This window comes from Citricoccus sp. NPDC055426 (genome assembly GCF_040677445.1).
In the GTDB taxonomy this organism is placed as follows: domain Bacteria; phylum Actinomycetota; class Actinomycetes; order Actinomycetales; family Micrococcaceae; genus Citricoccus.
This window is the reverse complement of record NZ_JBFARZ010000006.1, coordinates 115344-172159: the sequence shown is the minus strand read 5'-3', so window position 1 is coordinate 172159 and position 56816 is coordinate 115344. Positions and strand designations below refer to the sequence as shown.

Annotated in this window: 51 protein-coding genes (2 of these 51 cut by a window edge); 18 read left to right on the top strand and 33 right to left on the bottom strand. The window is 71.7% G+C overall.

Annotated elements, in window-relative coordinates; genetic code table 11:
* The 3 genes in view from AB0K08_RS10855 to AB0K08_RS10845 are tightly spaced (at most 29 nt apart) and all read left to right on the top strand, a layout consistent with a single transcriptional unit that may run on beyond the window.
* On the top strand, positions 1-1837 hold the end of the coding sequence (locus tag AB0K08_RS10855; protein WP_363354264.1) for a Pls/PosA family non-ribosomal peptide synthetase. 2336 nt of this gene lie to the left of the window's left edge; the window shows 1837 of its 4173 coding nt (coding positions 2337-4173); its start codon lies off the left edge, out of view; it ends in the stop codon at positions 1835-1837.
* The gene (locus AB0K08_RS10850) at positions 1834-3240 is read left to right on the top strand and encodes a M1 family metallopeptidase (RefSeq protein WP_363354262.1); all 1407 of its coding nucleotides are present in this window, start codon (positions 1834-1836) and stop codon (positions 3238-3240) included. The genes AB0K08_RS10855 and AB0K08_RS10850 overlap by 4 nt, the downstream gene beginning before the upstream one ends.
* A 29-nt stretch (positions 3241-3269) precedes the next feature.
* Positions 3270-3683, top strand: a complete 414-nt coding sequence (locus tag AB0K08_RS10845; protein WP_363354260.1) for a helix-turn-helix domain-containing protein — start codon at positions 3270-3272, stop codon at positions 3681-3683.
* Positions 3684-3842: 159 nt separating this feature from the next.
* Here AB0K08_RS10845 and AB0K08_RS10840 read toward each other — a convergent pair whose 3' ends face one another.
* The 8 genes from AB0K08_RS10840 to pheS all read right to left on the bottom strand — a co-directional run bounded on the left by AB0K08_RS10840 (position 3843) and on the right by pheS (position 13210).
* Complete coding sequence (locus tag AB0K08_RS10840; RefSeq protein WP_363354258.1) at positions 3843-5573, bottom strand: alpha/beta fold hydrolase; 1731 nt, start codon at positions 5571-5573, stop codon at positions 3843-3845.
* Positions 5574-5827: 254 nt separating this feature from the next.
* Positions 5828-6133, bottom strand: a complete 306-nt coding sequence (locus AB0K08_RS10835; protein ID WP_363354256.1) for a hypothetical protein — start codon at positions 6131-6133, stop codon at positions 5828-5830.
* 109 nt (positions 6134-6242) lie between these two features.
* Positions 6243-7058: a beta-ketoacyl-ACP reductase gene (locus AB0K08_RS10830; protein ID WP_363354254.1), complete on the bottom strand. Its 816-nt coding sequence runs from the start codon at positions 7056-7058 to the stop codon at positions 6243-6245.
* Between the two features lie 35 nt (positions 7059-7093).
* Positions 7094-8137 (bottom strand): alpha/beta fold hydrolase, encoded by a 1044-nt coding sequence (locus AB0K08_RS10825; RefSeq protein WP_363354252.1) that lies wholly within the window; start codon positions 8135-8137, stop codon positions 7094-7096.
* Positions 8138-8161: 24 nt separating this feature from the next.
* Complete coding sequence (locus AB0K08_RS10820) at positions 8162-8518, bottom strand: hypothetical protein (protein WP_363354250.1); 357 nt, start codon at positions 8516-8518, stop codon at positions 8162-8164.
* A 176-nt stretch (positions 8519-8694) separates the two neighbouring features.
* Positions 8695-9432: a 4'-phosphopantetheinyl transferase superfamily protein gene (locus tag AB0K08_RS10815; RefSeq protein WP_363354248.1), complete on the bottom strand. Its 738-nt coding sequence runs from the start codon at positions 9430-9432 to the stop codon at positions 8695-8697.
* Between the two features lie 24 nt (positions 9433-9456).
* Entirely contained in the window at positions 9457-12123 is a 2667-nt protein-coding gene (gene pheT, locus AB0K08_RS10810; protein ID WP_363354246.1) for a phenylalanine--tRNA ligase subunit beta, read from the bottom strand.
* A 7-nt stretch (positions 12124-12130) separates the two neighbouring features.
* On the bottom strand, positions 12131-13210 hold the full coding sequence (gene pheS / locus AB0K08_RS10805) for a phenylalanine--tRNA ligase subunit alpha (protein ID WP_363354244.1): 1080 nt from the start codon (positions 13208-13210) through the stop codon (positions 12131-12133).
* 137 nt (positions 13211-13347) lie between these two features.
* Here pheS and AB0K08_RS10800 point away from each other — a divergent pair, with 137 nt between their 5' ends.
* Together AB0K08_RS10800 and AB0K08_RS10795 are read left to right on the top strand one after the other, a co-directional pair.
* Positions 13348-13779, top strand: coding sequence for a DUF4157 domain-containing protein (locus AB0K08_RS10800; RefSeq protein WP_363354242.1), 432 nt, complete (start codon positions 13348-13350; stop codon positions 13777-13779).
* A gap of 93 nt (positions 13780-13872) precedes the next feature.
* Positions 13873-15093, top strand: a complete 1221-nt coding sequence (locus AB0K08_RS10795) for an MFS transporter (protein WP_363354311.1) — start codon at positions 13873-13875, stop codon at positions 15091-15093.
* Positions 15094-15141: 48 nt separating this feature from the next.
* Here the strand turns inward: AB0K08_RS10795 and pcp are convergent, their stop codons facing one another.
* Positions 15142-15840: a pyroglutamyl-peptidase I gene (gene pcp / locus AB0K08_RS10790; protein ID WP_363354240.1), complete on the bottom strand. Its 699-nt coding sequence runs from the start codon at positions 15838-15840 to the stop codon at positions 15142-15144.
* 57 nt (positions 15841-15897) lie between these two features.
* On the opposite strand from pcp, the gene AB0K08_RS10785 reads away from it, so the two are divergent.
* Positions 15898-17019 (top strand): Rv2578c family radical SAM protein, encoded by a 1122-nt coding sequence (locus AB0K08_RS10785; protein WP_363354238.1) that lies wholly within the window; start codon positions 15898-15900, stop codon positions 17017-17019.
* Here AB0K08_RS10785 and AB0K08_RS10780 read toward each other — a convergent pair.
* Entirely contained in the window at positions 17001-17459 is a 459-nt protein-coding gene (locus AB0K08_RS10780) for an NUDIX domain-containing protein (protein ID WP_363354236.1), read from the bottom strand. The two genes, AB0K08_RS10785 and AB0K08_RS10780, sit on opposite strands and share 19 nt — an antisense overlap.
* A gap of 51 nt (positions 17460-17510) precedes the next feature.
* On the opposite strand from AB0K08_RS10780, the gene AB0K08_RS10775 reads away from it, so the two are divergent.
* Entirely contained in the window at positions 17511-18722 is a 1212-nt protein-coding gene (locus AB0K08_RS10775) for an MFS transporter (protein ID WP_363354234.1), read from the top strand.
* 138 nt (positions 18723-18860) lie between these two features.
* Positions 18861-19130 (top strand): GlsB/YeaQ/YmgE family stress response membrane protein, encoded by a 270-nt coding sequence (locus AB0K08_RS10770; RefSeq protein ID WP_363354232.1) that lies wholly within the window; start codon positions 18861-18863, stop codon positions 19128-19130.
* A 37-nt stretch (positions 19131-19167) separates the two neighbouring features.
* Here AB0K08_RS10770 and AB0K08_RS10765 read toward each other — a convergent pair whose 3' ends face one another.
* The 4 genes from AB0K08_RS10765 to infC all read right to left on the bottom strand — a co-directional run bounded on the left by AB0K08_RS10765 (position 19168) and on the right by infC (position 22003).
* Positions 19168-20133, bottom strand: a complete 966-nt coding sequence (locus AB0K08_RS10765) for an RNA methyltransferase (protein WP_363354230.1) — start codon at positions 20131-20133, stop codon at positions 19168-19170.
* Between the two features lie 55 nt (positions 20134-20188).
* Positions 20189-20575 carry a 50S ribosomal protein L20 gene (gene rplT / locus AB0K08_RS10760; RefSeq protein WP_363354228.1) on the bottom strand — a complete coding sequence of 129 codons (387 nt, stop codon included), beginning with the start codon at positions 20573-20575 and terminating at the stop codon, positions 20189-20191.
* A gap of 91 nt (positions 20576-20666) precedes the next feature.
* Entirely contained in the window at positions 20667-20861 is a 195-nt protein-coding gene (gene rpmI, locus AB0K08_RS10755; RefSeq protein ID WP_363354226.1) for a 50S ribosomal protein L35, read from the bottom strand.
* A gap of 125 nt (positions 20862-20986) precedes the next feature.
* Positions 20987-22003: a translation initiation factor IF-3 gene (gene infC / locus AB0K08_RS10750; protein WP_363354309.1), complete on the bottom strand. Its 1017-nt coding sequence runs from the start codon at positions 22001-22003 to the stop codon at positions 20987-20989.
* A gap of 342 nt (positions 22004-22345) precedes the next feature.
* Here infC and AB0K08_RS10745 point away from each other — a divergent pair, with 342 nt between their 5' ends.
* On the top strand, positions 22346-22717 hold the full coding sequence (locus AB0K08_RS10745) for a DUF1844 domain-containing protein (RefSeq protein WP_363354224.1): 372 nt from the start codon (positions 22346-22348) through the stop codon (positions 22715-22717).
* A gap of 52 nt (positions 22718-22769) precedes the next feature.
* On the opposite strand, the gene AB0K08_RS10740 is transcribed toward AB0K08_RS10745, so the two are convergent.
* Positions 22770-23210, bottom strand: coding sequence for a hypothetical protein (locus tag AB0K08_RS10740; protein WP_363354222.1), 441 nt, complete (start codon positions 23208-23210; stop codon positions 22770-22772).
* Between the two features lie 329 nt (positions 23211-23539).
* Between AB0K08_RS10740 and AB0K08_RS10735 the strand changes: the two genes are divergently transcribed.
* Positions 23540-23788 carry a WhiB family transcriptional regulator gene (locus AB0K08_RS10735; protein WP_010144519.1) on the top strand — a complete coding sequence of 83 codons (249 nt, stop codon included), beginning with the start codon at positions 23540-23542 and terminating at the stop codon, positions 23786-23788.
* 98 nt (positions 23789-23886) lie between these two features.
* On the opposite strand, the gene AB0K08_RS10730 is transcribed toward AB0K08_RS10735, so the two are convergent.
* From AB0K08_RS10730 to AB0K08_RS10715, 4 genes are all read right to left on the bottom strand, one after another.
* Positions 23887-25467 (bottom strand): histidine kinase N-terminal domain-containing protein, encoded by a 1581-nt coding sequence (locus AB0K08_RS10730; RefSeq protein WP_363354219.1) that lies wholly within the window; start codon positions 25465-25467, stop codon positions 23887-23889.
* A gap of 9 nt (positions 25468-25476) precedes the next feature.
* A complete protein-coding gene (locus tag AB0K08_RS10725) occupies positions 25477-30384 on the bottom strand; it encodes an NAD-glutamate dehydrogenase (protein ID WP_363354217.1) in 4908 nt (1635 codons plus the stop codon).
* A 160-nt stretch (positions 30385-30544) separates the two neighbouring features.
* Complete coding sequence (locus AB0K08_RS10720) at positions 30545-32191, bottom strand: ATPase (protein ID WP_363354215.1); 1647 nt, start codon at positions 32189-32191, stop codon at positions 30545-30547.
* An 11-nt stretch (positions 32192-32202) separates the two neighbouring features.
* The gene (locus tag AB0K08_RS10715; protein ID WP_363354213.1) at positions 32203-32841 is read right to left on the bottom strand and encodes a flagellar biosynthesis protein FlgA; all 639 of its coding nucleotides are present in this window, start codon (positions 32839-32841) and stop codon (positions 32203-32205) included.
* A 199-nt stretch (positions 32842-33040) separates the two neighbouring features.
* Between AB0K08_RS10715 and AB0K08_RS10710 the strand changes: the two genes are divergently transcribed.
* A complete protein-coding gene (locus AB0K08_RS10710; RefSeq protein WP_363354211.1) occupies positions 33041-33271 on the top strand; it encodes a helix-turn-helix domain-containing protein in 231 nt (76 codons plus the stop codon).
* On the opposite strand, the gene AB0K08_RS10705 is transcribed toward AB0K08_RS10710, so the two are convergent.
* Entirely contained in the window at positions 33253-33816 is a 564-nt protein-coding gene (locus AB0K08_RS10705; RefSeq protein ID WP_363354209.1) for a hypothetical protein, read from the bottom strand. The two genes, AB0K08_RS10710 and AB0K08_RS10705, sit on opposite strands and share 19 nt — an antisense overlap.
* A 204-nt stretch (positions 33817-34020) precedes the next feature.
* Between AB0K08_RS10705 and AB0K08_RS10700 the strand changes: the two genes are divergently transcribed.
* Positions 34021-34800: a hypothetical protein gene (locus AB0K08_RS10700; protein WP_363354207.1), complete on the top strand. Its 780-nt coding sequence runs from the start codon at positions 34021-34023 to the stop codon at positions 34798-34800.
* Between the two features lie 72 nt (positions 34801-34872).
* A complete protein-coding gene (locus AB0K08_RS10695; RefSeq protein WP_363354205.1) occupies positions 34873-35457 on the top strand; it encodes an Rv3235 family protein in 585 nt (194 codons plus the stop codon).
* Positions 35458-35477: 20 nt separating this feature from the next.
* On the opposite strand, the gene secA is transcribed toward AB0K08_RS10695, so the two are convergent.
* The 7 genes from secA to mtrA all read right to left on the bottom strand — a co-directional run bounded on the left by secA (position 35478) and on the right by mtrA (position 45746).
* Positions 35478-38237 carry a preprotein translocase subunit SecA gene (secA, locus tag AB0K08_RS10690; RefSeq protein WP_363354203.1) on the bottom strand — a complete coding sequence of 920 codons (2760 nt, stop codon included), beginning with the start codon at positions 38235-38237 and terminating at the stop codon, positions 35478-35480.
* A 107-nt stretch (positions 38238-38344) separates the two neighbouring features.
* The gene (locus tag AB0K08_RS10685) at positions 38345-39610 is read right to left on the bottom strand and encodes a crosslink repair DNA glycosylase YcaQ family protein (RefSeq protein ID WP_363354307.1); all 1266 of its coding nucleotides are present in this window, start codon (positions 39608-39610) and stop codon (positions 38345-38347) included.
* Between the two features lie 58 nt (positions 39611-39668).
* Positions 39669-40349: a ribosome-associated translation inhibitor RaiA gene (raiA, locus tag AB0K08_RS10680; protein WP_363354201.1), complete on the bottom strand. Its 681-nt coding sequence runs from the start codon at positions 40347-40349 to the stop codon at positions 39669-39671.
* Positions 40350-40513: 164 nt separating this feature from the next.
* Complete coding sequence (locus AB0K08_RS10675) at positions 40514-41392, bottom strand: phosphoribosyltransferase family protein (protein WP_363354199.1); 879 nt, start codon at positions 41390-41392, stop codon at positions 40514-40516.
* A gap of 106 nt (positions 41393-41498) precedes the next feature.
* Positions 41499-43241 carry an LpqB family beta-propeller domain-containing protein gene (locus AB0K08_RS10670; protein ID WP_363354197.1) on the bottom strand — a complete coding sequence of 581 codons (1743 nt, stop codon included), beginning with the start codon at positions 43239-43241 and terminating at the stop codon, positions 41499-41501.
* Positions 43241-45067: an MtrAB system histidine kinase MtrB gene (gene mtrB / locus AB0K08_RS10665; RefSeq protein WP_363354195.1), complete on the bottom strand. Its 1827-nt coding sequence runs from the start codon at positions 45065-45067 to the stop codon at positions 43241-43243. Before mtrB ends, AB0K08_RS10670 begins: the two co-directional genes overlap by 1 nt.
* A gap of 1 nt (position 45068) precedes the next feature.
* Positions 45069-45746, bottom strand: a complete 678-nt coding sequence (gene mtrA / locus AB0K08_RS10660) for an MtrAB system response regulator MtrA (RefSeq protein WP_363354193.1) — start codon at positions 45744-45746, stop codon at positions 45069-45071.
* Positions 45747-45976: 230 nt separating this feature from the next.
* Between mtrA and AB0K08_RS10655 the strand changes: the two genes are divergently transcribed.
* Genes AB0K08_RS10655 through AB0K08_RS10635 form a run of 5 tightly spaced genes read left to right on the top strand, consistent with a single transcriptional unit; the run spans position 45977 to position 51631 of the window.
* On the top strand, positions 45977-47236 hold the full coding sequence (locus AB0K08_RS10655; protein ID WP_363354191.1) for a hypothetical protein: 1260 nt from the start codon (positions 45977-45979) through the stop codon (positions 47234-47236).
* A gap of 10 nt (positions 47237-47246) precedes the next feature.
* Positions 47247-47957, top strand: coding sequence for a DUF4129 domain-containing protein (locus tag AB0K08_RS10650; RefSeq protein ID WP_363354189.1), 711 nt, complete (start codon positions 47247-47249; stop codon positions 47955-47957).
* Complete coding sequence (locus AB0K08_RS10645) at positions 47954-49243, top strand: DUF4350 domain-containing protein (RefSeq protein ID WP_363354187.1); 1290 nt, start codon at positions 47954-47956, stop codon at positions 49241-49243. The genes AB0K08_RS10650 and AB0K08_RS10645 overlap by 4 nt, the downstream gene beginning before the upstream one ends.
* Positions 49240-50283, top strand: a complete 1044-nt coding sequence (locus tag AB0K08_RS10640) for a MoxR family ATPase (RefSeq protein ID WP_363354185.1) — start codon at positions 49240-49242, stop codon at positions 50281-50283. Before AB0K08_RS10645 ends, AB0K08_RS10640 begins: the two co-directional genes overlap by 4 nt.
* 13 nt (positions 50284-50296) lie before the next feature.
* Positions 50297-51631 (top strand): DUF58 domain-containing protein, encoded by a 1335-nt coding sequence (locus tag AB0K08_RS10635; protein WP_363354305.1) that lies wholly within the window; start codon positions 50297-50299, stop codon positions 51629-51631.
* A gap of 43 nt (positions 51632-51674) precedes the next feature.
* Here the strand turns inward: AB0K08_RS10635 and AB0K08_RS10630 are convergent, their stop codons facing one another.
* The 6 genes in view from AB0K08_RS10630 to AB0K08_RS10605 are tightly spaced (at most 33 nt apart) and all read right to left on the bottom strand, a layout consistent with a single transcriptional unit that may run on beyond the window.
* Entirely contained in the window at positions 51675-52820 is a 1146-nt protein-coding gene (locus tag AB0K08_RS10630; protein ID WP_363354183.1) for a hypothetical protein, read from the bottom strand.
* Positions 52817-53191, bottom strand: coding sequence for a chorismate mutase (locus AB0K08_RS10625; protein WP_363354181.1), 375 nt, complete (start codon positions 53189-53191; stop codon positions 52817-52819). The genes AB0K08_RS10630 and AB0K08_RS10625 overlap by 4 nt, the downstream gene beginning before the upstream one ends.
* Positions 53192-53195: 4 nt before the next feature.
* Complete coding sequence (gene mnmA / locus AB0K08_RS10620; RefSeq protein WP_363354179.1) at positions 53196-54335, bottom strand: tRNA 2-thiouridine(34) synthase MnmA; 1140 nt, start codon at positions 54333-54335, stop codon at positions 53196-53198.
* Positions 54332-55681, bottom strand: a complete 1350-nt coding sequence (locus AB0K08_RS10615; protein ID WP_363354177.1) for a cysteine desulfurase family protein — start codon at positions 55679-55681, stop codon at positions 54332-54334. The genes mnmA and AB0K08_RS10615 overlap by 4 nt, the downstream gene beginning before the upstream one ends.
* Positions 55682-55714: 33 nt before the next feature.
* A complete protein-coding gene (locus AB0K08_RS10610) occupies positions 55715-56758 on the bottom strand; it encodes a diacylglycerol kinase family protein (protein WP_363354175.1) in 1044 nt (347 codons plus the stop codon).
* Positions 56755-56816, bottom strand: partial view of a hypothetical protein gene (locus AB0K08_RS10605; RefSeq protein ID WP_363354173.1) — the end only. 952 nt of this gene lie beyond the right edge of the window; 62 of the gene's 1014 nt are visible here — the last part of the coding sequence; its start codon lies off the right edge, out of view — the gene reads right to left on this strand; its stop codon occupies positions 56755-56757. The genes AB0K08_RS10610 and AB0K08_RS10605 overlap by 4 nt, the downstream gene beginning before the upstream one ends.

Below are 56816 nucleotides of genomic sequence, written 5' to 3'. Positions count from 1 at the left end.
CGTGGTGCACATCGGTGCCGTCACCGTGGGCGAGGACGCCGTGGTCGGCTCTCGGTCCACCCTGATGCCGGGGGCCACCCTCGGGGCCGGGACGGTCATCCACGCCGGCTCCACCGTGCTCGGCAAGGCCAAGGACGGCATCGAGTACGCCGGCTCCCCAGCCCAGCGGCTCGGCAAGGCCAGCTACGCCGGGCCCAACATCGAACCGCCCCGGGCCACCGGATGGCTCGTCCTCTCCACGATCGGCTCCGGCCTCCTGGCCCTGCTGCCCTTCGCCGCGGCCGCCCTGGCCGCGCTGGCCGGGGTGTGGACCCTGACCTGGTGGCCGGACTGGTCCGCCGACGGCACCGGGGACGCCCCGCAGACCCTGGTGGGCTCCGCCGCCCGGCTCCTCGCGGCCAGCCCCCTGATCGCGGCCGTGTGGTTCGGCGCCAACATGCTGTTCACCGTGCTCTCCGTGCGGCTGCTCTCCCTCGGGGTGGGCGAGGGGTACCACGCCGTGCGCTCCCGCATCGGTTGGCAGCTGTGGGCCACCGAACGCGTGCTGGACACGGCCCGGGACCTGCTCTTCCCGATCTACGCCTCCCGGTTCACCCCGACCTGGCTGCGCTGGCTCGGCGCCACCGTGGGGACCAACGTGGAGGCCTCCACGGTCATCCTCCAGCCGTCCCTCACGGAGATCGGGGACGGGGCGTTCCTGGCCGACGACACCATGATCGGCTCCTATGAACTCTCCCGGGGCTGGATGTACGTGGCTCAGGCCAAGGTGGGCAAGAAGTCCTTCCTGGGCAACTCCGGCATGCTGGCCGCCGGCCGCAAGCTCTCGAAGAACGCGCTGGTGGCCGTCCTGTCCGCCACCCCGAAGAAGACCAAGGCCGGCTCCTCCTGGCTGGGTTCCCCGCCCGTGCGACTGCGCCGCACCGAGGTGGCGGCGGAGGAAGACCTCACCTACGATCCCCCGGCGCGGCTCAAACGGGCCCGCAGTGGGTGGGAGTGCCTGCGGCTGCTGGCCGTGTGGACCTCCGCGGTCATCGCCCTGGGTGTGGCCCTGGCCCTGGACGGGCTGGCCCAGCTCGGTGGCGGGGCCGCGGACGGGCCCGGCCCCGGCGGCTGGTGGCTGGCCGCGGTCCTCGGCGGCGTGGTGCTGATGCTCGCCGGCGCGCTGGCCGCCGGGACCTCCGTGGTGGCCAAGAAGGTGCTCGTCGGACGGGTCGAGACCGGCGAACACCCCCTGTGGAGTTCGTTCATCTGGCGCAACGAGGTGGCGGACACCTTCACCGAACTCGTGGCCGCCCCCTGGTTCGGCCGGCTGGCCTCGGGCACGCCCTCGCTGGTCTGGTGGCTCCGGGCCCTCGGCGCGAAGATCGGCCACGGTGCCTGGATCGAGTCCTACTGGCTCCCCGAGGCGGACCTCGTCACCCTGGGCGACTCCTCCACCGTGAACCGCGGATCCGTGGTCCAGACGCACCTGTTCCATGACCGCGTGATGTCCCTGGACACCGTGCGGCTCGGCGAGGGGGCCACCCTGGGCCCGAACTCCGTGATCCTGCCGGCCGCCTCCATCGAGGACGGCGCCACCGTGGGCGCGGGCTCCCTGATCATGCGCGGGGAGATGGTGCCGGGCCACTCGTGGTGGGCCGGCAACCCGGTGGCCCCGTGGAAGGGCCCCAAGGTGAAGGGCCGGGCCGCGGCGATCACTAGACTGGAGAAGCTCGAGGAGAAGGCGGAGCGTGCCGCCGAGCGGCAGGCCGCGGCGGCCTCCGCGGCCACCACAGCCTCCCCGGAACCCGGAGCCGACACCCCGACCGCGACCCCAGAGGAGAGCACCCGCCCGTGAGTGAAGAGACCCCGGCCCTCCCCGACCCCTACGTGCCCGGGTCGGGAACCGGCGACTTCACGGTGGGACACTACGACCTCCAGCTCGAGGTCAAGCTGGCCGCCAACCGGATCGCCGGACGGGCCCGTCTGGAGGGCACCGTCCTGCATCCGCTGAAGCGGGTCGAGCTGGACCTGCACGCCCTGAGTGCGGGCAAGGTCAGCGCACGGTCCGGGCAGCGCGCCGTCAAGGTGACCAAGACGTCCGTCCGTCAGGACCGCCTGGTCATCGAGCTGGGCAGCCAGCTGGAGGCCGGCACCGACCTGAGCCTGGACATCTCCTACACCGGGGTCCCGCGCATGCTCCAGGGCCTGTGGGGCGAGGTCGGCTGGGAGGAGCTCGAGGACGGTGTCCTGGTGGCCGGCCAGCCCAACGGAGCCCAGACCTGGTTCCCCTGCGTGGACCACCCCTCGGTCAAGTCGACCTACAGCATCGCCATCAGCACGGATGCCGGCTACCTGCCCGTGTGCAACGGCGTCCCCACCGGCCACCGGCGCCGTTCCTCGCGCGAGGAGTGGACGTGGGAGCTGCGCGAACCCGCGCCGAGCTACCTGGTCACGGTCCAGATCGGCCGCTACCAGCTCGTGGCGGTCCCCGAGCACGACGCCGGCCGCCAGACTCCCGCGGAATCCGTCCCGGTCTTCCTGGCCACCTCGCCGGCCCTCCTGGACCGCGCCCAGGCCGCGCTCGGGCTCCAGACGCGCATGATGGACTGCTTCAGCCGGCACTACGGCTCCTACCCCTTCGAGCGGTACACCGCGGTGGTGACCGACGACGAGCTCGAGATCCCCCTCGAGGCCGCGTCCCTGTCCATCTTCGGAGCCAACCACCTGGACGGGTCCTGGGCCTCGGAGCGGCTGGTGGCGCACGAGTTGGCACACCAGTGGTTCGGCAACGCGCTGACCCTGCGGCAGTGGAAGGACATCTGGCTCCACGAGGGCTTCGCCTGTTACAGCGAATGGCTGTGGAGCGAGGAGTCCGGCCAGGCCTCCCTGCGCACGCAGGCCCGGCGGGCCTGGCGTGGCCTGTTCGTCAAGCCCCGTACCATCGTGGTCGCGGATCCCGGGCCCGAGTTGATGTTCGACGACCGGATCTACAAGCGTGGGGCCCTGACCCTGTACGCCCTGCGCTGTGCGCTCGGATCCGAGGTCTTCGCCGCGTTGATCCGGTCCTGGGTGGCCGAGCACCGGCATGGAACGGTGGACACCGCCCTGTTCCTGGACCACGCGGACCGCCATGCTCAGTCGGCCGGGCACCCGGAGGGTCTCACCACCGAGGTGATGCGCCCGTGGCTGTTCGAATCCGGGCTGCCGGCCTTCCCCACCTCGGATCCCACCTCGGATCCCACCGCAGAGGCGACCTGAACGGCGACGCCCTTCCGTATGATGGGTCTGTGGTGAACAAAGAACAGCAACGTCATCTGATGGGCGCGTACATCCGTCAGCAGCGCCGCATCGCGGACCTGTCCATGCGCCAGGTCTCCGCCATGGTGGGGATCTCCAACCCCTACCTCTCCCAGATCGAGCGCGGGCTGCGCGCCCCTTCCGAGGCGGTGGCCGCCGGCATCGCCACCGCACTGGGCGTCGGCGTCGACGACCTCTACGAACGGGAGCCGGGCCAGCCCGGTTCGGCGGGTGCCGGGGCCCCGGGTCCGGCGGCCTCGGGCCCGGCTCCGGAGGACCAGGCCCAGGCCGATGTGCTCAGCGCCATCGACGCGGCGCAGGAGCTCTCTCCGGAACAGCGGACCTCCCTGGCCGAGATCTACCGGTCCTTCGTGCGCTCCAACCAGAGCGACCAGCCCGGCTAGTCGGGACCACGGCCCGACCGCCCGACCGCCGCAAATTTCCCGGCCAGCTCAGTTGCCCGACCGCAGAGACGGCTGACGCCCGGCCCCACCCTGCTGGGTGGACGCCGGGCGTCAGCCGAGGCCAGGCTCGCAAGGCCGGCCCGTGACACGATCACCGCATCACGGCGTGGCCGTCGGGCGCTCCGAGGACGGAGTGCCCTGCTCTGCGGTGGGCGCCTTCGGGGTAGCCGGCTCCTTCGGAGCTGTCGTCGGCTTCGGCTCCTGGACCGGTGCGGCCTGGGACGGAGTCCTGGCGGGCGACGGGGTGGCCGCCGCACTCTCCGCAGCCGGTGCGGCCTGAGTGGTCCCCGCCTTCGGTACAGCGGTCTTGGCAGCGGCTGCCTTCGGCGCAGCAGCCTTGGGAGCGGCACCCTTCGGCGCGGCGGTCTTGGCAGCGGCTGCCTTCGGCGCTGCGGTCTTGGGAGCGGCAGCCCGGGCGGTCGCCGTCTTGGCGGCGGCTGCCTTCGGGGTAGCCGTCTTGGGAGCAGCCGCCTCGGCAGCGGCAGCCTTCGGCGCAGCGGTCTTGGGAGCGGCGGCCTTCGTGGCCTTGGCCTTCGGCGCGGCTGCCTTGGCGGTCGCCGCCTTGGTGGTCGCTGCCTTGGTGGTCGCCGCCTTGGTGGCGGCCGACTTCGGGGCGGCCTTCGCTGGTGCCGCCTGGGGAGCGGCGGCCTGGAGCTCCGGCGCCTGCTCGAACATGGTCGGCTGGGTCTGGCTCGGCTCGTCCGTCAAGACCTCAGGATCGTCCTCCGGCGTCGGCGTGGACAGGGCCCCCATCTCGGCGAAGATGACCGGCCAGTGCGTGGCCAGGGCCTCATGGCTCATGAACAAGCCCAGGTGACCGCTCCTGGCGGACTGCCGGCCGATGCGCTCCGGTGGCGTGGAGACGTAGTCGGCCAACGCCCACACCTGGTCCGCGGGGGTGATGTGATCGGTGCGACCCGCCATCAGGAACAGGGGACAACGGATGTCCTTCAGGTCAACCGTCCGGCCCTCCACCTCCAGTTCGCCCTTGATCAGCGAGTTGCGGATGAAGAGGTGCTCCACGATCCACAGGTAGAACTCACCCGGGATGGCCTGGGTCCACTGGAACCAGTCCTCGAAGGTCCGGTGGCGCTCCACGTAGTCGGAGTCGTGCATGTTCGTCAGCAGCTGCAGCGACCTGGAGAGCTCCTGGTCCGGCTGTAGGGCCTTGAACCCGTCCAGCAGGAACCGCCCCGGCAGGATCCCATCGTTGGCGGAGACGGCAGAGCGGAAAAAGGACATGTCACCGTCGGGGGCGAGTACCGTGAGCCAATCGTGGATCAGGGGTTCGCCGACGTGGAAGTCGATGGGGGCCCCGGCGATGGCCAGGGAGTTCACCCGGTCCGGGTGGAGGGCTGCGAAGATCGTGGCCAGCCAGCCGCCCTGGCAGTCCCCGACCAGGTTGACCTTGCCGCCCAGCTGGTCGGCGACCTCTCGGAGCAGCGCCATGTAGTCGTCGATCCCGGCGTCCTTGGTCTCCTGGGTCGCACCGATCCACTCCATGCTGAGGATCCGGGAACAGCCGTTGTCTCGGCCGACCATGATCTGGCTCTGGTCCGCCGCGAAATCCACGATGCTGGAGGCATGTCCGGCCTGGGGCGGCAGGATCACCGTGGGGATCTGGTCGGGCTCGGCGTCCGGGGCGGAATAGTCGCGCAGTCGCGCCAGGGGCCATTCACCGACGACGCTCTGCTGCGCCTCGTGGGCCCACGGTGGACGCTGGCGGGCCGAGAGCGCCACGTTCCACCGCGTGAGATCGCGCATCAGGCTCAAAGGGGTGGCGCGGCGGCTGAAGGCTCCGGACCAGTAATCGATGACGGATGCGTTCATGGTGTTCCACGCGCCCAGGCTCGCAGCGAACATCGAATCGATGACTGCGGGCGGGACGGTGGGACGGAGTGTGCTGTGCACAATGCCTCCTAGAAGTTTCAGTGTGGCCTGCAGACGAACCGACCGTGACGCCGGACACGTTGGAGATTGATAGTACTCGGGAGTTCGGAACCACGGCGCAGCAACGCCGAACGGCCCTGCCGATATCGACAGGGCCGTTCACCGTGGCGACCTCAGGGACGGAACCCCTCAGTTCACTTGAGCAGCTGGCGAGCAGCCTTCACCCACGCGTCGGCGACGTCCTCGGCGAACTGGATCTGGGTGGAGGAGGTCTCCTTGACCCACTCGACCTGGCTGTTGCCGGCGAACTGACGCTGCATCTGGAAGAAGCTCTTGGCGGCCTTCTCGTAGTTGTCGACGGCCACGCGGGAGTTGGACTTGGCGGTCTCGGCCACGGCGGAGTTGAACTCCTTGACGCGCTCGGCGTTCTCCTCGAAGCGCTTGGTGGCCTCTTCGGCCATCTTGCTGGCGGTCTGGTTGGCATTGGCGGTTGCGGCCATGATGACTCCTTGACGGTTGGTCTTGTTCTCATCGGCAGCGTGTCCTGCCTGCTAATAAAGTTAGCAGCAGTTGCTAACCCATGCAAACCCCACCGTCAGGTGAGACGTGTCACATGTCCATGCCGCCGTTGACGCCCCACACCTGACCCGTGATGTACGAGGACTTGTCCGCGCAGAGGAAGTGCACCACGCGTGCGATCTCGTCGGGGTCAGCCAGGCGCGCCAAGGGGATCCTGCCCTTGATCTTGTCCATGACCTTCTCCGGGACGGCCTCGGCCATCTCGGTGTTCACATACCCCGGCGTGACGGTGTTGACCGTGACCCCGATCGAGTCGTCGTGCAGCTTGCCCGCGCGGTCCAGGTGGAAGACCGCCTCCCGGGCCAGGGTCTTCGTCAGGCCGAACAGCCCTGACTTGGACGCCGCATAGTTGGCCTGCCCGATGTTGCCCATCTCGCCGATGATCGACGAGACGTTGACGATGCGGCCGGTACCGCGCTCGAGCATGTGCTTGAGGGCGGCCTGGGCCATGTAGAAGGTGCCGGAGAGGTTGACCTGGATCACCGAGTCCCAGTCGTCGTCCTCCATCTTCAGCACCGTGCGGTCCCGGGTGATCCCGGCGTTGTTGACCAGGATGTCCAGCTGTCCGTGCTCCTGCAGGACGTCCGCGATGGTCTGGCGCGCGTCCTCGGCCTTGCCGACGTTGCCCGGGTGGATGGTGAACTTCCCGTCCGGGAAGCCGCTGCGCAGGGAGGCCAGGAATTCCTCCGCGCGCTCGTGGTCCCGGCCGTAGCCCAGCGCCAGGTCAGCGCCCTGCTCGGCCAGGCTCCGGCTGATCGCGGCGCCGATGCCGCGCGTGCCGCCCGTGACGAGGGCGGTGCGTCCAACCAGCTTGGTTCCCTTGGGTCCCATGACTACTTCTGACATCGTTGTCTCCTCGTGGATGTGGTGGGGGCTCCGGATCACACCGGACGGGTCGACTGGCTCCGGGGTTCGAGCCACGCGTTGAGATGGGGCCAGATCTCGCCTCGTGCCCGCGAGCCGGCCATCAGGCCGATGTGTCCGCCGACGCCGTCGAGGTGTTCCACGTCCCCACTCGTCAGGACGTCGAACACCGGCATGGTGCCGTCGCGCGGGGCGATGTGGTCCTTGGTGGCTGTGACCACGAGGATGGACTGCTGGATGGCAGCGAAGTCCACCTTCTTGCCCCGCAGCCGCACGCGGCCCCGGGCCAGGCGGTTCTCCTTGTACACCCACGTCACCCACTGCCGGAAGGCCCGCATGGGGAAGTTCGGGTTGTCGGCCACCCACCGCGCCATGGGCTGGTAGGCGCTCCGGTCCGCGGTGCCGTCCTGCACCTGGCGGAACAGCCGCAGGGGCGTCCCGATGTAATTGGGCACCGGCTTGAGCATCTTGTTGACGGTGTCCACGTAGGTGCCGGGCAGGAAGGCCCCGTGCTGGCCCAGCCAGTCGGTGTCCACCTCGTCGTTGCCGAGCAGGGTCTCGTACGTGGTGTTGGCCGCATCGAAGGGCATGGTCAGCGGAATCCAGTTCCGCACCGGGGCGTCCGGCGTGACCGACAGGTACATCCCGGTCAGCACGGCGCCGATGCACCAGCCGATCAGGGTGATCTCGTCGGCGCCGCTGGTCCGCCGCACCTCCCGGATCGCCCGGGGGATGTACTCGAGGGCGTAGTCCTCCAGCCCGGTCTCCGCGTCCTCCTCGTCCGCGTAGCCCCAGTCCACCAGGAAGACGTCGTAGCCCTCCTCCAGCAGGAACTCGACGAAGGAGTTGCCCGGCCGCAGGTCGAAGATGTCCGGGCGGTTGATGAGCGCGAACGTCAGCAGGACGGGCACCGGATGCCTGCGCCGGGAGCTGCGGTACCGGTACAGGGTGGTCTTCCGGTAGGTCCAGATGATCTCCTTCGGCGAGACCCCGACCGCCGCATCCGCCGTGGTGAGCTGGATGTTGGTGTACTTCCAGAGAGCAGACGGCAGCTCAGCCATCTCCTTCATCAACGACCACATGGGTCAGTCCCCCTGGTCCGCTGCAGTACCCCGATGACGCCGGCGCTCCTCGGCCAGGTCCTCCTCCAGGCGCTCGACGGTCTCGAGGACCGCTTCCAGCTTGTCCTCGTTGCGGGCCAGCTGGCGGTGCAGGGAGACCACATCGGCCCGGCCCGCGACCCGCGCGTTGCGGACCGCGAGGTCCATGACATCGTTGCCGATCCGGTTCAGGGCCACGAGGTTCCCGGCGGCCTGCCCGAGCATCTCGCCGAAGGCCTTCGTGTTCACGACCTCTTCCAGCGCCGGGGTGGCCGTGGACAGGAAGTCGTCCATCATCTTCCGGAATTGCTGGGAACCGTTGGTGCTGGATTCTTCGAACATGCGGCCCTTTCGTCATCGGGGTGGGGTCGCCTACGCCGGTGCCCACCTCGCGTTGCACGGAGTCAAGGACCACAGTACAGACAGGGACAGAGAATCCGTGTCGCGGCAGCCGATCATGTCACCAATACTGTAAAGTAACCCGCCGCGCCGGGCTTCCGGCTCGTGTTTGCCGGACGTCAGCGGCCCGCCGGTCGGTCCGGTTCCCCTCGGCGCAGCAGGCAGAGCATCCCCGTCAGCCCCTCCCCCACGGGTCCCCCGGGCCAGTGCTCACCGGTGACGATCACGGCCTCCGGGTGCCCGGGGACCTGCGGGGTCAGCGTTCCCGGAGCCGTCACGCGCACCTCGGCGGGATCACCCTCGAAGCCGGTGCCGCTCGCCTTGACCACGGCCTCCTTGAGGGACCAGAGCGCGGCCCGGACGGCGGGCTGCTCCGCGGGTGTGCGGCGGGAGACCTCAGCGGCCTCATCCGGGGAGTAGGCGACCTCCCCGAGCCCCTCGGCCGAGGCGAAGGCCGGGGCGTCCGAGACCTCCAGGTCGACGCCGATGCGCCACCCCCGGCCCGAGGCCACGGGATCGACCCATGCCGTGGCCAACCAGCCGCCGGCCCGGCTGAAGCTCACGGCCGGGAGCGTCTCCGCCTCGACGGCGCCGGTGAGGGCATCCGGACCGCGCCGGCGCCGCGCCAGGGCACTGTAGGCCAGCTCCGGGGCACCATGGTCCCGCGCGCCGCACCGGGGACAGTGATGGAGAACCGTGAACGTACCCGGGCGGTGGCCGAGGGAGACCGCCAGGAAATCCAGGGCCTCCCGCCGCTGGTCGCCGGCTCGGGGGCCGGTGAGCACCACGTGCCAGTCCGGAGCAGACCCTCCGGCCGGGCCCACGCCGGCCGCACCGGGCTCCGGCTGCGCGCTCACGTCCACCCCGGGATCCCTTGCGGCCTAACGCTGGACGGCGCCGTGGCGCCGGGCGGCCAGCTCGGTGGCGGCGGCACGGGCCGCCGAGGCCTCATCCGCGGTCAGCGTCCGGTCCGGGGCCCGGAACCGCAGCGTGAAGGCCAGGGACTGGTGCCCCTCCGCCACCCCCGGGCCGGCGTAGACGTCGAACAGGGCGACGTCCTCGAGCAAGCTCCCAGCCCCTTCACGCAGGGTGGCCAGCACGTCCCCTGCCACCACGTCCTGACCCACCACGAGGGCCACGTCCTGACTGGTCGCGGGGTAGGTGGACAGCGGGCTGGCCACCACCACGCCCGCAGCGGCAGCCACGAGCGCGTCCAGGTCCAGTTCCATGGCGACGGTCCGTGCCGGCAGGTCGGCGTCCTCGAGCCAGGCCGGCAACAGCTCGCCGGCAACACCGATCACGGCCCCGGCTGCATCGGCAGCAGCTGCGGCTCCGGCGGCACCGGGTCCTTGAGGCGCCGGTGCCAGCCGCAGTTCGGCGGTCCGGCCCGGGTGGAAGGCCTGGTGATGCCCCTGCGCCACCTGCAGCTGAACGCCGAGGAGGGCGGCCACGTCCTGCGCCGCCCCGAGGGCATCCTGCCAGTCGACGGCCCGCGGGGCGTGCCCGGGGCCCGGCGCGGAATCGTGGCCCGTGAACACGGCGGCCACATGGCGCGGCTGGTGCGGGATGCCCGCCTCCAGTCCGGTCAGGACCTCGTCGGCCGGCCGGACGCCCAGCGGCGGGATGGACGCCGAGCCCAGCTGCTCACCGGGCAGGAACACCAGCCCGGACTCGTAGAGGGCCAGGTCTCGGAAGCCGCGGGAGTGGTTGCGGCGGGCGATGTCCAGCAGCCCGGGCAACAGGGAGGTGCGCAGGTAGCCGAACTCGGCGGAGATCGGGTTGGCCAGGTGCACCATCCGCTGCGCGGCTCCCTCGTCCTCGGTGGCGGAGCCGAAGAAGCGATTCTGCGCCTCGGTCACGAAGGGGTAGGCCAGCACCTCGGTCAGCCCGGCGTCGGCCAGGCCCTGGACCACCCGGCGTCGGGCCGCCTGCTGGCGGGTCAGCCCGCGCCCCGGAGGGGCCACCGGGAGGGTGGACGGGATCTGGTCGTAGCCGATCAGGCGGGCGATCTCCTCGACCAAGTCGTCCGGGATCTCCAGGTCGTGGCGCCAGGTCGGGGCGGTGACGGTGAAGACCGTCCCGGCCGGGCCGGCGTCGAGCCCCTGCCCCTCCCCCGGAGCGGTCCCGGCGGAGCGCTGGACCGTGGCCCCCAGCTCGCGCAGGATGTCCTCGATCTGCTGCTCGGTGTACTCGATGCCCATCCGGGCCCCCGGGTAGGTGGCCGGCAGCTCGATGACGCTCGGCTCCGGGCGGGTGCCCACCTCGGTGATCCCCGCCTCCGCGGTGCCGCCGGCCAGCTGGACGAGCAGCTGGACGGCGCGTTCGGCCGCCTCGTCCGCGATCTCCCAGTCCACGCCGCGCTCGTTGCGCTTGGAGGCCTCGGAGGGCAGGCGGTGACGGCGGCGGGTGCGGCCCATGGACACGGGATCGAAGTGTGCTGACTCGATCACGATCGCCGTGGTGGACTCGGAGACCTCGGTCTCGCCGCCACCCATCACGCCGGCCAGGCCGATCGGGCCCCGGTCGTCGGTGATGAGCAGGTCCTCGGCGGAGAGCGTCCGCGCCTTGCCGTCCAGGGTGGTCAGTGCCTCGCCCTCGGCGGCACGGCGGACCACGATCGGGCCCTGCAGCCTCGCCGCGTCATAGAAGTGCAGCGGTTGTCCGAGCTCCCACATGACGTAGTTGGAGATGTCCACGGCCAGGGAGATGGACCGCATCCCGGCCAGGCGCAGGCGCTGCGCCATCCACGGCGGGGTCGGGCGGGAGGCGTCGATCCCGGTGACGGTGCGGGCCACGAACCGGTCACAGCCGGGCACCCCGTAGATGGGGCCCTCGTCCTCGAGGCGGACCGGGTGGCCCGCGCCGTCCGCCGCGGGTGCGGTGACCAGCGCGGCGGGATCCGTGAACGGCAGTCCGGTGGCGTGGGCGTACTCGCGGGCCACGCCGCGGATCGAGAAGGCGTAGCTGCGGTCGGCGGTCACATTGATCTCGGCGGCCTCGTCCCGCAGGTGCAGCAGCTCGAACACGTCCGTCCCCGGCTCCGGGTCGTTGCCGTTCTCGGCCGAGAAGCCCAGGGTGGAGAGCACGATGATGCCGTCATGGTCCTCCCCCAGGCCCAGCTCACGGGCGGAGGCGATCATGCCGGCCGAGACATGGCCGTAGGTCTTGCGCGGGGAGATCCGGAAGTCCCCGGGCAACACTGCACCGGGCAGGGTGACGATGACCTTGTCCCCCACCTGGAAGTTGTGGGCGCCGCAGACCACACCCTGCACGCCGGAGGGATCGATGCCCTCGCCGGTCAGCGTCTGCTCGGCGCCTTCCGGGACCACGCGGACCTGGCACCAGTTGATGGTCTTGCCGTTGGACTGCGGCTCGGGGACCACCTCCAGCACCTGGCCGACCACGATGGGCCCGGAGAGCGCCTCGGCGGGACGGTGGACGTCCTCCTCCTCGAAGCCGACCCTCACCAGGTCGGCCATGACGTCCTCGGCGGTGGCGTCCGCGGGGACGGGGACGAATTCACGAAGCCATGACAGCGGGATACGCATGAGTGGTTCAGATCTCCATTCCGAAGTGCTGGGAGAAGCGGACGTCGCCTTCGATCATGTCCCGCATGTCGAGGACCTCATTGCGGAACATCAGGGTGCGTTCCACGCCCATGCCGAAGGCGAACCCGGAGTAGACCTCCGGGTCCAGACCGGCGGCACGCAGCACGTTCGGGTGCACCATGCCGCAGCCGCCCCACTCGATCCACTGCGGGCCACCCTTGGCGCCGGGGTGCCAGATGTCCATCTCCGCGCTGGGCTCGGTGAAGGGGAAGAAGTTCGGGCGCAGCCGGATCGTGGCCTCGGGGCCGAACATCTGGCGGGCAAAGTACTCCAGGGTGCCGCGCAGGTCCGCCATGGTCAGCCCCCTGTCCACGGCCAGGCCCTCGAACTGGTGGAACACCGGGGTGTGGGTGGCGTCCAGCTCGTCCGTGCGAAAGGTCCGGCCGGGGCACAGCACGTAGACCGGGGCGCCGCGCTCGAGCATGGCGCGCATCTGCACCGGGGAGGTGTGGGTGCGCAGCAGCAGGTGGGACTCGGGCGGGTCCACGAAGAAGGTGTCCTGCATCTCGCGGGCCGGGTGGTCCGGCTTGAAGTTCAACGCGTCGAAGTTGTACCACTCGGACTCGAGCTCGGGGCCCTCGGCGATCTCCCAGCCCATGCCGGTGAAGATGTCCGAGACGCGCTCCTGCAGCACGGAGAGCGGATGCCGGGCCCCCACGCAGCGGCGGCGCACGGCGGTGGTGACATCCACCGCCTCCTCCACCAGCATGCGCGCGGCGTGCTCGGCCTCGAGGACCTCCGTGCGGGCCGCGAGCGCGGACTCCATGGACTTGCGGGCGGCGCCCATGAGCTTGCCGGCCGTGGACTTGAGTTCCTTGGGCAGCCGGCCGATCCCCCGGTTCGCCAGGGTCAGCGGCGCCTTCTCCCCCGTGTGGGCCAGCCGGGCCGCCTTGAGCTCCTCGAGGCCCGCAGCGGCGTTGAAGGCCGCGAGGGCGTTCTCGACGGCGGTACTCACCGCGGCCTCATCTGCCGGGGAGATCTCCGGCCCGGTGGGCTCTGACTGATCGACAGGGGGGTGGTCCGTCATGGCAGGATTCGACCTTCGTGCTCTGCTGGGGGCGGGTGCTGGCTTCGGCGTGGGGCCACCCGCACCCGGCGGGAGGCCCCGACCAGTCTAGTCAGCCCGGAGGCGGCCGGCGCACACCGGTCTCCTATGCTTCACCCATGCCACCCGTCCTGCCCACCCGGCTCCGCCTGCGCCAGCTGGTCAACGCCGCCAACCTGACCACCCCGCTGGGGCTGGTGCTGGCCCTGTGCGCCGGCTGCCGGGTCCGCCGCGGCCCGGGCGGGTTGCTGCTCGCCTTCGGCTACCGGTGGGGATTTCCCGACGGCGGCGCCTTCACCGTGGGCAACATGGTCCTGTTCCGGCCCCAGACCGCTCCGACGGCCCGGCTGCTGGCCCATGAGTCCCGGCATGCCACCCAGTACGCGTGGTGCCTGGGCCTGCCGTTCCTGCCGCTGTACTTCACGGCGGCCGGCTGGTCGCTGCTGCGCACCGGCGACCCGGCGTCCAGGAACGTGTTCGAACGCCACGCGGGGCTGGCGGCCGGCGGATACCGCGAGCGCCCCGCCCAGTGGCCGCGGCGGTCGGGCTGAGAGCCACTGGCTAGGATCGGTGGTGGCCTCTCGGGCCACCACGCCACCGATCCAGGAGTCACCACGCGACGCCCACCCGTAGCCAGCCCCTTTCTGCCCTGGGTCATCGCCGGCATCGTCATCCTGGCGCTCAACCTCCGGGCACCGATCATCGCCCCCACGGCCATCCTGGGGCAGATCCAGTCCGACACCGGGCTCAACGCCATCGGGGCGGGCCTGCTCACGGGCCTGCCGATCCTGCTGTTCGCGGTGGCCACGCCGCTGGCCACGCGGACCATCGGACGCTGGGGAGCCGAGGCCACGGTCTTCGCCTGCCTGGCGGGTGTGCTGGCCGGCACCGTGCTGCGTTCGGTGGGTCCGGCTTGGCTGGTGCTGGCCGGCACCGCCCTGATCGGGTTGTCCCTGACGCTGGGGAACATCGTGGTGCCCGTCATCATCCGCCGGGAGGTCCCGTGGGACCGCGTGTCCCTGGCGACCGGCCTGTACTCGGCCGGCATGAATGTGGGCTCGATGGCCACCCTGCTCGGCACGGGTCCCCTGGCCGCGGCAGGCGGCTGGCGGTGGGCCCTCGTCCTGTGGGGTGTGCTGACCGTGGTCGCGTTGGCGTACTGGATGGGGCTCGTGCGCCGGCGGCTCCGGAGCCGTCCCCCGGCCGCCACCGAGGTCGGGCCCGCACTGGAGCCCGGCGCCGCCGCCGACGCCGGGCCCTCTGACGCCCCGGCGCCCAGGGCCCGGCCCACGGCGCAGTTCCGTCTCGTCATGTGGCTGCTGGTCATCGCCTTCAGCGGGCAGTCGGCCGGCTACTACACCACCACCACGTGGCTGCCCTCCATCCTGGCCGACTCCCAGGGACTGGACACGGCAGGCTCGGGCGCCACGGCCTCCCTGTTCCAGGTGGCCGCGATCGTCGGGGCCCTGGGCGTGCCGCTGCTGGCGGCCCGGACCCGGCCGTGGGTCCCGATGGCGGCCGTGGCCCTGCTGTGGCTGTCCCTGCCACTGGGGCTGCTGCTGGCCCCGGAGGCCTACGTTCTGTGGTCGATCACGGGCGGCGTGGCCCAGGGCGGCGGCTTCACGGCCATCTTCTCCATCATCGCCCGCCTGGCCCGCACGGACCGCGAGGCCGCCGCCGGCTCGGCCTCCGTCCAGACCGGAGGCTATCTGGCCGCCACGGTGGCGCCGCCGGCGGCCGGCTGGCTCCACACCACCACCGAGGGCTGGACGGCGCCGATCCTGCTCATCCTCGTGGCCACGCTCGCCTTCGCGATCGCCGGGCTCCTGGCCACCCGGGCCTCGGGCCGGCGGACTGCTCCCTGAGCCGGCGGGGTGGTCCGGCGGGGTGGGTCGACGTCCCGGTCCGGCCCACTAGTACAGCGCGCCGCCCGGGATCTCCAGGTCCGGGACTCCCGACGCCGGCCGGGCGGCCTCCTGCGCCGCGATCACCAGCGCGCGGGCCAGGTCCGCGGCGGGCAGGGTGGGCCACGGCTCCGCGTCCGCCGCGCGCCGGGGAGCCCGCTCATCCCACGGCAGGTGGATGAACCCGGCGCGGCGCACGGAGCTGCCCCGCGCCCCGGCGCGGTGCATCACCTCGTAGAAGACGTGGTTGCAGACGAAGCTGCCCGCGCTCAGGGACAACTCGGCCGGGATCCGGGCGCCGTCCAGCGCGGCGAGGACCCGCTTGACCGGCAGGGTGGAGAAATAGGCGGCGGGGCCGGCGTCGTCCACGGGCCGCCCGGCGGGCTGACAGCCGGCGTTGTCCGGGATGCGGGCGTCCTGCAGGTTCACGGCCACGCGCTCCACGGCCACCTGAGCCCGCCCCCCGGCCAGGCCGCACGCGATGACGATGCCGGGCCGGTGCTCGGTGAGCGCCTGCTCCAGGGCCTCGGTGGACCCGCCGAAGGTGCAGGGCAGCCGCTCCGCGACGGCGTCCATCCCCTGCGCGCGCAACGTCCGGGCCGCCTCTTGTGCGGCCGGCCAGGACGGGTTGTGCCCGTCCCCGCCGAAGGGCTCGAACCCGGTCAGCAGGATCCGGGCCGGGCGCGCTGCCACGTGAGAGGGGGACATGCCGACCAGCCTAACTCCCCCTTGCGGAGAGATTAGAACATGTGTTCTAATCAAGGCATGCGATGGGAAGCGCAGACACTGCAGGCCGGGGACGGATCCGAGCCGGGCGAGGGTGGCACTCCAGCCGCACCGGCCGCCTTGCTCCCGCTCTCCGGCCTGCAGCGTTCCATCACCACTCCGGAGTTCGCGGACACCACCTTCCATGAGGTCCTGGCCAAGTCCGCCCTGAACAAGGTCCCGGACTCCTCCCCCATGCCCTTCCGCTGGACCGTCAACCCCTACCGCGGGTGCACGCATGCGTGTCGGTACTGCTACGCCCGCAGCACCCACGAGTACCTGGAGTTCGATGCGGGTGCGGACTTCGACCAGCAGATCGTGGTCAAGGTGAACACCCCCGAGATCCTGCGGCGCGAGCTGAACCGGCCCGGCTGGAACCGCGAGCTGGTGGCCCTGGGCACCAACACGGACCCCTACCAGCGGGCCGAGGGCAGGTATCGGCTCATGCCCGGGATCATCACCGCCCTGGCCGATTCCGGCACCCCGTTCTCCATCCTGACCAAGGGCACCCTGATGGGACGGGACCTGGACCTGCTGGCCGCCGCCTCCCGGCAGGTGCCCGTGCAGGCCTCGGTCTCCCTGGCCATGCTGGATCCGGCGCTCGCCCATCGGGTCGAGCCCGGCACGCCGACACCGGCCGCCCGGCTGAAGCTCGTGGAGAGGCTCTCGGCGGCCGGCGCGGACGTGACCGTCATGGCCATGCCGCTGCTCCCGTGGCTCACGGACTCGGACCGGCAGCTGGAGGACCTGATGGCGGCCCTGGCCGGAGCCGGCGCCACCTCGGTGATGGCCGGTGCATTGCACCTCCGGCCCGGGGCGCGCCAGTGGTACCTGCAGTGGATCGAGCAGGATCACCCGGACCTGCTGGCCGGTTACCGTCAGCTCTACGGCCGTAGCTCCTATGCCCCCGCCTCGTACCGCAAGGCCCTGACCCGGCGGGCCGTCGCCGCGGCACGGCGTCATGGGCTGCACCGGGACGGCGCCCACCGCATCTCGCGGCCGGACGGGGAGGGGCGGAACCCGGCGGCGGACCAGCAGCGAGCGGACGCGACGGCCGCCGGGCCGGGACGTGCCGGGTCGGAGCGCGCCGTTGCCCCGGCCCCTCAGCCGGCGTTGTTCTGAGGTCCGGGCCGCAGCAGGTCCACCAGGGCATCCACGATCGGCCGGTCCGCGGGGATCCAGTCCAGCTCCTGGAGGGTGGCTCGCTCCAGGGTGCACCAGTCCAACAGGTCGTGGTCCTCCAGGGGTTCGGGGTGGCCGCTGACGATCACCGCGGTGAAGACCTGCATCCGGGCCCCGTTGCCCAGCAACCACCCCTCCGGGTGCCCGGCCGCCACCTCCCGGTCCAGGCGGATCCGCACCCCGAGCTCCTCCTGCACCTCACGGACGAGGGCCGCACGGGCGTCCTCCCCCGGTTCCACCTTGCCGCCGGGGAACTCCCACAGGCCCGCCAGCGACTCCGGGGCATTGCGGCGGCCGGCCAGCAGCACCGTGGGCCGGGCCAGGTCGTCCAGGATCGCGGCGCCGACCACGGGCCGGGCCGCCGGGGTGATGTTGCTCATGGGCCCCGATCCTACCGAGCGTTCCCGGCTCCGTGACCGTAGTCTGGATCAGTGCCGCACACCGCTGACGATGCCTCCGCGCCCGCCCCCGCCTCTGCCGGCTCACCCCGGACCCGGCCGATGCTCCCGGGCATCCTGGCCCTGGCCCTGGGCGGGTTCGCCATCGGCACCACCGAGTTCGCCATCATGGGCCTGCTCCCCCAGGCGGTCGCCGAGCTGGATGTCGACCTGCCCGCCGGCGGCATCCTCATCTCCGCCTATGCGCTCGGCGTCGTGGTCGGGGCCCCTCTGCTGGCCGCCGGCATGGCGCGGATCGACCGGCGCACCTCCGCCCTGTGGCTGATGGGGCTGTTCGTGGTGGGCCACGTGGCCAGCCTGTTGGCACCGGACTTCAACACCATGCTCATCGCGCGGTTCCTCTCCGGCCTGCCGCACGGCGCCTACTTCTCGGCCGCCGCCCTCGCCGCCGCCCACCTGGCCGGCCCGGCCCGGCGGGGGCAGGCCATCGCCTGGGTCATGTCCGGGCTCTCGGTGGCCAACCTCATCGGCGTCCCCCTGGCCACGTGGCTCGGACAGAGCAACGGTTGGCGGTGGATGTTCATCCTCACCGGCCTCTTCGGCGCCGCCACCCTGGCCGCTGTGGCCCTGCTGGTCCCGTCGGTGCCCGCCCCGCGGGGCGCGTCGGTGCGCAGTGAGCTCACGGCCCTGAAGTCGCCCGCCCTGTGGGGGGCCATCCTGGTCGGCACCATCGGCTTCGCCGGCATGTTCGCCCTGTACACCTACATCGCGCCCGTCTTCACCGACGTGGGCGGCATGCCGCCCCGGCTGGTCCCCCTCCTGATGGGCCTCTACGGGGTCGGCATGGTGGTCGGCACGCTCGCCGGGGGCGCCCTGTCGGACCGCTCCGCGCGGCGCACCCTGCAGTGGATGCTCGGGATCGTCGCCGTCTCCCTGGCCTGCTTCAGCCTCACGGCGCAGTGGTGGATGGTCTCCCTGATCCCCCTGCTCGCAGCCGCCTCGGCCGCCTCCGCCCTCGTCCCCTCCCTGCAGGTCCTGCTCGTGGACGCCGCGCCGCAGGCGCCTCAGCTCTCCGGCGCGCTCAACCACTCGGCCCTCAACCTGGCCAACGCGATGGGCGCCTGGGTCGGCGCCGCCGTCATCCAGGCCGGGTTCGCCCTCCAGGTCCCGGCGGGCGCCGGAGCGGCGATGGCCGGACTCGGACTGGTGCTGTCCCTGGTCCTGTTGCGCCCCCGACGTCCCTGAATTCCCGCCCCGGCTTGCTAGGTTGTCGGGTGGCGGGACACGAACGCCGTCCACCACCCGTGGACGGTGGCCCGCTGCGGACGGAGACTATCCGTATCCGCCTCGCCACCAGAGGACGAACATGAAGGGGTAGACATCATGGGCTTCATCAGCTGGATCATCCTCGGACTCATCGCCGGCGCCATCGCCCGGCTCATCCTGCCCGGCAAGCAGGGCAGCGGCTGGCTCGGTGCCCTCATCACCGGGCTCCTCGGCGCCGTCCTCGGCGGCTGGATCGCCAGCCTGGTCGGCGTCGGCGCCATGGACGAATTCTGGAGCTTCGGCACCTGGATCTTCGCCATCATCGGCGGTGTCATCGTCGCGTTCATCTGGCAGGCCATCGCCGGCCGGATGGCCCGGAAGGACTGACTCCCGGGAACGCCGGGCCGGTGTATGAGGTCGGGTGTCAGGTCTCGGCGTGCTGGGCCATGGCCGAGGCATAGAGGCAGACCGTGGCCGCCGTGGCCACATTGAGTGACTCGGCCTTCCCGTACAGCGGCACGGCCACCCGCTCGGCGGCCAGCTCCAGCTCCGCCGGGGACAGGCCCTGGGCCTCATTGCCGAAAAGCCAGGCGGTGGGCCCGGACAACAGGCGCGACGGCGGCCGGTCCAGTCTCACGGTGCCGTAACCGTCCGCCGCGAGCACGGTCAGCCCATACCCCCGCAGCTCACCGGCGGCCTCGGCGGCGTCCGCCGCCGTCACCAGCGGGACGTGGAACAGTGACCCGGCCGTGGAGCGCACCACCTTGGGGTTGAACACGTCCACCGACCCGGAGGTGAGCACCACCGCGTCCGCCCCGGAGGCATCGGCGGCCCGCAGGATGGTGCCCGCATTGCCCGGGTCCTGCACCCGGCACAACACCGCCACGAGCCGCGGGGCCACCAGGCCGGCGTAGACGGAGCGGGCATCCGTCTCCGGGATGCGGCATACGGCGATGATGCCCTGCCCCGTGACGGCATCGGCCATGGCGTCCAGCACCTCGTCCGTGGCGTGCCGGACGGGCAGACCGCGGGCCGCCGCCTGCCGGACGAGGTCGGCGAGCCCGGGATCACGCTCGGCGACCCGCGGGGAGACGTAGACGGAATCGAGGACCCGCCCGGGGATCCACTGGGCCACCGCTGCGCCCGCGGCCGGCGGGCCCGGGACATCGGGAGCGGAGCCGAGGGCACCGGGGGCGGGGCCGGCGTCGGGCACCAGACCGGGACCCAGCAGCCCCAGGTGGGCCCGCAGCGCCTCCCGTGCGGATTGGGGCCCCTCGGCCAGGAAGAGCCCCTCCCTGACACGCGAAGAGCGCCCCGCCAGGCGTGCGACCTTCCGCACCCGGTCTGCCCGGGGGTTGGTCATCACGTCCTGTACGGGGCGCTCGTTCATGGTGTTCCGATGGCGGCGCGGCCTGTCCGGCAGCACCGTCAGTGGATGCGCGTGCTTACTTCGCGGCGGCCGGGGCGTTGACGTCCGCCGGCAAGCCCTCGCGGGCAGCCTTCACCAGGGCGGTGAATGCGGCGGCATCCGTCACGGCCAGCTCCGCCAGCATGCGGCGGTCGACCTCGATGCCGGCCAGCTTCAGGCCCTGCATGAAGCGGTTGTAGGTCATGCCGTTGGCGCGGGAGGCCGCGTTGATACGGGTGATCCACAGGCGGCGGAAGTCGCCCTTGCGCTTCTTGCGGTGCTGGTAGTTGTAGACGTACGAGTGCAGCAGCTGTTCCTTCGCCTTGCGGTAAAGGCGGGAACGCTGTCCGCGGTAACCTGCCGCGCGGTCGAGGACCACCCGGCGCTTCTTATGGGCGTTGACTGCCCGCTTCACACGTGCCACGTGCGTACTCCTTAGAATCGGTGCCGGCCGCGGGTTCTCTCTGGCCGCGGCGCCGGCGAGCTGTGTGCGGCCCTGGGGGCCACGGGGAATGTCAGATGCCCAGCATCCGCTTGATGGTCTTGACGCTGGACTTGGACACCAGCTGGTCGGAGGCCAGGCGGCGGGTCAGCGTGGAGGGCTTGTGCTCCAGGTAGTGGCGGCGGTTGGCCTGCTGGCGCATCAGCTTGCCCGAGCCGGTCACGCGGAAGCGCTTCTTGACTCCGCTGTGGGTCTTCATCTTCGGCATGGCTGCCGTTCTCCTTCATGTCGGCTGTCCCCCGCGGGGGCGGACAGTGCTAGGTGGACCTCGCTGGTGGGCGGGGCCGATCTGGTCCGCACCGGTGGTGGCCGGCGCGGAAGGGTGGTGCTGGCCTACTTGCCTCCGCCGGGCTTGGGACCCGGCTTCGGGGCCCCACCGGGCTTGGGCGCCGCTGCCGGCTTCGGCGCACCCGGCTTGGGTGCCCCGGCCGGCTTGGCAGCAGCAGGCTTCGGGGCTGCGGCCGGCTTGGCAGCAGCAGGCTTCGGGGCTGCGGCCGGCTTGGCAGCAGCAGGCTTCGGGGCTGCGGCCGGCTTGGCAGCAGCTGGCTGGGTGTCGGCAGCCGGCTTGGCGGCGGCCTTCGGGGCCGCGTCCTCGGGAGCTGCAGACTCGGCAGGCTGGGCCGCCGGGGCATCAGCCACCGGCGCCTGGTCCCGCTGTGCAGGAGAGGAGCCGCCGGACTGCGCCAGCTTCTTCAGCTCCTCGGGCATGGCGTCCGACATGGCGCTGGACAGCGGGGCCGACGACGTGTCATCGGCGACCTTGGCCTTGGCCTCGCGGGCTGCCACATCACGGCGGGATCCGACACGATCCGGCTTCGGCTCCTGATGCTTGCGGGCCTCGGCGCGAGCCTCGGCCTTGTTCTTCAGGGGTCCGATCACCATGACCATGTTGCGCCCGTCCTGGCGGGGGCTGGACTCGACCATGCCCACCTCCGCCACGTCCTCGGCGAACTTCTCGAGCAGCCGGATGCCCAGCTCGGGGCGCTGCTGCTCACGGCCGCGGAACTGGATCATGGCCTTGACCTTGTCCCCCGCGGTGAGGAACTTCCGGGCATGACCCGTCTTGGTCTCGTAGTCATGCTTGTCGATCTTCAGGCGGAAGCGGACTTCCTTGAGGATCGTGTTGGTCTGGTTCTTCCGCGCCTCGCGGGCCTTGACCGCGGCCTCGTACTTCCACTTGCCGAAGTCCATCAGCTTGCAGACCGGCGGCTTGGCCGTGGGGGCCACTTCAACGAGGTCCAGATCGGCCTCGGCAGCTAGACGTAACGCATCCTCGATGCGCACAATTCCCACCTGTTCGCCCTGGGGGCCGACCAGGCGTACCTCGGGCACGCGGATCCGTTCGTTGATTCTTGGCTCGCTGATCTTGCAACTCCTGTGTTCGGGATCTTCGGTTGCCGGGCCGCCTTCCCCGGGCGGCCCACCGCACCGGGCCCGGAGACGAGAAAGGCCTCCGTGCTCAATGCAGACGGAGGCCCGAACGGCGGAACAATCCGCCGATCCATCGATCAGCCGCCCCGGGGGGACGGCGTGACCGGTGACCCGGCAACTCGGCCCGCTCTTTCGAGGGACATGCTGCTGACGCGGGTGGGAGTCAGGCCTCCACTTGATGGCTGGCCCCGTCATCCATCTCACACTCGCCTGCGGCGGAAACGGGAACGGACCCAGCTGGTCTGTGACAAGCTTACCAGCATGAATGACGAACAACAGAATCCCTCCCCCACGGACGATCCCGTCAGCGACCGCGTCCGGGAGATCCACGAGGTCCCCGCCGTGGAACTCATCAACACGGCCGCCGTGCACCTCATGACCGCCTCGGCGGTCAAGGTCGGCCTGGCCGACCTGCCCAACGCCGAGGACCTCATCGACCTCGACGAGGCCCGCAAGCTCATCACGGCCCTGGCCGGTCTCGTCACCGCCGCCGCCCCGGAGATCGGCAGCCAGCACGCCGGCCCGTTGCGAGACGGCCTGCGCTCCCTGCAGCTCGCCTTCCGGGAGGCCTCGGCCTTCCCGGACGCCCCGGGCCAGGGACCGGGCGAGAAGTACACCGGCGCCGTGAACTGACGCCCCGCCCCACACCCGCTCGGCCCCGTCCTCGGACGGGGCCGAGTCGTTCTCAGCGTTGCACGTGCTCCACACCCGCCAGGTGTTCAGCGGCTTGGCGCGTGAACATCAACAGCAGGGCCGCAGCGGCCGGCAGCAGGAAGGCCAGGCCGAAGAGCACGTTGCCGGCCGTGAAGAAGCTGATGGACAGGATCACCGCGAACAGCTCGATCACCACCACGGCGGCACGGGTCCAGGCCCGCCCCGCCCAGAGGCCGAGCCCGGCGGCACCGATCCACACCCCGGCCAGGACGAACAGGACGACCAGGAAGATCTGGGCGCCCACGCCGAGGGCACCGGCACCGATGGCCAAGGCGGAGGCCGCGGCCGCGACCAGCACCGCGAGGGACTGCAGGAGCAGGAGCCCGGTCAGCGCCATCACGGCCGGCGGGCGGGATCTGCCCGGGCGAGGGCCTGGCGACCCGGCGGCAGCCTGAGGGGATGAGGTGGGCACGGAGGCAGACTTCCTGTAGCGCGGCTGGGACCCGGACGACCCTTGACAGTGGTCGCGACGGGCCGCCATAGTCTACGGGACGCACCCTCCTGGACGAACGGCGCCGTATGATAACCGCCACACTATGCGCTGGACCCCTTGTTTACTCACAGACAACATGAAAAACTATTTCACGAAGTTCCGCGGGGGGTCGTCGCAACGGCCCTTTTTTGTTGCCTACGGCCGAGTGCCGTCCGAGCCACCCCCGCTTCAGGACTACCGTCCGATGACCCGAGACAGGTTTGCCGGGGCAACTCGTGTGCCCGGCATAGAAGGAGTGAGCGATCAGCATGGATTGGCGTAGCCGGGCAGCGTGCCTGGACAAGGACCCGGAGCTTTTCTTCCCGGTGGGGAACACGGGTCCGGCCCTGCTCCAGATCGAGGAGGCCAAGGCCGTCTGCCGCACCTGTGAGGTGGTGGACACGTGCCTGCAGTGGGCGATCGAGTCCGGCCAGGACTCGGGCGTCTGGGGCGGCATGAGCGAGGACGAGCGCCGCGCCCTCAAGCGCCGCGCGGCCCGCGCCCGCCGCGCCTCCTGACCTAGCCACACCGCTGTCGGCCCCGGCAGCCGGCCCCTCAGGGCCGATGACAGGCCCCGACCCGCCACGGGTCGGGGCCTGATCCATGTCCGGGCCGGTCAGTACTCCGGGACGGGTGCGAGGATCACGACGTCGGTCCCCCCGTCCTGGCGCGCCGTCCAGTCGATGGTGCCGCGCAGGTCGCCGGTCACGAGGTTGCGGACGATGCGCAGGCCCAGCCCGGGGCTCTGCCCCGGTGCCGGCACGACGTCGGCCCGCCCAGCCCGGCCCGACGCCGAAGGGTCCGCCTCTGGCTCGGCCGCGCGGCCGGCGTCGTGCTCCGGACCGCGAGGCGCACCCGGCACCGTGCCGGTGTCCCACAGGCGCACCTCGAGCCGCTCCCCGGTGGGCGTGTGGGTGCGGCGTGCCACCAGGCCCACATGCCCGCCCTCCGTTCCGGTCCCGTGCTCCACGGCATTCATGGCGAGCTCGTTGATCACCAGTGCCAGCGGCGTGGCCAGGTCCGAGGGCAGCTCGCCGAACCCGCCCCCGAACTCGGTGCTGACCTCGCGGCCGTCCCCTGCCACCTCCACCGCCAGCCGGAACTGGCGGCCCAGCAGCTCGTCCATGTCCACGTGCTGATCGAGCCCGCGGGACAGCGTCTCGTGGACCAGCGCGATGGTGTCCACCCGGCGCATGGCCTGTTCCAGCCCCTTCTTGGCCTCCTCCGAATGCATGCGCCGCGACTGCATCCGCAGCAGGGAGCCCACGGTCTGCAGGTTGTTCTTCACCCGGTGGTGGATCTCCCGGATAGTGGCGTCCTTGCCGATCAGCTGTTGTTCGCGCCGGCGCAGCTCGGTGACATCGCGCAGCAGGACGAGCGCCCCGAAACGGCCCTCGTCATTGCGCAGGGGCACGGTGTGCAGGGTGAGGTTGACGGAGCGGACATCCAGCTCGGCCCGGGCCGCCGCCTTGCCCGTCAGCACCAGCGGCAGGGATTCGTCCACCGGCCGGCGCTCGTCCTGCAGGTCCGTGACGATCCTTGCCAGGGAGCGGCCCTCCAGGGATTCCGTCTCGCCGAGGCGGCGGAAGGCGGAGACCGCGTTCGGGGTGGCGAAGTCGACCGTCCCGTCCTGCTGCAGCCGCAGTACCCCGTCGCCCACCCGGGGCGCGCCCCGGGTGGAGCCTCCGGCCGGATCGTCGGGGGCGGGCCACTGCCCACGGGACAGCATGGTCAGCAGCTGGGTGGCGCTCTGACGGTAGACGAGTTCGAGCCGGGACGGGGTGCGCTGGCCGGCGAGGTTCTGGTGCACCGTGACCACGCCGATGGTCCTCCCGCCCCGGCGCACGGGCCAGACGGCCACCCTCATGGAGCTGTCCGGCCCGTGGACCGAGGGGGCTGTGGCGGCCGACTCGCCCGTGGACCAGGTCTGCGCCACCAGGGACTTCAGGTCCGTGCGGACCCGGCTGCCCACGATGTCGCGGTGCAGCGAGGTCTGGGCCGTGAAGGGCCGCGCCTGGGCCAGCGCCACGAAGCCCCGGCCGGTCGTCGGAGTCCCCTCGACCGGGTACCACAGCACGAGGTCGGCGAAGTCCAGGTCGGCGATCAGCTGCCATTCGCCGACCACCGCGCGCAGCCAGTCGACATCACCGTCCGCCAGATCGGGGTCGCCGTGGAGGGGGTCGGTGAACAAGGCCATGGGACAGTTCTACTGGGCCGTGACCGATCGCAGTTGGCGCAACGCCACGGACAGCGCCGCCAGATCCTCCGCATCCGACTCCCGCATCTCATCCAGGAAGCCCTGGGCGCGTTCCAGCCGGGCCGCGTTCTCCGACTCCCAGGCCGCCACGAGCTCCGCGCCGTCCGCCGGGGCGCCCTCCTCGCCCTCGTCGAGGACCGCCTTCGTGACGCTGACCAGCAGGGCGTAGAGGTCGTCCCGCAGGGCGGCCCGGGCCAGGGCCTTCCACCGCCCGCCGCGGGGCAGCTCGGTGATCTGGTTGAGCAGTCCCTCAGCGTCGAAACGCTCGTAGAGCCGGAAGTACACGTCCGCCACGTGCCGTGGTTCCTGGCCGGACTGCCGCGCCAGCCGGACGACGTCCAGCAGGCCGTAGGACTCGAACAGCACGGATCGCTGGCTGGCCAGGCCCTCGGGCAGCCCCGCCTCGAGGGAGAGGTTCCGCCAGTGGGTGTAGCGTTCCGCGTCCTGGCCGCGCATCAGCTCGGGCAGGATGACCACGAGGGACTGCAGGGGTTCGGCGTAGTACTCGACCACTGCCCCGATCCCCTCGCCGTCGGAGCGGTGATTGACGAGCCAGCGCACGGCACGGTCCAGCAGCCGCCGGGCATCGAGGTAGACCCGCGCCCTGAACTCGCCGTCCACGCTGGCGGGCAGGTCCCGGATCGAGGCGAAGTAGTCGCCGTAGCCGTAGATCTCCTTCATGGCCGAGTAGGCCGCGACCACCGTGGCCGCGTCGACGCCCGTCTCCTCCATGGCCCGGAAGACGAAGGTGGTGCCGCCCGTGTTGACCACGTCGTTGGCCACCAGCGTCGCGATGATCTCGCGCCGCAGGGGATGGTCCTGGATCTGCTCGGCGAACCGTTCCCGCAGGGCGGAGGGGAAGTAGCCGTCCAGGGTCCGGTTGTACCAGGGGTCGTCCGGCAGGGAGGTGGCCAGCAGCTGTTCGGTCAGGTTGGTCTTGGCGTAGGCCACGAGCACGGCCAGCTCCGGGGTGGCCAGCGTGTTCCCCTCCCGGAGTCGTTCGTCCAGTTCCGCGTCGTCCGGCAGGTACTCCAGGTCCCGGTCCAGGTCGGCGTGGTCCACGAGCCACCGGATGTGGCGCTCGAAGCTCGGCAGCCACTCGGCGACCTTCTGTGAGTCGTTCCGCAACAGGGTGTTCTGGTCGATGTTCGTGGTCAGCACCAGCTCGGCGACCTCTTCGGTCATGGATTCGAGCAGCCCGGCCCGCTCTGCCGCCTCGAGCTTCCCGGTGGCCACCAGCTGGTCGACCATGATCTTGATGTTGACCTCATGGTCCGAGCAGTCCACTCCCGCCGAGTTGTCGATGGCGTCGGTGTTGATCAGCACCCCGGACAGGTTGGCCTCGATCCGTCCCAGCTGGGTGAACCCGAGGTTGCCGCCCTCCCCCACCACGGTCGTGCGCAGGTCGCCGCCGTCGATGCGGATGGCGTTGTTGGCGCGGTCCCCCACCTCGGCATGGTCCTCAGCCGAACCCTTGACGTAGGTCCCGATACCGCCGTTGTAGAGCAGGTCCACGGGGGCCTTCAGGATGGCCTGCAGCAGGTCGTTGGGCGCCAGCTCGACCGTGGTCTCGGGCAGCTCGAGCAGGGTGCGGACCTCCGGGGTGATCGGGACCGACTTCGCCGTGCGCTTGTAAACCCCGCCGCCCTCGGAGATGAGCGAGTCGTCGTAGTCCGACCAGGAGGACCGCGGCAGCCCGAAGAGCCGTCGGCGCTCGGCGAAGGACACGGCCGGGTCCGGGTTCGGGTCCAGGAAGATGTGCAGGTGGTTGAAGGCAGCCACCAGCCGGATGTGCTCGGAGAGCAGCATGCCGTTGCCGAAGACGTCCCCGGACATGTCCCCGATCCCGACCACGTCGAAGTCCTCGGTCTGGGTGTCCCGGCCCAGGGAGGCGAAGTGGCTCTTCACCGATTCCCAGGCCCCCCGGGCGGTGATGCCCATCGCCTTGTGGTCATAGCCCACCGAGCCGCCGGAGGCGAAGGCATCACCCAGCCAGTGGTCGTACTCGGCGGAGATCTCGTTGGCGGTGTCCGAGAAGGCCGCAGTGCCCTTGTCCGCAGCCACCACCAGGTAGGCGTCCTCCCCGTCGTAGCGCACGATCCGGTCGCGGGTGGAGAACACCGTGCCCCCCGGGGTCCGGGCCTGCTGGTCGGTGATGTCCAGCAGGCCACGGATGAACGTCCGGTAGGCCTGCTTGCCGGCCTCGATCCACGCGCCGCGGTCCGCGGCGGGGTCCGGGAGGCGCTTGGCGAAGAAGCCCCCCTTGGCCCCTGAGGGCACGATGACGGCGTTCTTGACCTGCTGTGCCTTGACCAGTCCCAGGACCTCGGTGCGGAAGTCCTCCCGGCGGTCCGACCACCGCAGGCCGCCCCGGGCGATCGGGCCGAACCGCAGGTGTACGCCTTCGACCTCCGGGTCATAGACCCAGATCTCCCGTGCCGGGCGCGGCTGGGGGGCGAACGGGACCTCGCCCGTGGCGATCTTGAAGCTCAGCCGCCGGTGGCCTTGGAAGAAGTTCGTGCGCTGGGTGGCCCCCATGACCGTCAGGAAGCCGCGCAGGACGCGTTCGGAGTCCAGCGTGGCCACCGCGTCCAGCGCCTCCTCGGCCCGCTCACGGACCTGCTCCACGGCCTGGTGACGCGCCGCTCCGGCCGCCGGGCCGTCGTCGTCCGTGGCCTGCGGCGCGGTGGGATCGAAACGGGTGAAGAAGTACTCGACCAGGATCTTCGTCACCGACTCGTTGGCCAGCAGCGCGTCCGCCATGAACTCGAAGGAGTTCTGCATGCCCAACTGGCGCAGGTACTGCGCGTAGGCGCGGAGCATGCTCACGGTCCGGGCGTCCAGTCCGTGGAACAGGACGAGGCGGTCGAGGGTGTCGGACTCGGTGACTCCCGTGGTGGCGGCCACCACGGCGTCCTCCAACAGGCCCGCGGTGGACTGGTTCTCGGTGCCGAGGGGGTATCCGAGGGCGAAGTCGTAGAGGTAGAACTTGCGTCCGTCGGCGGGCTCCACCTCGAAGGGACGCTCGTCCAGCACGGACAGGCCGAGGTTCTGCAGCACCGGCAGCACCTCCGTGAGGGTCCGGGGGCGGTCCGAGTAGAACTTCATCCGCCCCACGCTCATGTCCGTCACGCGCTCCTCCGCGATCCTGGACCGTTCGTCCTGGTCCTCGGGGACCACATGCACCACGGGGGATCCGTCCTCGGGCATCCCGTTGAACCGGCCGATGTCCTCCAGGGCGTTGTCGATCTCGTAGGCGACGCGGTACGCGGGCGGGAAGGCCTCATCCCACAACAGGGCGGCGTCCACCCCCGAGTCGGCGCCGAACGCCTCCACGGCCTGTTCGTCCACCCCCTCCTTCCAGGAGCGGACGGCCCGGACGAGGCGGTTCTCGAGGTCCTTCGCGTCCACCGGTGCGCCTCGTTCCCGCTCCCGGGGCAGCCGGATGCGGAAGTAGAGCCGGGCGAGCACGGATTCCGTGAGCCGGACCTGGAAGTCGAGGGACTCCCCGCCCAGGGCCTCGAGCAGGACGTCCTGGATCCGGCCGCGGACATCCGTGTTGTAGCGGTCCCGGGGCAGGAATACGAGCGCGTTCATGAACCGGCCGTAGGTGTCCGGGCGCAGGAACAGCCGGGTCCGGCGGCGTTCCTGCAGCTGCAGGATCTGCCGGCACGTCTCCCACAGCTCCTCCACCCCCACCTGGAACAGCTCGTCACGCGGGTAGGTCTCGAGGATCTGCTGGAGCTCGGCCCCGGAGTGTGAGTCCCGGGGGAACCCGGACAGCTGCAGGACGGCGGCGGCCTTCTCCCGCACCAACGGGATGTCCTCGAGCGAGACGGAGTAGGCCTTGGGGTCCCAGAGGCCCACGAACCGGCGTTCACCGGTGACCCTGCCGTCGCGGCCATAGGTCTTGACCGCCACGTAGTCCATGTAGGCGGAGCGCTGCACCCGGGACCGGGAGTTCGCCTTGGTGATGATCAACGGGATGGGCCGCTCGATCTGGTTGCGTCCGGCGATGGAGAGCGGTGCCGGCGGCGTGGTGGGCCGGTGCCGCAGGATACCGAGTCCGGTGTCCTCCACCGGGACCAGCACCTGCCCGTTGTCACCACTGTGCAGCAGGTACTCCCGGTACCCGGTGAAGGTGAAGTGGCCGTCCTCCATCCAGTTCAGCAGCTCGCTGCTCTCCCGCACCCCCTGCACCATGTGCGGGGCGTCGTGGGCGAGGGTCCGCGCCGCGGTGAAGGCCGCCGAACGCATCCGGTCCGCGTCTGCGATCGCCGCGCGGACGTCCGCGAGGACCACGTGGAGTCCCTTCTCGAGGCGTTGTGCCTCCTCCTCGTCCATGGGCCCCACCGTCTGGATGCCGATCCAGGACTCGATGCCCGCCCGTTCTCCCTCGCTCGCCACCAGCGAGCCCAGGTCCGCGAGCGCCGCCGTGGTGTCACCGCTGGCGGTGGCCTGCTGGGTGGGGATGCGGTGCACCGCGGAGAGGTGGCCGGTGTCCTTGACACGGTGGGTGATGACGGTCGGGTGGGCCACCATGCGGATGGCGTGGCCCTGGCGGGTCAGCTCACTCGTCACCGAGTCCACGAGGTAGGACATGTCCTCGTGCACGATCTGCACCACCCCGTGGGGCCGGCTCGGGGTCACCGTGACCACGGCCTCCTCGCTGCCGCGGGCCTCGGCCATCGCCACGTGCCGGGCCACCAGCCTCCGGCGCGAGTCCGAGGACAGTTCGGCCAGGTCTGCGGCCGAGACGTGTTCGAAATAGGCGCTGGCCAGGTTCTCGAGATCGACCATGGCGTCCGGGGTGTCGGCGGCCTGCTGATCGGTCCACAAGGGGGTTGACGATGACATCTGGGGGTGTCCTCTTCCATCGCATGCAACGGCACCGGAGCCGCCCGGACGTACGCCGGAACGGCCCGTGTGAGTGGAGCGTCCTTGGTCCACTAGTGCGAGCCTAACGGCCCGCACGTCAAAGCGGGAATGCCGCGCCAGCGAACCGTGAGGGGCCCCGTCAGCCCCGCCCGAACACCCGGAGCACACGGCGCCCGACGCCGGCCCGTGCGGTCTGCGCGGAGCCCTCGGCCCCCGCAGGCCCTGCCAGCCGGGCCACGGCCCGCCGCAGCGCGGAGGAGGGGGCGGCCTCTGCCAGCACCTGCCCGCCGAGCAGCGCCCGGTCCAGGGACCGGCGGTCCCACGGCAGGAAGGCGGCCACCGACCAGGAGCCCCCGAACCGTTCGAGGACCCCGGTGATCTGGGATCTCGGGGCCACGCCGGAGGCCTCGGCCCGGACCTGGTTGACCACGACCTCCACCACGGCCCCGCCCCCGGTCTCCACGTGGTGGCCCAGCTCGTCGAGACCGTGGATGAGCCGCGGCAGCCCCACGGGGTCCCCGGTGCCCACGGCGATGATGCGGTCGGCGGCGCCCAGCCCGGCCAGCGTGGCCGCGTTGCGCTGCGGGGCCGGGATGTCGAAGCTGAGCTCCTCGTCCTCCTCCAGACAGAACCCACAGTCCACCACCACCTCGTCCCAGCCGGCGGCGGCCGCGGCCAGGACGTCGTCCAGCGCGGACCGCCTCAGTTCAGGCCACCGGTCCGCGCGGGTGAGTCCGGTCAGGACCTGCAAGGTGGTCCCGGCCACCCGGGCCCGGAGGGCCGACCGTTCAACGCCCGCGGGCGTGATCCCGCCCTGCTCGGCCAACCGGCAGGCCTGGGCGATGCCGGCGGACTCCTCCAGCAGGCCCACGTGCACTCCGGCCGCGGCGGCGTACGTGTCCAGGTCCACCAGCAGGGTCCGTCGACCGGACAGGGCGAACTCCACCGCCAGGTTCACGGCCACCGTGGTCCGGCCCGGACTCCCCGCGGGTCCCCAGACGGCGGTGACCCGGGGTGGCTCGGGCGACTGGTCGACGGCCGGTTCCGGTCCGTGGGAGCCTGCGGGTCCGGATACGGGTCCGGCTGTGGGGTCCGTCGTAGCGTCTGACCTCGCGCCGGCCCTCGCGCCGGGTCGTTCATCGGTGCCCGTGTCAGCCCCTTGGTCGGCCCCGGGGCCGACCTCTCCGGGACGGGCCTCACCGGGTCGGGTCTCACGCCCGGACCCCGGGGCGGTGCCCAGGCCACCGGCCGCGGCGGGGTCGCCGCCCCTGAGGTGACCGCCTGCCGTGCCGTCTTGCTCGGGTCGCCCCGGAGCGGCGCCGTGTCCGACGTCCGCGCGGTCCGGTGTCCGGCCCGGGATCGACCGACGGCCCCGGGCCCGGGCAGCGGGACCGGACCCGGCCGGGGCGGTGGCTGGGGGTGGGCCCTGAGCCGTGGCGTCCATGAGCAACGCGGCCAGTTCCGGTGGGCCCACCTCCGGCGAGGCCACCGGCACCCCGAGGCGGGTCAGCCGCTCGCGCTCCTCGGCCACCTCGCTCAGGGCCACCACGGCCACGTTCCGGCTGCCCCGTCCCTCGTCGGCCAGGGACTCGAGGAAGGTCAGGGTGAGCTGTTCCGTGTCCCCCGCCACGAGCACCGCGTCGGCCAGTCCGGCTCGGGCCACCGAGATCAGTTCAGCGAGGCTCTCGCACCGGCGGATGACCGTGACCGGGCCGCGTAGACGTTCGAGCCCGGAGACATGGTCATAGCCGGGCATGATCGTGGTGGCCACCGAGACCCTGCGCATGCGCCCCCCCCCTACCGGCCCACGAGGGAGGGGACCACGCTGATCCGGGCGCCGTTGCCCTTCGCGTCCAGCACCTGGGGCAGCTCGTCCGGACCGACCAGGACCTGTACGGTGACGCCGCCGCTGGCGCCGAACGATCCCGAGGCCTCGTTGACCTCGGCCAGCTCGGCCGAGGGGGCCACGAGCCCGGGCTCGGCGAAATCCTGGCTGCCGTCGCGGACGGCGATCCACACGTCCACGCGGGCCCCGGCACCGGTCCCCTCCGGCAACGGGTCGTCCACGGTGAGGGACACCGGCTGGCGGGATGCGGGATCCGTGCCTGCCACCGCCCGGGCCGGGAGCAGTTCCCCCTGCCGGACGGTCCCCACCACCGAGGAGTCTTCGGGGAAGGGCTCGCTGGCGGGCAGGTAGTCGTCGGTGGCATCGCCCAATCTGGCCTGGACGACCGTCAGCTGGTCCGATTCGACGACCTCCCCGGGGACCAGGTCCTGACCCGCCGCCCAATAGCCGTCCGAGGAATCGAGGGACTGCACCAGGGCCACGGTGCCCGCCACGGACAGCAGCACCAGCAACAGCCCCGCCAGCAGGCGCGGGTCGCGCCATCCCGGCCTGCTGAGTCGGGGGGCCTCCACGGTGTTCTTCCCCTCCACGCGCACTCTCCCTCTTTGGCCGGGGTGGGTCGTTCGCCACCGTCATCGTCCGTCCAGACTAACCATGCCCCGCGGCACCGAGGCGAACCTGTGGACAACCCGGTCCGCGGGTGCTCCTGTGGACAACGCTCCCGGAACGTCCACCCATGGGACAATGGTGACCACCACGACCACCGACCGTCTCCGACCCGGAGGACCGATGCCACGCTTCCTCACCTTGACCGATGTTGCCGAGGAGCTCCAGATCTCCATGGCACAGACACGGGCCCTGGTGCGCAGTGGCGAACTGCCGGCCATCCAGATCGGCGGCCGCGGCCAGTGGCGTGTGGAGCAGGTCAAGCTCGACGAGTACATCGCGGACCTCTACGTCCAGCAGGCCGCCAAGACCGAGGCACGGAAGGCCTCGGTTTCTCAGACCGAGGGCGCCTGAACCGAGCGCATCACGTGGATGGCCCCGAAGGGGATCACCCGGAGTCCGCGGACGTTGCGGCCCCGCCGTTGCTCGTCGAGCGGGTGCACGGCCAGGTCGAGGTGGTCCAGGCCCACCCGGTCGATGGTCCCCTCACCGATCAGGCGGCCATCCCGCCCGGAGACGAGGACGCCGGCCCGGGCTCGGGACAGGGACCGGAACAGCGAGCCGATCGTCAGGTTGCGCCGCCCAGGTGAGGCCTCCGGCGCCGCGACGGGTAGCGGGCTGTCGATGGAGGCCACGGCGTCGAGGCTGACCACGAGGCTCCCGCTCCGGTCCGTCCCGCCGAGCCAGGTGGCCCCCACGGTCGAGACCGTCAGGTCCAGGCGCCGGCCGTCGTCCAACAGCACGGTCAACGGCTTCCCCAGGGCACCGCGCAACCTGTCCGCCAGCCCGATGGAGGCCCGCTCACCGCGGGTCATCTCCGCGGCTTCTGCCTCCGTGTCCTGCCACCGGCCGTGGGCCAGCTGGGCCTCGAGGTCCGCGAACAGCCCGTCCCATCTCATGACCACAGCCTAAGCCCGGCGGGGCGCAGTCAACGGCCCGCCTGCCGCAGGCCACCCTGGCATCAAAAGACATCAAACGACATCAAACGACACTGATCATCACTGCCGATGATCTATTGACACCCACTGAGATCTACTGTTGCCTAGAGTCACTCATCACGAACTGCGGGACCCAGACGCCCGCCAGGCCACGAGGGGCACACCATGGGCACACGTCCTGACGACCGCCGTCCGGCATTGCGCGGCGACGACCTGATACTGGCCCTGTTGTGCACGGCCGCCGGGCCACTGCTGTGGTGGTTCGGCACCAGCGCACTGTCCGGCACACCGTCCGGCGGGGGAATCCAGGTCGTCGAGCGGTCCGTGGCGTCCCTGTGCGCCGGCTCCGGCGCGATCATCGCCGTGGGCTGGCTCGTGGCCGTGCTGGGCGCCACCCTGGCAACGTGTGGACACCGCTGGCGGTCGGCCCGGCTGGCCCGCCTCGGCCGGGCCCTCTCCCCCGCGTTCCTGCGCCGGGTGGCCGCCTCGGCCCTCGGTGTGAACATCCTGCTGGTCCCCGGGGCATGGGCCGTCGGCGGTCCAGACCACGGCCTGGGACACCCCGGCCCCGTGGCAGCACCCTCCGTCGTGTGGGCTGCCGATCGTTCCGAGGTGCCCCACCCGGGATGGCTTCCCACCTCCACAGAACGCTCAACCGCGGGCCCGGGACTGCCGACGCCCACGTGGAAGCCAGAGACGCCGGCCCCGGCCTCCCCGGGGTCGACCCGCACGGCACGGCCCTCCGCCGCAGAGGTCACCACGATCTCGGTGCGGCAGGGGGACTGCCTTTGGGACATCGCCGCCCACGAGCTGGGCCCGGCGGCTACCGACCTGGAGGTCGACCGTCGCTGGCGCCAGTGGTACCAGCACAACCGGTCGATCATCGGCACCGAGGCCGACCTGCTCCTACCGGGCACGGTCCTGACGGCTCCGCCCTTCGACTAGTCCCACCGCCTGCACCCCCACCGACCGCAGTCCCATCACGGCTATCCCATCGCCAGAGCATCCGGAGGAATCATGACCACGCTCACCACAGCAACAGCAACAGCAACAGCAGCAGCAACAGCCCCGGCGCAGGAACGGACTCTGGGTCTGACCCGGTCCCCCGTCCCCGCGTCCCTGCCGCCCCTCGCGGGGTCCGGGGCCGCGGGCGTCCCCCGGCGGCAGCCCTCAGCACGGCCGGGCACAGTGTGGGCACCCCGCGTGCATCCGGACCTCGGCGCCCAGGCCGGCGACCGCGCCCGACAGGAACTCCGCCGCGAGGAGGAACGCACGGTCCGTTCCCTGGCCCGGATCGTGGCGCTGGCGTGTGTGGAGGCCGAGCTCGGCCTGCGCCCGGCCCGGCAGCTGTCCAGGTGGCTCGACCTCCCGACGTACGGCAAGATGCTGCGCCGCTCCGAACTCGCCCAACGCATCCGGCCCACCGGGCCCGGCCACGCGGCCACCGCCCCCACAGCGCTCGGCGCCCGGGTCTGCCGCGCGGGGGACGGCGTCTATGAGGCCAGCGCGACCATCCAGTTGCCGGACCGCGCCAAGGCCATGGCCCTACGGATCGAGCAGCACCGCGGACGGTGGAAGGTCACGGCCCTGGAACTGGGCTGAACGCCTTCGGTCCCCCGCGGTCAGCGGCGGCTCTTCTTGGACTTCTTGCCACCACGCGATGCGGATGATGCGCCGTCGCCCGAGGTCCCGGTGCCCGAGCCGTTCTGGCCGGCCCCACCGTCGGTGCGCCGCACCTGCGTGGTGACGTCCCCCGAGTCGGACGGGGCGGAGAAGCGCAGGGTGGACGGCTGGCGCGGGGCATCCAGGCCCTTGACGTTCAGGACCGGGGTCATGGTCGCGGACCGGGCGTCCTTCACGCCGGGCAACGAGGTCGGTGCCGGTGCGGTCTGGACCTCCAGGTTGAACAGGTAGCCGACGGACTCCTCCCGGATGGCCTCCATCATGGACTGGAACATCAGGTACCCCTCGCGCTGGTACTCCACCAGGGGGTCGCGCTGCGCCATGGAACGCAGGCCGATGCCCTCCTTGAGGTAGTCCATCTCGTAGAGGTGCTCCTGCCACTTGCGCCCGATCACGGAGAGCACCACGCGCCGCTCCAACTCGCGCAGGGATTCCGCGCCGATGGCCCGCTCCCGGTCCTCATAGGCCAGCTTGGCGTCAGAGACCAGCTCACGCTTGAGGTCCTCACCCTTGAGCCGGGCCAGCCCGCCGGATTCCTCGACGACCTCCTCGGCCGTGACCCCCACGGGGTACATCTGCTTCAGGTCCGTCCAGAGCTGGTCCAGGTCCCACTCGCCGGCATGGCCGACCGCGGTCGCCTCCGTCACGATGGCACTCACCGAGTCCTCGAGGAAGTGCTGGATCTTCTCCTGCAGGTCCTCACCCTCGAGGATCTGCCGGCGGTCCGTGTAGATCGCCTCACGCTGGCGGTTCATCACGTCGTCGTACTTCAGCACGTTCTTCCGCTGCTCGGTGTTGCGCGACTCCACCTGCTGCTGGGCGTTCTGGATGGCGCCGGAGACCATCTTCGACTCCAGGGCCATGTCATCCGGGACCGAGGCGGAGTTCATGATGCGCGAGGCCGCCCCAGGGTTGAACAGGCGCATCAGGTCGTCCGTCAGGGACAGGTAGAAGCGGGACTCGCCGGGGTCCCCCTGACGTCCGGAACGGCCGCGGAGCTGGTTGTCGATCCGGCGGGACTCGTGACGCTCGGTGCCGAGCACGTACAGGCCCCCGAGCTCGAGGACCTCCTCGTGTTCCTTCTTGACGTGGTCCTGTGCCGCGGCAAGGACCTCGTCCCACTTCTCCTCGTAGGTCTCGGCATCCTCGACCGGGTCCAGGCCGCGCTGCTGCATCTCGGCCACCGCGTTGTGCTCGGCGTTGCCGCCGAGCATGATGTCGGTGCCGCGGCCGGCCATGTTGGTCGCCACCGTGACGGCGCCCTTGCGCCCCGCCTGGGCCACGATCGCGGCCTCACGGGCGTGGTTCTTGGCATTGAGCACCTCATGCCGGACACCGCTCTTGGCCAGCAGCTTGGAGAGGTACTCGGACTTCTCCACGGAGGTCGTGCCCACGAGCACGGGCTGGCCGGCCTCGTGCCGTTCGGCGATGTCCTTGACCACCGCGTCGAACTTGGCGACCTCGTTCTTGTAGATCAGGTCCGTCTGGTCCACGCGCTGTTTGGCCCGGTTGGAGGGGATCACCACCACGCCGAGCTTGTAGGTGGACATGAACTCGCCGGCCTCGGTCTCCGCCGTGCCGGTCATGCCGGAGAGCTTGTCGTAGAGGCGGAAGTAGTTCTGCAGCGTCACGGTGGCCAGCGTCTGGTTCTCCGCCTTGATCTGCACCCCCTCCTTGGCCTCGATGGCCTGGTGCATGCCCTCGTTGTAGCGACGTCCTGCCAGCACGCGCCCGGTGTGCTCGTCCACGATGTTGACCTCGCCGTTGAGCACGACGTAGTCCTTGTCCTTCTTGAACAGCTCCTTGGCCTTGATGGCATTGTTCAGGTACTGGATCAGCGGCGTGTTCGCGGACTCGTAGAGGTTGGTGATGCCCAGCCAGTCCTCGGTCTTCTCGATGCCGGGCTCGAGGACGCCGACCGTCTTCTTCTTCTCGTCGACCTCGTAGTCCTCGTCCAGGGTCAGCTTGCGGACCAACTTGGAGAACTCGGTGTACCACCGCGAGGCGTCGCCCTGGGCCGGCCCGGAGATGATCAGCGGGGTACGGGCCTCGTCGATGAGGATGGAGTCGACCTCGTCGACGATGGCGAAGTGGTGGCCCCGCTGGACCAGCTCGTCCTTGGACCACGCCATGTTGTCCCGCAGGTAGTCGAAGCCGAACTCGTTGTTGGTGCCGTAGGTGATGTCCGCGGCGTACTGGGCGCGTCGGGTGGCCGGGTCCTGGTTGGCCACGATCACACCGGTCTCCAGGCCCAGGAAGCGGAACACGCGGCCCATCAACTCGGACTGGTAGCTGGCCAGGTAGTCGTTGACGGTGATGATGTGCACGCCCTGGCCGCTCAGGGCGTTCAGGTAGGCCGGCGCGGTGGCCACGAGGGTCTTGCCCTCACCGGTCTTCATCTCGGCGATGTTCCCGAGGTGCAGGGCCGCACCGCCCATCAGCTGGACGTCGTAGTGGCGCTGGCCCAGGGTTCGCCCGGCGGCCTCCCGCACGGCCGCGAAGGCCTCGGGCAGCAGGGAGTCCAGGGTCTCGCCGTTCGCGATCCGCTCGCGGAACACCTCGGTCTCACCGCGCAGCTCGGCGTCGGACATCTGGCGGAACTCGTCCTCCAGGACGTTGATGGCGTCAGCGAAGCCCCTGAGCTGTTTGAGGACCTTCTTGTCCCCGGTCTTCAGGATTCGTTCGATGAAAGATGCCACGTGCCTAGACTCCCTGTTCCCCGGTCCACCGGGTGCGTCGGTATGCGTTGCGCTCTGTGATCCCCTGGATGGGCCGGTGGCCGCGGGGATACCAGCACAGTCTACGGTCAAAAGACTGGGAGCTTCCTCAAGGTCCGCCGCAGCTCACCCGACAGGTCGCCCGGGGCGTCCGCGTCCACCACCGTCTCCTCCAGCCCCAGCCACCGGGACAGTTCGGCCAGCTCGGCGGCCAGTTCGCAGACCAGATGCCCGACGCCGGCCCGCGGGCCGGCCGTGCCCGTCCCGTGGGCGGGGGGCGGGCCGGGGATCTGCCCCGGGTCCTCGGACCAGACCCCGCGCACCAGCAACTGCCGGGCGGCGCGATCAGCCTTGAGGTCGATCTGGGCGACCAGTTGCTCGCCCAGCAGGAACAGCAGCGAGTAGTAGCCCCTGGTCCGCTGCGGGGCCGGGGTGTAGATGCCGAGGCGGTACCGCACACCGAACAGGGCCTGGACCCGGGGCCGGTGGAACACGAGCGGGTCGAAGGGGCTCACGAGGGCCCGGCCGGTGGCCCGGCGTGGCACCGTGGCCTCGGCGTGCCGCCACGCCGGCACGGTCTTGCCCCCGGGGGCCGGCAAGCGGACCGGCTCGAGGAGGCCCTCGCGGCGCAACTCCTGCGCGGCGGAGCGTGCGGCGGCGACCGGAATCCGGAAGTAGTCGGCCAGGGAGGCCTCGGTGGCCACCCCGAGCGCCCGGGAAGCGGCGCGGACCAGTTCCACGGCGGCGGCGTGGGGATCCGGCACGGACGGCTCCCCCGCGAGCCGCGTCCCCGGGAAGAACCTCCGCTCGAACTGGGCGGTGCGGCCCGCGCAGGCGATGCGGCCCGAGGCGAAGAGGTCCTCGAGGACCCGCTTCACCACGGACCAGTTCCAGCCCCAGTGCCCCTCGGACCGGCCGTGGTCACCCACGTGCGCCTCGACCTGCCGTGCGGTCAGCGGCCCGGAGGCCTCCAGCAGGTCCAGGATCCGGAGGGCGAGTGATTCCCGGAACCCAGGCTCCAGGTCGGTGGCCGTCATCCAGGTGCGGCGTTGCACCGCCATGAGTGCGGGCCTGAGCCGGACCGGGACCAGGGAGGCCTCATGGGCCCAGTACTCGGTCCAGCTACGGGGGCTGCGGTGGGACAGCCGGTCCAGCAGTGCGGGTTCGTAGGGGCCGAGGCGGCTGTAGACGGGGAGGTAGTGTGCGCGGGCCAGGATGTTGACGGAGTCCACCTGGAGCACGCTGAGCCGGTCCGCGACGGCCCGGACCCTCCGGGCACCCGGGGACTCGGAAGGACGTCCTCGATGCAGGTGCTGAGCCGCGAGCGCGGCCCGGCGCGCCTCGGAAGGGCCCATCACGGGACCGCCCGGCTGCGACGAGCCGGGCGGTCCCTGACGGCGGGTCACCGCAGCATCAGACGGCTGCGGCCCGATAGTCGATGTCCTCCTCGTGGACCTCGGCGTCCGGATGGTCCGCGTCCAGGATGATCACGCCGTAGCTCCATCCCTTACGCCGGTACACGGCGGAGGGCTGACCGCTGGCGGCGTCGATGAAGAGGTAGAAGTCGTGGCCCACGAGTTCCATGGCGTCCACCGCGTCATCCACGCTCACGGGCCTGGCCGGGAAGATCTTCTTCCGGATCCGCACCGGAGCCTCGTCCTGACCGTCCTGCTCGGCGTGTTCCTGGGCCGCCTGGTTGGCCATGGCCTGCTCGACCAGCGACTGGCCCGGCTCCACCGGGGGGAGCACGGCGGTGGCATCGGCCACGGAGACCCTCTTCTGGTGGCGGTCCTTCTGCCGGTCGCGCAGGCGGCGCAGGCGCTCCAGGAGCTTGCCGAACGCCAGATCGAATGCCGCGAACTTGTCATCAGCCTGGGCCTCCGCGCGGATGACCTTGCCCTTGCCCTGGACCGTCAGCTCAACGGTGAGCTTCTCGGCCGAGTGGCGGTGGTTGGACTGCTGGGTGACCTTGATCTCCAACCTCTGGGCCCGGGTGGACAGCTGCTCGATCTTGCTGAACTTTTCCTGGGCGTAGTCCCGGAAGCGGTCCGGGATGGAGACGTTGCGGGCAACGTAGCTGACGTCCATGGTCATGATGTCCTCCTAGGAGCCTGACGGCTTTTCGAACATGTGGCGTGCAGTGGGGCGGGCGGTTGAGGCGCCCCCTTAAATGCACATCGGCGGCGGGAAGAACTACTCCTTCCTGCCGCCGGATACGGACCCCCGGGGGGCCCGTTGGGATCACCCTAGTACGTTCTTCACGCGGAGTTAAGACCTTCATCGGATCCTGGTCCCGGGGCCGTCACCGCGGCGAGGACCACCGCTCCGACCGGCGAGATCCCCGCGTCCTCGAGGGCCCGCCACGTGGCCGCCAGGGTGGAGCCCGTGGTCATCACGTCGTCGAAGAGCACGACGCTTGCGGTGCCGCCCCGGGCGGCCCCCGGGGCGTGTGCGGCGAGGCGGCGGGTGGGCCGGAATCGGCCCCGGGTGCCGGCGCGCCGCTGCCGGGACCCGCTGCCCGCATGGCTCGTCCGGTGCCGCAGCGCCTCCATCGCAGGCGCCCTCCGGTGCGCCAACCAGCCGTGCGCCACGGTCCATCCGGGTGGCAGGGCCCCGCCCAGCAGCTCCTGGACCGGGTCGAACCCCCGGCGGCGGTAGCCGGCGGCGCTGCCCGGGACCGGCACCAGGGTGAACGGCCCGCAGATCCCCAGCTGTTCGGGAACGGCCGCCAGGGCCCGGTACACGGCCGGTCGCAGGAACCGCACCACGGGCAGCCGACCGTGGTCCTTGAAGGCCAGCAGGGCCCGTGAGGCCTCCGCGCCGTAGCGCGCTGCCGCCACCACGGGCAACGGGGCGGACTCCCCCGGCTCCTCGAGCGCTGCCGCGGCCTCGGATGGACCGAGGGAACGCAGCGGCAGCGCGCCCGCGTCCCGTTCGGCCCGGAAGGGGTGCAACAGTTCGGCGGTCAGCCGCGGCGCGCAGTCGGGGCACACGGACCCGTCCCGCACCCCGCACAGGACGCAGAGGCTGGGCAGGAGCAGCCCGGTCAGCTCACGGGAGGCAGCGGCCGCAGTCCGCACGGCGGGCCGGTGCACGGCGGCGTCGAGGAGCGCGGCGAGCCGCTGAGGGGTCTCCATCGGACCAGTCTGCTCCAGGACACCGGGCGGGGCGGCCTCACCCGGGCCCAGTGTGGACGACGCGCCCGGGAGCAGCCCGGTCGACCGGGTCCCGGCCGGTCACCGCCTACCCGGGGAAGGCCAGGTCGTGGGCCAGGGCCCCGGTCTGGGACCGCCAGGTGGAGCCGGCCAGGGTGTGCACCGCCTCGGCCGTCTCGGCATAGATCGGGTTGTCGCCGGGGCCGGTCGAGAATCCGGTCATCCCCAGCAGCGGGCGCAGGGTGACGAGCGAGCCGTCCAGGCCGATGATCTGGGCCTCCACCGAGGAGTCGCTGCTCGTGGCGGCCACCAGCAGCTTCTGGTCGGAGACCCAGTTGACGTCGCTGACGGGGACGGTCGGCTCCAGGCGGACCGGTGAGCCGAGGCCGCGGGGCACCCCTTCGGAGTCTCGGATGACACCGGCGAGGTACAGGTGGGCGGAGTCCCCCTCCCCCGCCACGATCGCCGCCCGGGTGCCGTCTCGGGAGATCCTCAGCGCCAGGACCGTGCGGTTGCCGAGCCACTCGGCGCTGATCTCCCGGGAGGCATCGGCCGAGCCGGCGGCCCGCACGGCCATGATGCGGGTGCCGTTGGCGTGGTCCACGGTCCAGATCCAGCCGGAGGAGTCGAAGCTCGGCCGGGTGAGTTCCCCGCCCTCGACCTCGAGCTGCTGGGATCCATCGGTGCCGGCGGAGACCATGCGGGTCCGATCGGCGTTGAGGAACGCGAACCGGGTGCCGTCCAGGCTCATGGCCGGGTCCAGGGGTCCGCCCTCCACCTCGACCTGCAGACCGCCCACGGGGACGGTGGCGTCGCCTTCGAAGTAGACCAGCTCCCCGTCTGCCACAGCGACCTGGGTCGACCCCACCCCGGGATTGATCTGCGCCGGTTCGAAATGGTCTGGCACCGCCCCCAGGTCCAGGGGGTTCAGGTCCACGGACATCTCCACCCCGGAGACGTTGTTGAGCCCATCCAGCGTCAGCTCGAGTTGCTGCTGCATGCGCTGCCGGCTCAAGGGGTCCGCGCTCTCGACCGTCTGCTGGGTGAGATCGACCTTGGCCTGGCCGCCACTGATCGGCACGGACGGCCTGGAGAGCTCTGAGCCGGACTGGAAGGCCGTGCGGACCGCGCCGTCCAGGTACGGGGCGGGTCCGTCCATCAGGGCGCCGACGATGTCCGCGGCCGTGCCGGAGCGATTGAGGAACCACCGCAGGTCCGGCACCGCGTAGGCGTAGGACTGGTCATAGAAGTACAGCTCGTGGGAGGCGAACAGGGCCCGGAACTGCGCCGTCTCCAGCATGCTGCCCCCGGGCACCTGCGAGATCCGCCACTGGCCGTCCACCTCCGTGAGTTCGAACCCGACGGCCTCGGAGGTGTTGGCCGGCATCCGGTTCATGATCCCCCGTTCATCCACCACCGAGTCCACCTCCATCTGGACCTCGTACTGGTTCTCCTGGGCTGAGGGCACCACGGTGGGCGCCTCGTTGTACACCAGGGTCCGGGCCTCCGGGTTCCAGGACGTGGCGGCCTCCTCGGTGAGGAATTCCCGGGCCGTGGCGTAGTCGTCCTGGATGCCGGTGCCGGCGTTCAGGAACCCGCGGATGATCTCCTCGGGGCTGGCATCCTGCGCCGGGCCGGCCGGGGTGAAGGAGTAGTTCATCTGGTTCTCGGCCCCGGGCAGCGGGTCGGAGGTCCCGACCGGCCCGCTCTGCGGCAGGTGGGCACAGCCGCTGACCAACAGCAGTCCGGCCATCAGGACAGCGCACAGGACGGCCACCGGGCCGCGGCTGCGCGGCACGCGGGCGGCACCCGCCGGATGGGAGAGCTTCATCAGGATTCGTCCTCCTCGTGCGGCGCGGCGTCCGGGGCGTCTGCGGACCCGGCGGACGCGGGGGTGTCCGGGCGCTGGCGGTACAGCGACTGCTCCTGGATCCGGTCCGGCAGCACCTCACCGGCCAGCTGCGAGGGCTCCAGGTCCTCGAGGTCGGACGGCAGCCGGCGCTGTGCCTCGGTATACGCCGGGGGCAGCTGAAGCGGTGCGTCCTCGCCCACCGCGGCGCCGCTGCTGCGCGGGATGATCAGGCGGAAGGCCGACCCGTCCCCCAGCCGGCCCCACGCGTCCAGTCGGCCGTTGTGCAGCCGGGTGTCCTCCGAGGCGATCGACAGGCCCAGCCCCGAGCCTCCCGTGGTCCGGGCCCGGGCGGGATCCGCCCGCCAGAAACGGTCGAAGACACGGGAGGCCTGTTCCTCGGACATGCCGATGCCGTGGTCACGCACCACCACCGCCACATCGGAGTCGTTCGCCCCGACGACCACGTCCACCGGGCGTCCCTCGCCGTGCTCGATGGCGTTGTTGACGAGGTTCCGGATGATGCGCTCGATGCGGCGCGGATCCACGTGTGCGCTGACCTCGGAGCCCATGGGCACCACGTACACGGCGGTGTTGGCCTTGTGTGCCAGGGGCTGCGCCGTCTGGACCACGTCGGTGGCCAGGTGCAGGATGTCCGTCTTCTCCGGGGCCATCGTGGCGGCACCGGCATCGAACCGGGTGATCTCCAGCAGGTCCGCCAGCAGGGCCTGGAACCGTTCCACCTGGTGGTAGAGCAACTCGGTGGAGCGGCGGTTGATCGCGTCGAACCCGTCGCGGGAGTCGTAGAGCACCTCGGCGGCCATCCGCACCGTGGTCAGCGGGGTGCGCAGCTCGTGTGAGACGTCCGAGACGAACCGCTGCTGCATCTGGGAGAGTTCGGCCAGCTGGGTGATCTGGTCCTGGATGTTGTCTGCCATCCGGTTGAACGAGGTCCCCAGCCGGGCCATCTCGTCCTCGCCGTGGACGGGCATGCGCACGGAGAGGTCTCCTGAGGACAGTGTCTCGGCGGCGGAGGCGGCCTGGCCCACCGGTCGGACCACTGACCGGGTGACGTAGACCGCGATCAGGGAGTTCATCATCACCAACATGGCCCCGGCCACCACGAGGACCCGCATCAGGTAGTCCAGGGTGTCCTGCACGCTGGAGAGGTCGTAGACCATGTACAGGGCGTAGATATTGCCCGGCGGGAGGGTCACCTGGGTGCCGAAGGCCAGCGCCGGGCTGGTGCCGCCGTCCTCGGCCGGCAGGGCGATGGACTGCCAGTAGGTCCCGCTGCCGCTCTGGACCGCCTGGGACAGCCCATCGGGAATGACGTCCGCAGACAGCCCGGAGCTGGACTTCGGGCCGACGAAGAGGTTCTGGGTGTCCTCGAGGGGGACCAGGACCATGTCCCGCACCACCGTGGCCCCGGTCTCGCCAGCCAACTGGTTCAGGGTGTTCGTCACCAGCAGGTCGGTGGTCTCGGAGTCATTGGTGTTCGCGTTGTTGAAGATGGACCGGGCCTGGTTCAGGCCCCGGTTGGATTCGGCCTCGACCTGGTCGAACCGGGACTGGAACAGACCCGAGGTGATCTGCTGGGTCAAGAACAGGGCCAGCACCCCGGCCGCCACCAGGGTGAGCACTGCGGTGATCGCCACCGTGCGCAGCTGCAGGGAGGCGGTCCATCGGCGCCGAACGGCCGAGAACCACCCGAGGAGCACCTCGCGGGACCGTGACCCGGCCCCCGCATCCGAGCCGGCGGCAGCGGGGTCCGCCTGCTCGGGGGCGGTGACGGTGCCCGTGGTCAACTCAGCTCTGACCGGCCTTGTAGCCGACGCCGCGGACCGTCAGCACGACCTCGGGGTTCTCCGGGTCCTTCTCCACCTTGGAGCGCAGTCGCTGGACGTGGACGTTGACCAGGCGGGTGTCGGCCTGGTGCCGGTAGCCCCAGACCTCCTCGAGGAGCATCTCCCGGGTGAAGACCTGCCAGGGCTTGCGGGCCAGCGCCACCAACAGGTCGAACTCCAGGGGCGTGAGCTGGATGGCCCCGTCCCCGCGGGTGACCTGGTGCCCGGCCACGTCGATGGTCAGGTCGGCGATCGTCAGGGTCTCCGGGGCGCGCGTCTCGCCCTCGCGCAGCCGGGCCCGGACCCGCGCCACCAGTTCGGCGGGCTTGAACGGCTTGGGGACATAGTCGTCGGCGCCGGCCTCGAGCCCGCGCACCACATCAGAGGTGTCCGACTTGGCCGTCAGCATGACGATGGGGGTGTCCGATTCGGCGCGGATCGCCTGACAGACCTCGATGCCGTCCATCCCGGGGAGCATCAGGTCCAGCAGCACCAGCTCGGGACGAGTGGACCGGAACATCTCCAGCGCCTGTGAGCCGTCCGCACAGAAGGTCGGTTCGAAGCCGTCGTTGCGCAACACGATGCCGATCATCTCCGACAGCGCCTCGTCGTCATCGACCACGAGAATTCTGGCCTTCACAGGAATGGTCCTCCCCTTCACCGAAGTTCCCGCCGGAGGGGTTCCTCCGTCCGACGCCGCCGTCCGGAGGCCCAGTGCAGACCGGCCCGTCCGGCCATCCGTTCCACCTTATCCGACAAGCAGGGATGCGGCCGATATAGTCGTGTCTGCACCTGGGCGCGCCGCGCCGGCACCGGCCGGCCCGCCCGTCCACCGCCACAGGACCGCAGGAACCTCAGGGGGATCTTCCGTTGGACCAGAACCACCCACCGCAGGACGGCAGCCGAGGCCCGTGGGAGCAGGACGGCCCCTCACCCTATGGCCCGCCGACCCAGGGCCCCTCCCCCTACGGTGCCTACGGTCAGCCGCCGGTGCAGCAGAACCCCTACGGCAGCCGGCAGCCCTATGCCGCTCCCTCCCGCCGACCCGGCATCATCCCCCTGACGCCGTTGGCCCTCGGTGACCTGCTGAGCGGATCCTTCGCCGTCATCCGGCGCAATGCGGCCGCGGTGGTGGGCACCGCGCTGATCGTCTCCCTGATCGAGATCCTCATCTCCGTCCTGGCCACCACCATGATGTTCGATGCCCTCGCCGGGATCCTGCGCCTGGAGGAGTCGGGCGGGGACCCCTTCCTCCAGGACTCGACCGTCGCCCAGACGTTCGGTGCCCTCTCCGGCTCGGTCGCCCTGCTGATGGTGGGGGCCCTGCTCGCCGGCCTCGCCGGGATCGTGGCCCAGGGCGTCCTGGCCGTGGTGGTCCTGCGTTCCGCCGCGGGACTGAAGACCTCCCTCGGCCAGGCCTGGAGGCTGACCGGCCGTCAGGTCTGGTCCCTGATCGGCCTCGGGCTGCTGTACCTGGTGGCCGCGTTCATCCTGGTCCTGGCGTTCCTCGCCGTGATCGTGGGGCTGGTGATCGCCGCGCTCAACGAGGACGGCACCCTGGCCGGGGTGATGGGGATCCTGCTGTTCGTGCTCATCGTCGCCAGCGTGTTGCTGGGGGTCTGGCTCTACGTCAAGCTCCTGCTCGCCGCCTCCGCCGCGGCCGTGGAACTGAAGTCCCCCTTCAGGGCCATGGGCCGGTCCTGGACCCTGACCCGCGGCCACTGGTGGCGGACCTTCGGCATCATCCTGCTGGTGGGGATCATCGTCGGGGTGGTGTCCTCGATCATCACCACCCCGCTGTCCATGATCGGCGGGGTCTTCACGCCCTTCACCGAGGAGGCCTCGGCGGAGGCCATGGTGGAGGGCTCCCGGATCTGGATGCTGGTCAGCGTGGCCGCCACCTCCCTGGTGAGCGCCCTGGCCACCGTCTACACCGCCTGCCTGGTGGCACTGCTCTACACCGACTACCGGATCCGCCAGGAGAGCTTCGACCTGGACCTCGCTGCCGCAGCCGACGACGCCGGGCTGAGCGACGATGCGCGGTTCAGCACCGTTCAGGATGTCCAGGCCGCCGCCGGCACGGACCGACTCGTTCCGGGCCGCCCCGCAGCGGGACCCGCCGATCACTGAGCCGGTCGGCATGGGGCGCTTGATGGGCCGGGCCGGGCCTGCTCCGGCCGCCGTATCCCCGGACGGCTGGGAACCGGACCGGGATGAGGCACGCCGCCTGCTCCAGGAGGAGTTGTCCGCCCCGGAGTATGCCGAGGCCAGGCCCAACCCGATCCTCGAATGGCTCGGTGAGGCACTGACCGCCGTGCTGGCGTGGCTCGACTCCCTCGGCGGTGCCGCCCCCTCCCTGCCCGGCTGGGTCCTGCCCCTGCTCCTCGTGGCGGTGGCCGCCGCAGTCCTCTGGCTGGTCCGCCCGCGGACCGACGCCGCAGTCCGCGCCCGCCGGGCCGCCGCCGTGTTGTCCGATCGCTCGATCAGTCCGGAGCAGTACCGGCGCACGGCCACCTCGGCCGCGGCGGCCGGACAGCACGGGGAGGCGCTCGCGGCCTGGTACCGGGCCATCGTCCGCCAGGCCGAGGTCCGCACCGTGCTGGCGGTCAAGCCCGGACGCACCGCCACCGAGGCCGCCCACGCGCTGGGTGCGGCGTTCCCCGCCGAGCGCGGCGCCCTCGAGGCCGCCGCGGACGGTTTCAATGCCGTGGTGTACGGAGAGCGGCCCGCGGACCCGGCGCAGGCGGCGTCGGCCCGCGAGCTCGACGCACGGCTGCAGCGACTGCCGCTGGCGGCGGACCGCGTGGGGACCGGCTCCGGCCCTCAGGACGGCGTGGTGGCCCCCCGATGAGCAGCTCACCCTCCACTGCCGATCCTTCCACCCCCGGCACCTCCGCCGCACCGGCCGTCGCCACCACCGGCCAGGCCCTGGCGCGCTGGTGGCGGAAGGCCTGGATCTGGTTCGTGCTGGCCGTCCTGCTGCTGCTCGTGGCGTTGCCCACGATCCTCCGGCAGACCCCCGACGACCGACCGCTCTCCCCGGAGTCGGCCGCCCCGCAGGGCGCCCTGGCCGTCGTCCGGGTCCTGCAGGACCACGGCATCGCGGTGCATCCGGCCGACTCGCTCGGCGAGGCGGTGGCCCTGGCCGGTGAGTATCCCGCGGCTCCCGTGCTGTTCCACGATGCCGCCGACCACCTGCCCGCGACCGGACTGGACGAGCTCGCCGCAACGGTCGAGGCGGACCGCCGCGTCCTGGTCGAACCCGACTTCGAGGTCCTGCAGCGGCTCGCCCCCTCGGTCTCCCAGGCGGGACAGGTGCCCGACGGCGACCGGCTGGCCTCCGGGGACGGGTGCCGGCTGGCGATGGGGCGCGAGGCGCAGTCCGTCCCCGCCGCGGGCCGCGCCTATCGTGCGGCCGACGCCGAGGCCTGCTTCCCGGTCCCGGGCACCGGGTCCGGGGCCAGCGGGCCGGCCCACACCGTGCTTCAGACCACCGACGGGACCGTGGTCCTCGGCAACCAGGGGATCTTCGCCAACGCCTCCGCCGGCACGGGGGGCCACCCCGTGCTGTCCCTGTGGTCGCTGGGCAGGACCGCGGACGTGGTCTGGTATCTGCCGGGTCTTCAGGACGTCGCGGTGGACCCGGGCCCGCCGTCCACGGATCAGCTGCTGCCGGACTGGGTCCGCCCGGCCGGGATCTGGCTGATCGTCTGCCTGGCGGTGCTCATGCTGTGGCGGGGCCGCCGCCACGGGCCGCTGGCCGTGGAGCCGCTCCCCGTGGTGGTACCCGCCTCCGAGACCGCGATCGGCCGGGCCCGCCTCTACGAGCGCTTCGGCCACCACGGCGCCGCGGCACGGTCGCTGCGTTCGGCCACCCTCGTGCGGCTCTCCCGCGCCCTGAGACTGGGCCACGGTGCCTCCGTGCAGGCGGTCGTTTCCGCGGCGGCACGCGTCACCGGCCGCGATCCCTCCCGGGTGGCCGCCGATCTGGACGTGGCGCAGGTGGGCACCTCCCGCGAGCTCGTGGCCGCCGGCCGGGCGCTGCAGGAGCTGGAGGAGGCCGTGCGGACGGCCCTGACCACCGATCCGCCGCCGCCCGGCCCGAGAACCCCAGACCCCGATGGAAGGACACCATGACCATTCCGAACCCCGAGTCCCAGCCGGGCCAGCCGGGCCAGGCGGGCCAGCCGGGCCAGCCGGGCCAGCCGGGCCGGCCGTCCCCCACAGACGAGGACCTGCGCCGCACCTTCGGCGCGGTGCGCGAGGAAGTGGCCCGCGCCGTCGTCGGGCAGCAGCCGGCCGTCACGGGACTGCTGATCGGGCTGCTCTGCAACGGCCACGTCCTGCTGGAGGGCGTGCCCGGGGTGGCCAAGACCCTGCTGGTGCGTTCCCTGTCCGCCGCGCTGGACCTGAAGACCCACCGCGTCCAGTTCACCCCGGACCTGATGCCCGGTGATGTGACCGGCTCGCTCGTCTATGACACGAAGACCGGCGAGTTCGAGTTCCGCGAGGGGCCCGTCTTCACCCACCTGATGCTGGCGGACGAGATCAACCGCACCCCGCCGAAGACGCAGGCCGCCCTGCTGGAGGCCATGGCCGAGGGCCAGGTCTCGGTGGACGGTCTCTCGCGGCGGCTGCCGGATCCGTTCATGGTGGCCGCCACCCAGAACCCGGTGGAGTACGAGGGGACCTATCCGCTGCCCGAGGCGCAGCTGGACCGCTTCCTGCTGAAGGTCACCCTCGAGCTGCCCGAACGCGAGGACGAGGTCGAGATCCTGCGCCGCCACGCGGCCGGGTTCTCGGCCTCGGACCTGGCCTCGGCCGGTGTCACCGCCGTGGCCGACGCCGCGACGATCCAGGCGGCCCGCGCCGCCGTCGGGAGGGTCCAGTCCGGCCCCGAGGTGCTGGGCTACATCACGGACCTGGCGCGGGCGAGCAGGCTCTCCCCCTCCTTCCAACTGGGTGTCTCGCCCCGCGGGTCCACCGCCCTGCTGCAGACCGCCAAGGCGTGGGCGTGGCTGAACGGCCGCGACTACACCACCCCGGACGACGTCCAGGCGATGGCCCTGCCCTGCCTGCGGCACCGGGTCTCGCTGCGGCCCGAGGCCGAGCTGGACGGCGTCAGCACGGACCAGGTGCTCTCCGGGCTGCTCGCCACCGTCCCGGTCCCCCGCTGATCGGCGCGTGCTGATGGTGTTCTCCGGCCGGTTCCTGATCTTGGCCCTGGTCTGCCTGCTCCCGGTCCTGGTGCGCCCCGGGACGGACACGATCCTGTGGTGCCTGTTGGCCCTGGCCCTGGTGGCGGCCGCCGATCTGCTGCTCGCCGCCTCACCGCGCACCCTGGGACTCGAGCGGGAGCTGCCGGCCTCCTCCCGCCTGGACGAGCACGTGGACAACGCGCTGCTGGTGACCAACCGGGGCCGGCGCCGGCTCCGCGGTTCGGTGCGGGACGCCTGGCAGCCCTCGGCCGGGCAGACGGTTCCCCCCTCGTCGCCGCCCCCCTCGTCGCCACCCCGCGCGGATGCGGCGGTGGCCCTGGACGTGCCGGCCGGGGAACGACGCCGGACGCTCACCCACCTGGTGCCGCGCCGCCGGGGCACGCTGCGCACCCCCTCGGCCACCGTGCGCTCCTGGGGCCCGCTCCGGGTGGCCGGGCGGCAGCTCACGATCCCCGCCCCCGGTCAGATCAGCATCCTGCCGCCGTTCCGCTCCCGCCGGCATCTGCCCTCACGGCTGGCCCGGCTGCGGGAGATGGACGGGCGCTCGGCCGTGCAGCACCGCGGGGCCGGCACCGAGTTCGACTCCCTGCGCGACTACGTGCGGGGGGACGACGTGCGCTCCATCGACTGGCGGGCCACCGCCCGCCGGCAGGACGTGGTGGTCCGGACCTGGCGGCCCGAACGGGATCGGCGCGTGGTGATCGTCCTGGACACCTCCCGCACCGCGGCGGCCCGCGTGGACGACGAGCCCAAGCTGGACACCGGGATCGAGGCCGCCCTCCTGCTGGCCGCGCTGGCCTCCGCCGGCGGGGACCGGGTGGAGCTGATCGCCTTCGACCGCCGGGTGCGGGCCCGCGCCTCGTCCACCCAGAAGGGCAACCTGCTGCACCGGATGGTCACGGCCCTGGCCCCCGTGCAGCCGACGCTGCTCTCCGCGGACTGGTCCAGCATCCCGGTGGAGGTGGCCGCGGTCTCCCGGCAGCGCTCCCTCGTGGTCCTGCTGACCGACCTGGACGCCTCCTCGTTGCAGGAGGGGCTGCTGCCGGTGCTACCGGCCCTGACGGCCCGCCATCAGGTGGTGGTCGCCTCCGTGGCCGACCCGCAACTGGCCCAGATGGCCCGGGTCCGGGACGACGCCGAGACCACCTTCCGCGCGGCGGCCGCCGAACGCGCGGGGCTGGAGCGCCGGGCCGCCGCCCGCGAGCTGGAGATGCTCGGCGTGGAGGTGGTCGACGAGGCCCCGCACGTCCTGCCGCCCGCCCTCGCGGACACCTACCTGCGGCTCAAGGCCGCCGGCCGCCTCTGACGGCGCTGACGGCACTGACGGCACTGACGGCTCCCCCTCCGGGTCAGGAGAGGCCGCCGTCCTGACGGATCCGGTCCAGTTCCTCGGCGGCGGCCACCGTGCCGTCCACGGTCCGGTTGGCCTGGACGCGGGTGCCGCCGGACAGGTCCGGGGCGGCCAGGAGGAGCTGGCCGAGCCGTGCCGGGTCCAGCCCCAGCTGTTCCCAGGTCCGGGCGAGCCCGACGGCGGCGCCCCGGTAGGGCCGTTCCGCCGCGGTCCCAGCGGTCCCGGGAGTCACGGCGGTGCCGGTGATGTCGGGGGGCGGCAGCCGGACGGCCACATGGCGCCCCACCTCAGTCCACCCGGCCACCAACTCCCACCGTGCGGAATCCGAGCCCGAACCCTCGAGCGGTGCCAGCGGCAGGGCCAACGCGGTCATCAGCCGGTCCTCGGCTCCTTCGGCGCGCGCAGGAAGCGCCTCGGAGGCCAGCAGCGCCAGGTCCGCCCAGGCCCAGTCCGCCCCGGCCCCGCGCCGACCGGGGGCCAGGATCAGACCGGTGGCGCCGGCGTCGAGCACGGATTCCAGGACCAGCGTCCAGGCGGACCGGGCCTCCGAGCGGGGAATGGAGCGCACGGTGCGGTAGCCGCTCGCCGTGGGCAGCGCCCCGGAGAGGACGGCGGCGGCGCGCGGCTCGTCCAGCACCACGGTCAGCCGTCCGGCGCCGGTCTGCGAGCGCAGCGCCTTGACGTGGGAGGCCAGGCCCGCAGCCAGCGACTGGGCCACGTCCCTGCGGGCCCCGTGGTCGGAGAGCGAGCGTTCCCCGCCGGGCAGCCAGAGATCGGCGGCGAGGGTCATCGGCCCGGTGACCCGCAGGAGGAGGTCGTCCAGCGACAGACCGGACTCCCCCGCCACATCGGTCAGGGCATGGCGGTCGGAACTCAGCGCGGAGACGGCCCGGCGGTGGTCCAGCCCGGCTTCGGGCACGAGCCGCCAGCCGTGCGGCTGGAGGTCCACGGCGAGTCCGTCCAACAGCGCTGCCGTGCGGCCGATCGGATCGGATCCGGGGCCCCGGGCCGGCAGCTCAGGCAGCACCGGCAGGTGCGGGGACCCCAGGACGCCCAGCAGGTCCCCGGCGGCGATCACCGGATCGGCTCCCGGCCAGTCCCCCAGCAGGGTGGCCCGGACCGAGGCGGGCTCCGTCCGGCTCAACGGGACTCGGCCGCGATGGCGCGGTGGTGCTGGATGACCTCGGAGACGATGAAGTTCAGGAACTTCTCCGCGAAGGCCGGGTCCAGGTCGGCGTCCTCCGCGAGCCGGCGCAGGCGCTGGATCTGGGCGGCCTCCCGGCTCGGGTCCGAGGGCGGCAGCTCGTGCTCGGCCTTGAGCCGTCCGACCCGCTGGGTGCACTTGAAGCGTTCGGCCAGCAGGTAGACGAGTGTGGCGTCGAAGTTGTCGATGCTGCCGCGGATCGCGAACAGCTCCTCGAGCACGGCAGGATCGGCGGTGCCCTGGAGGGACGAGGCGTGCGGATCGTAGTCGGGGCCCGGTCGCTGGCCGGCCTCGGCGGCGTGCTCTGTCATCCCCCTAGCCTACGGTCCGACCGAGGCGTGCGGCGTTGATTGCGGCGTCGATCGTGGACTGGCCGAGCACTCGGCTGCCCTGGTAGAGCACGGCGGTCTGACCGGGGGCGACCCCGGTGAGGGGCTCGTGGAGCTCGATGACCCAGGTGGCACCGCCAGATCCCTCGTCACCCTCCACCCGGGCGCGCGCCGGGACCGGGTCTCCGTGGGCGCGGACCTGCAGGTGGCAGTCGAACCAGTCGCCGGTGGCCTCCTCGGCCAGCGGGGCGCCCGCCCAGGAGGGCCGGATGCCGGTGACCCGGTCCACGGCGAGCATCTCCTTGGACCCGACCACCACGGTGTTGTCCTTGGGACGGACCTCGAGGACGAAGCGGGGCCGGCCGTCCGCGGCGGGCCGGCCGATGCTGAGGCCCTTGCGCTGGCCCACCGTGAAGGCCTGGGCCCCGGGGTGGGAGCCCAGGCGCCGGCCCTCCGTGTCCAGGATGTCCCCCTCGGTCATCTCGATGCGCTCGTTCAGCCAGCCGCGGGTGTCCCCATCCGGGATGAAGCAGATGTCATGGGAGTCCGGCTTCGCGGCCACGGAGAGTCCGCGCTCGGCTGCCTCGGCCCGGACCAGGTCCTTGGAGGGGGTGTCCGCGAGCGGGAACATCGAGTGCTCGAGCTGCTGCGCGGTCAGCACGCCGAGCACATAGGACTGGTCCTTGGCCCAGTCGGCGGCGCGGTGCAGCTCCAGGGTGCCGGCCCCGGTGCGGAGGACCTTGGCGTAGTGGCCGGTGCAGACGGCGTCGAACCCCAGGGCGAGGGCCTTCTCCAGCAGGGCGGCGAACTTGATGCGCTCGTTGCAACGCATGCAGGGGTTCGGGGTGCGGCCGGCGGCGTACTCCGCCACGAAATCGTCCACCACGTCTTCCTTGAAGCGCTCGGAGAAGTCCCACGTGTAGAAGGGGATGCCGAGTTTCTCGCAGGCGCGCCACGCGTCGCTGGAGTCCTCGATGGTGCAGCAGCCGCGGGAGCCGGTGCGCAAGGTCCCGGGCATCCGGGACAGGGCCAGGTGCACCCCGACCACCTCGTGGCCGGCGTCCACCGCGCGTGCTGCGGCGACGGCGGAATCGACTCCCCCGCTCATGGCGGCCAGGACCTTCATACGCTGAGGTCTCCCTTCGGTGTGCTGCTGTTCGGTGTGCGGATCGGTGTGCGGTTCGCCGTGCTGTTGGCGGTCTGGATCGTGGAGGTGTGCCCGGCCATGCCGGCCCGGCGCGCGGAGGCATGGACCGCCGGCAGCGCGGTCAACACCTGCTCAACGTCGGCGGCCGTGGATGTATGCCCGAGGCTGAACCGCTGCACGGACCGGGCGGCCTCCTCGTCCACGCCGAGGGCCAGCAGCACGTGGGACGGTCGCGGCACCCCGGCCGAGCAGGCGGATCCCGTGGAGGCCTCGACCCCCACCATGTCCAGGCCGAACAGGATCGAGTCTCCCTCGCAGCCGGGGAAGATGAAGTGGACGTTGCCCGGGGACCGCCGGGTGCCGGCCGGCAGCTTATCGCCCGTGTCTGGGTCGAGGTCCTCGGGTCCGGTGAGCCGGGCCTCGGGAATCAACTCCCGGACACCCTCGATGAGCCGGTCCCGCAGGGCGCCGAGGCGTTCCCGCTCCCCGTCCAGGTGGTCCCGGGCCTGGGCGGCGGCGGCCGCGAAGGCCTCGATGAGGGCCGCCGGGATGGTGCCGGAGCGGATGTCGCGTTCCTGCCCGCCCCCGTGTTGCACCGGGGTCAAGGTGGCGTCACGGCGCACCAGCAGGGCGCCGACCCCCACCGGCGCTCCGATCTTGTGGCCCGTGACGGCCATCGTGGTCGCACCGGAGGCTGCGAAGTCCACGGGCACGGCACCGAGGGCCTGCACGGCGTCGGTGTGGAAGGGGACCTCGTGCTCGGCGGCGATCTCCGCGGCCTCGGCGATGGGCTGGACGGTGCCGATCTCGTTGTTGACCCACATCAGGGTGGCCACGGCGATGGTCTCCGGGTCCCGGGAGAGGGCCTCGCGCCAGGCGTCCAGGTCCACCATGCCGTCCGCGTGGACCGGGACGAAGTCCAGTCGGGCCCCCTCGTGGGTCTCCAGCCAGGTGGCCGTGTCCAGGATGGCGTGGTGCTCCTGCCCGGTGAGCACGATCCGGTGGCGCTGCCTGGCGCCCCCGTCACGTCCTGCCGTCCGGGCGGCGTCCCGGCGGGCCCAGTACAGGCCTTTGAGGGCCAGGTTGTCCGACTCGGTGCCCCCGGAGGTGAAGACGACCTCGCTCGGGTGGGCCCCCACGGCCGCGGCGAGCGCGTCCCGGGCGGTCTCCACGCGCAGCTTGGCGGCGCGGCCCGACTGGTGCAGGGACGACTGGTTCCCCAGGGTCAGCGAGCCGGAGGTGAAGGCCTCCAGGGCCACCGGGCGGATGGCCGTGGTGGCGGCATGGTCCAGGTAGACACGGGTCCGGGAGGCGGAAGTGCTCATACCTCCAGTGTAGAAGCCATCTACCGCCCAGCCTCATGCCTCCCCATCGTCCAACACCGCCAGCATCCCGTCGGCCGCGGTCACCGTGGCCGGCAGCCGCCCCAGGGGCTCGCCGTCGCCGAACACGACGGCACCGTGCTCCGCCGCCCCACGACCGGCGGCCTCCGGACCAGGTGGCGAGGCCGGCTCCACCCCTTCGATCCGCACCGACCGCGCCGGCCGGATGGTGACCTCGGGGATGCCCGTGTGCCGGCCGGAGAAGACCCGGGGGAACACCCGCAGGAACCGCACGGGGTTCAGGGGCGGGACGTGGAAGGCCTCCAGGATGCCGTCGTCCACGCGGGTGCCGGGGGTGACCTCCATCCCACCGCCGATGAACCGGCCGTTCATGATGCACAGCACGAACGCCGGTCCGTCCAGCGCCGGCTCACCGTCCACCACGACCCGCAGCACGGCCGGGCGGTACCGCATCAGCTCCGTCAGCACGGCGACCACGTACCTCAGGCCGCCGCGGGGCCACCGGAGACGGTTGGCGGTGGCGTTGACGGCGGCGTCGAAGGCCACGTTCACCCCGGAGACCGCATACCGGACCACGGTCGCCCCGGGGCCCGCGACCCCCTGACCCAGTGGCCGCAGCTCCACCCGAGCCAGGTCGACGCTGCGCGGCGGGTGGCCCAGCGAGCGCAGGATCCGTCCGGTGGACTCGCGTACCCCCGACTCGGCCCAGCCCCAGGACCGTACCGTGTCGTTGCCCGTCCCGGCCGGGACCACACCCAGCGGGATCCCCGTGCCGGCCAGCACGTTGGCGGTGACGTGCACCATCCCGTCGCCGCCCACGACCACCACGGCATCGGGCCCGCGGCCGGGCCGGTGACGCAACCGCTCGGTGAGGGCCGCGGCGTAGCGTGCGGCCGCCGGGGTGCCGTCGTCACCGGGCACCCGCAGGGTCTCGACGTCGGCCCCGCCACTGCGCAGGCGGGCGGCGGCCTCGGAGCCGGCACCGACCCCCCGGCCGGCCCCGGAGCCGGGGTTGATGCACAGCAGCAGCCGGGGTCGGCCGGATCCCGGGTGGATCATGCGGCGGGGTCCCGGTGGTTGACGGTGTCCGCGAACACCGTGAGGTCCGTGTCCGGCC

Bases quoted from the DNA above. Each gene is read 5' to 3' on its own strand.
- AB0K08_RS10840 (WP_363354258.1), bottom strand. From the start codon at position 5,573: ATGAACGCATCCGTCATCGATTACTGGTCCGGAGCCTTCAGCCGCCGC.
- AB0K08_RS10835 (WP_363354256.1), bottom strand. From the start codon at position 6,133: ATGGCCGCAACCGCCAATGCCAACCAGACCGCCAGCAAGATGGCCGAA.
- AB0K08_RS10830 (WP_363354254.1), bottom strand. From the start codon at position 7,058: ATGTCAGAAGTAGTCATGGGACCCAAGGGAACCAAGCTGGTTGGACGC.
- AB0K08_RS10825 (WP_363354252.1), bottom strand. From the start codon at position 8,137: ATGGCTGAGCTGCCGTCTGCTCTCTGGAAGTACACCAACATCCAGCTC.
- AB0K08_RS10820 (WP_363354250.1), bottom strand. From the start codon at position 8,518: ATGTTCGAAGAATCCAGCACCAACGGTTCCCAGCAATTCCGGAAGATG.
- pheT (WP_363354246.1), bottom strand. From the start codon at position 12,123: ATGCGTATCCCGCTGTCATGGCTTCGTGAATTCGTCCCCGTCCCCGCG.
- pheS (WP_363354244.1), bottom strand. From the start codon at position 13,210: ATGACGGACCACCCCCCTGTCGATCAGTCAGAGCCCACCGGGCCGGAG.
- AB0K08_RS10800 (WP_363354242.1), top strand. From the start codon at position 13,348: ATGCCACCCGTCCTGCCCACCCGGCTCCGCCTGCGCCAGCTGGTCAAC.
- pcp (WP_363354240.1), bottom strand. From the start codon at position 15,840: ATGTCCCCCTCTCACGTGGCAGCGCGCCCGGCCCGGATCCTGCTGACC.
- AB0K08_RS10785 (WP_363354238.1), top strand. From the start codon at position 15,898: ATGCGATGGGAAGCGCAGACACTGCAGGCCGGGGACGGATCCGAGCCG.
- AB0K08_RS10780 (WP_363354236.1), bottom strand. From the start codon at position 17,459: ATGAGCAACATCACCCCGGCGGCCCGGCCCGTGGTCGGCGCCGCGATC.
- AB0K08_RS10770 (WP_363354232.1), top strand. From the start codon at position 18,861: ATGGGCTTCATCAGCTGGATCATCCTCGGACTCATCGCCGGCGCCATC.
- AB0K08_RS10765 (WP_363354230.1), bottom strand. From the start codon at position 20,133: ATGAACGAGCGCCCCGTACAGGACGTGATGACCAACCCCCGGGCAGAC.
- rpmI (WP_363354226.1), bottom strand. From the start codon at position 20,861: ATGCCGAAGATGAAGACCCACAGCGGAGTCAAGAAGCGCTTCCGCGTG.
- AB0K08_RS10745 (WP_363354224.1), top strand. From the start codon at position 22,346: ATGAATGACGAACAACAGAATCCCTCCCCCACGGACGATCCCGTCAGC.
- AB0K08_RS10735 (WP_010144519.1), top strand. From the start codon at position 23,540: ATGGATTGGCGTAGCCGGGCAGCGTGCCTGGACAAGGACCCGGAGCTT.
- AB0K08_RS10730 (WP_363354219.1), bottom strand. From the start codon at position 25,467: ATGGCCTTGTTCACCGACCCCCTCCACGGCGACCCCGATCTGGCGGAC.
- AB0K08_RS10725 (WP_363354217.1), bottom strand. From the start codon at position 30,384: ATGTCATCGTCAACCCCCTTGTGGACCGATCAGCAGGCCGCCGACACC.
- AB0K08_RS10720 (WP_363354215.1), bottom strand. From the start codon at position 32,191: ATGCGCAGGGTCTCGGTGGCCACCACGATCATGCCCGGCTATGACCAT.
- AB0K08_RS10710 (WP_363354211.1), top strand. From the start codon at position 33,041: ATGCCACGCTTCCTCACCTTGACCGATGTTGCCGAGGAGCTCCAGATC.
- AB0K08_RS10705 (WP_363354209.1), bottom strand. From the start codon at position 33,816: ATGAGATGGGACGGGCTGTTCGCGGACCTCGAGGCCCAGCTGGCCCAC.
- AB0K08_RS10700 (WP_363354207.1), top strand. From the start codon at position 34,021: ATGGGCACACGTCCTGACGACCGCCGTCCGGCATTGCGCGGCGACGAC.
- AB0K08_RS10695 (WP_363354205.1), top strand. From the start codon at position 34,873: ATGACCACGCTCACCACAGCAACAGCAACAGCAACAGCAGCAGCAACA.
- AB0K08_RS10685 (WP_363354307.1), bottom strand. From the start codon at position 39,610: ATGGGCCCTTCCGAGGCGCGCCGGGCCGCGCTCGCGGCTCAGCACCTG.
- raiA (WP_363354201.1), bottom strand. From the start codon at position 40,349: ATGACCATGGACGTCAGCTACGTTGCCCGCAACGTCTCCATCCCGGAC.
- AB0K08_RS10675 (WP_363354199.1), bottom strand. From the start codon at position 41,392: ATGGAGACCCCTCAGCGGCTCGCCGCGCTCCTCGACGCCGCCGTGCAC.
- AB0K08_RS10670 (WP_363354197.1), bottom strand. From the start codon at position 43,241: ATGAAGCTCTCCCATCCGGCGGGTGCCGCCCGCGTGCCGCGCAGCCGC.
- AB0K08_RS10650 (WP_363354189.1), top strand. From the start codon at position 47,247: ATGGGGCGCTTGATGGGCCGGGCCGGGCCTGCTCCGGCCGCCGTATCC.
- AB0K08_RS10645 (WP_363354187.1), top strand. From the start codon at position 47,954: ATGAGCAGCTCACCCTCCACTGCCGATCCTTCCACCCCCGGCACCTCC.
- AB0K08_RS10640 (WP_363354185.1), top strand. From the start codon at position 49,240: ATGACCATTCCGAACCCCGAGTCCCAGCCGGGCCAGCCGGGCCAGGCG.
- AB0K08_RS10635 (WP_363354305.1), top strand. From the start codon at position 50,297: ATGGTGTTCTCCGGCCGGTTCCTGATCTTGGCCCTGGTCTGCCTGCTC.
- AB0K08_RS10625 (WP_363354181.1), bottom strand. From the start codon at position 53,191: ATGACAGAGCACGCCGCCGAGGCCGGCCAGCGACCGGGCCCCGACTAC.
- mnmA (WP_363354179.1), bottom strand. From the start codon at position 54,335: ATGAAGGTCCTGGCCGCCATGAGCGGGGGAGTCGATTCCGCCGTCGCC.
- AB0K08_RS10615 (WP_363354177.1), bottom strand. From the start codon at position 55,681: ATGAGCACTTCCGCCTCCCGGACCCGTGTCTACCTGGACCATGCCGCC.
- AB0K08_RS10610 (WP_363354175.1), bottom strand. From the start codon at position 56,758: ATGATCCACCCGGGATCCGGCCGACCCCGGCTGCTGCTGTGCATCAAC.